This window comes from Corynebacterium sp. Z-1 (genome assembly GCF_031844665.1).
Classification (GTDB): domain Bacteria; phylum Actinomycetota; class Actinomycetes; order Mycobacteriales; family Mycobacteriaceae; genus Corynebacterium; species Corynebacterium sanguinis.
The window spans coordinates 850,880-905,860 of record NZ_CP134621.1; the positions used below are offsets into that span (position 1 = coordinate 850,880).

At 66.0% G+C, this 54,981-nt stretch carries 60 protein-coding genes (2 of these 60 only partly in view); 50 read left to right on the forward strand and 10 right to left on the reverse strand.

All coding sequences use genetic code 11. From position 1 onward, the window contains the following. Window positions 1–145, forward strand: partial view of a DUF2786 domain-containing protein gene (locus RIU96_RS04215; RefSeq protein WP_144739956.1) — the final stretch only. It extends 587 nt beyond the left edge of the window; 145 of the gene's 732 nt are visible here — the last part of the coding sequence; the start codon falls outside the window, past its left edge; it ends in the stop codon at window positions 143–145. A 78-nt stretch (window positions 146–223) separates the two neighbouring features. Further along, a complete protein-coding gene (locus RIU96_RS04220; protein WP_311205133.1) occupies window positions 224–1,729 on the forward strand; it encodes a lipase family protein in 1,506 nt (501 codons plus the stop codon). Here RIU96_RS04220 and RIU96_RS04225 read toward each other — a convergent pair. Next, window positions 1,715–2,521: a formate dehydrogenase accessory sulfurtransferase FdhD gene (locus RIU96_RS04225; protein WP_311205134.1), complete on the reverse strand. Its 807-nt coding sequence runs from the start codon at window positions 2,519–2,521 to the stop codon at window positions 1,715–1,717. The two genes, RIU96_RS04220 and RIU96_RS04225, sit on opposite strands and share 15 nt — an antisense overlap. A 518-nt stretch (window positions 2,522–3,039) precedes the next feature. Here RIU96_RS04225 and rpsH point away from each other — a divergent pair. Genes rpsH through rplO form a run of 6 tightly spaced genes read left to right on the forward strand, consistent with a single transcriptional unit; the run spans window position 3,040 to window position 5,748 of the window. After that, complete coding sequence (gene rpsH, locus RIU96_RS04230) at window positions 3,040–3,438, forward strand: 30S ribosomal protein S8 (RefSeq protein WP_144689013.1); 399 nt, start codon at window positions 3,040–3,042, stop codon at window positions 3,436–3,438. A gap of 17 nt (window positions 3,439–3,455) precedes the next feature. Continuing rightward, entirely contained in the window at window positions 3,456–3,992 is a 537-nt protein-coding gene (gene rplF / locus RIU96_RS04235; protein ID WP_136650796.1) for a 50S ribosomal protein L6, read from the forward strand. Window positions 3,993–3,994: 2 nt separating this feature from the next. After that, window positions 3,995–4,399 (forward strand): 50S ribosomal protein L18, encoded by a 405-nt coding sequence (gene rplR / locus RIU96_RS04240; protein WP_144772350.1) that lies wholly within the window; start codon window positions 3,995–3,997, stop codon window positions 4,397–4,399. A 40-nt stretch (window positions 4,400–4,439) separates the two neighbouring features. Continuing rightward, window positions 4,440–5,102, forward strand: a complete 663-nt coding sequence (gene rpsE / locus RIU96_RS04245) for a 30S ribosomal protein S5 (RefSeq protein ID WP_144772351.1) — start codon at window positions 4,440–4,442, stop codon at window positions 5,100–5,102. Window positions 5,103–5,108: 6 nt separating this feature from the next. Continuing rightward, window positions 5,109–5,294 (forward strand): 50S ribosomal protein L30, encoded by a 186-nt coding sequence (gene rpmD / locus RIU96_RS04250; RefSeq protein ID WP_144772352.1) that lies wholly within the window; start codon window positions 5,109–5,111, stop codon window positions 5,292–5,294. Window positions 5,295–5,301: 7 nt separating this feature from the next. Then, the gene (rplO, locus tag RIU96_RS04255; RefSeq protein WP_144772353.1) at window positions 5,302–5,748 is read left to right on the forward strand and encodes a 50S ribosomal protein L15; all 447 of its coding nucleotides are present in this window, start codon (window positions 5,302–5,304) and stop codon (window positions 5,746–5,748) included. Window positions 5,749–5,817: 69 nt separating this feature from the next. Here rplO and RIU96_RS04260 read toward each other — a convergent pair whose 3' ends face one another. Continuing rightward, complete coding sequence (locus tag RIU96_RS04260; protein WP_144772354.1) at window positions 5,818–6,339, reverse strand: DUF1707 SHOCT-like domain-containing protein; 522 nt, start codon at window positions 6,337–6,339, stop codon at window positions 5,818–5,820. Between the two features lie 252 nt (window positions 6,340–6,591). On the opposite strand from RIU96_RS04260, the gene secY reads away from it, so the two are divergent. The 13 genes from secY (at window position 6,592) to eccB (ending at window position 18,805) form a co-directional block, all read left to right on the forward strand. Further along, on the forward strand, window positions 6,592–7,920 hold the full coding sequence (gene secY / locus RIU96_RS04265) for a preprotein translocase subunit SecY (RefSeq protein ID WP_144772355.1): 1,329 nt from the start codon (window positions 6,592–6,594) through the stop codon (window positions 7,918–7,920). Continuing rightward, on the forward strand, window positions 7,920–8,474 hold the full coding sequence (locus RIU96_RS04270) for an adenylate kinase (RefSeq protein ID WP_144779146.1): 555 nt from the start codon (window positions 7,920–7,922) through the stop codon (window positions 8,472–8,474). The genes secY and RIU96_RS04270 overlap by 1 nt, the downstream gene beginning before the upstream one ends. Window positions 8,475–8,493: 19 nt before the next feature. Beyond that, window positions 8,494–9,297 (forward strand): type I methionyl aminopeptidase, encoded by an 804-nt coding sequence (gene map / locus RIU96_RS04275; protein WP_144779148.1) that lies wholly within the window; start codon window positions 8,494–8,496, stop codon window positions 9,295–9,297. 46 nt (window positions 9,298–9,343) lie between these two features. Next, window positions 9,344–10,096 (forward strand): L,D-transpeptidase, encoded by a 753-nt coding sequence (locus tag RIU96_RS04280; RefSeq protein WP_259790516.1) that lies wholly within the window; start codon window positions 9,344–9,346, stop codon window positions 10,094–10,096. Between the two features lie 188 nt (window positions 10,097–10,284). Next, window positions 10,285–10,503, forward strand: a complete 219-nt coding sequence (infA, locus tag RIU96_RS04285) for a translation initiation factor IF-1 (RefSeq protein WP_018017508.1) — start codon at window positions 10,285–10,287, stop codon at window positions 10,501–10,503. Window positions 10,504–10,686: 183 nt separating this feature from the next. After that, window positions 10,687–11,055, forward strand: coding sequence for a 30S ribosomal protein S13 (gene rpsM / locus RIU96_RS04290; RefSeq protein ID WP_006839471.1), 369 nt, complete (start codon window positions 10,687–10,689; stop codon window positions 11,053–11,055). A 3-nt stretch (window positions 11,056–11,058) separates the two neighbouring features. Beyond that, complete coding sequence (gene rpsK, locus RIU96_RS04295; RefSeq protein ID WP_136650803.1) at window positions 11,059–11,463, forward strand: 30S ribosomal protein S11; 405 nt, start codon at window positions 11,059–11,061, stop codon at window positions 11,461–11,463. A 27-nt stretch (window positions 11,464–11,490) separates the two neighbouring features. Further along, the gene (rpsD, locus tag RIU96_RS04300; RefSeq protein WP_136650804.1) at window positions 11,491–12,096 is read left to right on the forward strand and encodes a 30S ribosomal protein S4; all 606 of its coding nucleotides are present in this window, start codon (window positions 11,491–11,493) and stop codon (window positions 12,094–12,096) included. 78 nt (window positions 12,097–12,174) lie between these two features. Further along, window positions 12,175–13,188 carry a DNA-directed RNA polymerase subunit alpha gene (locus RIU96_RS04305; RefSeq protein WP_136650805.1) on the forward strand — a complete coding sequence of 338 codons (1,014 nt, stop codon included), beginning with the start codon at window positions 12,175–12,177 and terminating at the stop codon, window positions 13,186–13,188. A 46-nt stretch (window positions 13,189–13,234) separates the two neighbouring features. After that, window positions 13,235–13,741 carry a 50S ribosomal protein L17 gene (rplQ, locus tag RIU96_RS04310; protein ID WP_136650806.1) on the forward strand — a complete coding sequence of 169 codons (507 nt, stop codon included), beginning with the start codon at window positions 13,235–13,237 and terminating at the stop codon, window positions 13,739–13,741. A gap of 88 nt (window positions 13,742–13,829) precedes the next feature. Continuing rightward, entirely contained in the window at window positions 13,830–14,672 is an 843-nt protein-coding gene (gene truA, locus RIU96_RS04315; RefSeq protein ID WP_259812486.1) for a tRNA pseudouridine(38-40) synthase TruA, read from the forward strand. A gap of 79 nt (window positions 14,673–14,751) precedes the next feature. Next, window positions 14,752–16,893, forward strand: a complete 2,142-nt coding sequence (locus RIU96_RS04320; RefSeq protein ID WP_311205135.1) for a DUF6541 family protein — start codon at window positions 14,752–14,754, stop codon at window positions 16,891–16,893. Between the two features lie 661 nt (window positions 16,894–17,554). Continuing rightward, window positions 17,555–18,805: a type VII secretion protein EccB gene (gene eccB / locus RIU96_RS04325; protein WP_144689008.1), complete on the forward strand. Its 1,251-nt coding sequence runs from the start codon at window positions 17,555–17,557 to the stop codon at window positions 18,803–18,805. On the opposite strand, the gene RIU96_RS04330 is transcribed toward eccB, so the two are convergent. Beyond that, the gene (locus RIU96_RS04330) at window positions 18,802–19,935 is read right to left on the reverse strand and encodes a S8 family serine peptidase (RefSeq protein WP_144689007.1); all 1,134 of its coding nucleotides are present in this window, start codon (window positions 19,933–19,935) and stop codon (window positions 18,802–18,804) included. The two genes, eccB and RIU96_RS04330, sit on opposite strands and share 4 nt — an antisense overlap. Then, complete coding sequence (gene eccD / locus RIU96_RS04335; protein WP_144317411.1) at window positions 19,935–21,206, reverse strand: type VII secretion integral membrane protein EccD; 1,272 nt, start codon at window positions 21,204–21,206, stop codon at window positions 19,935–19,937. Before eccD ends, RIU96_RS04330 begins: the two co-directional genes overlap by 1 nt. A 129-nt stretch (window positions 21,207–21,335) precedes the next feature. On the opposite strand from eccD, the gene eccCa reads away from it, so the two are divergent. From eccCa to RIU96_RS04355, 4 genes are all read left to right on the forward strand, one after another. Continuing rightward, the gene (eccCa, locus tag RIU96_RS04340) at window positions 21,336–24,962 is read left to right on the forward strand and encodes a type VII secretion protein EccCa (protein ID WP_181729414.1); all 3,627 of its coding nucleotides are present in this window, start codon (window positions 21,336–21,338) and stop codon (window positions 24,960–24,962) included. Further along, on the forward strand, window positions 24,959–25,900 hold the full coding sequence (locus RIU96_RS04345; protein ID WP_144689004.1) for a type VII secretion-associated protein: 942 nt from the start codon (window positions 24,959–24,961) through the stop codon (window positions 25,898–25,900). Before eccCa ends, RIU96_RS04345 begins: the two co-directional genes overlap by 4 nt. Window positions 25,901–26,005: 105 nt before the next feature. Beyond that, complete coding sequence (locus tag RIU96_RS04350) at window positions 26,006–26,323, forward strand: WXG100 family type VII secretion target (RefSeq protein WP_136650814.1); 318 nt, start codon at window positions 26,006–26,008, stop codon at window positions 26,321–26,323. A 21-nt stretch (window positions 26,324–26,344) separates the two neighbouring features. Next, complete coding sequence (locus tag RIU96_RS04355; protein ID WP_136650815.1) at window positions 26,345–26,629, forward strand: WXG100 family type VII secretion target; 285 nt, start codon at window positions 26,345–26,347, stop codon at window positions 26,627–26,629. A gap of 86 nt (window positions 26,630–26,715) precedes the next feature. Here the strand turns inward: RIU96_RS04355 and RIU96_RS04360 are convergent, their stop codons facing one another. Next, the gene (locus tag RIU96_RS04360) at window positions 26,716–28,176 is read right to left on the reverse strand and encodes an HNH endonuclease signature motif containing protein (RefSeq protein ID WP_144689003.1); all 1,461 of its coding nucleotides are present in this window, start codon (window positions 28,174–28,176) and stop codon (window positions 26,716–26,718) included. Between the two features lie 297 nt (window positions 28,177–28,473). On the opposite strand from RIU96_RS04360, the gene rplM reads away from it, so the two are divergent. The 6 genes from rplM (at window position 28,474) to RIU96_RS04390 (ending at window position 32,890) form a co-directional block, all read left to right on the forward strand. After that, complete coding sequence (gene rplM / locus RIU96_RS04365) at window positions 28,474–28,917, forward strand: 50S ribosomal protein L13 (protein ID WP_136650817.1); 444 nt, start codon at window positions 28,474–28,476, stop codon at window positions 28,915–28,917. Continuing rightward, window positions 28,917–29,465 carry a 30S ribosomal protein S9 gene (gene rpsI / locus RIU96_RS04370; protein ID WP_144772363.1) on the forward strand — a complete coding sequence of 183 codons (549 nt, stop codon included), beginning with the start codon at window positions 28,917–28,919 and terminating at the stop codon, window positions 29,463–29,465. The genes rplM and rpsI overlap by 1 nt, the downstream gene beginning before the upstream one ends. 117 nt (window positions 29,466–29,582) lie before the next feature. Further along, entirely contained in the window at window positions 29,583–30,926 is a 1,344-nt protein-coding gene (gene glmM / locus RIU96_RS04375; protein ID WP_144317405.1) for a phosphoglucosamine mutase, read from the forward strand. Between the two features lie 145 nt (window positions 30,927–31,071). Beyond that, entirely contained in the window at window positions 31,072–31,371 is a 300-nt protein-coding gene (locus tag RIU96_RS04380) for a hypothetical protein (RefSeq protein WP_136650820.1), read from the forward strand. Beyond that, window positions 31,368–32,651, forward strand: a complete 1,284-nt coding sequence (locus RIU96_RS04385; RefSeq protein WP_144739919.1) for a hypothetical protein — start codon at window positions 31,368–31,370, stop codon at window positions 32,649–32,651. Before RIU96_RS04380 ends, RIU96_RS04385 begins: the two co-directional genes overlap by 4 nt. After that, on the forward strand, window positions 32,651–32,890 hold the full coding sequence (locus RIU96_RS04390) for a hypothetical protein (RefSeq protein WP_040422383.1): 240 nt from the start codon (window positions 32,651–32,653) through the stop codon (window positions 32,888–32,890). The genes RIU96_RS04385 and RIU96_RS04390 overlap by 1 nt, the downstream gene beginning before the upstream one ends. 27 nt (window positions 32,891–32,917) lie before the next feature. Here RIU96_RS04390 and RIU96_RS04395 read toward each other — a convergent pair whose 3' ends face one another. Then, the gene (locus RIU96_RS04395; protein WP_136650822.1) at window positions 32,918–33,772 is read right to left on the reverse strand and encodes a poly(ethylene terephthalate) hydrolase family protein; all 855 of its coding nucleotides are present in this window, start codon (window positions 33,770–33,772) and stop codon (window positions 32,918–32,920) included. Between the two features lie 129 nt (window positions 33,773–33,901). On the opposite strand from RIU96_RS04395, the gene glmS reads away from it, so the two are divergent. From glmS to groL, 10 genes are all read left to right on the forward strand, one after another. After that, window positions 33,902–35,764 carry a glutamine--fructose-6-phosphate transaminase (isomerizing) gene (gene glmS, locus RIU96_RS04400; protein ID WP_136650823.1) on the forward strand — a complete coding sequence of 621 codons (1,863 nt, stop codon included), beginning with the start codon at window positions 33,902–33,904 and terminating at the stop codon, window positions 35,762–35,764. An 18-nt stretch (window positions 35,765–35,782) separates the two neighbouring features. Then, a complete protein-coding gene (locus tag RIU96_RS04405) occupies window positions 35,783–36,433 on the forward strand; it encodes a sulfite exporter TauE/SafE family protein (RefSeq protein WP_144689000.1) in 651 nt (216 codons plus the stop codon). A gap of 19 nt (window positions 36,434–36,452) precedes the next feature. Beyond that, window positions 36,453–37,532: an alanine racemase gene (gene alr / locus RIU96_RS04410; protein WP_311205136.1), complete on the forward strand. Its 1,080-nt coding sequence runs from the start codon at window positions 36,453–36,455 to the stop codon at window positions 37,530–37,532. Continuing rightward, window positions 37,529–38,026, forward strand: coding sequence for a tRNA (adenosine(37)-N6)-threonylcarbamoyltransferase complex ATPase subunit type 1 TsaE (gene tsaE, locus RIU96_RS04415; RefSeq protein WP_311205137.1), 498 nt, complete (start codon window positions 37,529–37,531; stop codon window positions 38,024–38,026). The genes alr and tsaE overlap by 4 nt, the downstream gene beginning before the upstream one ends. Window positions 38,027–38,044: 18 nt before the next feature. Continuing rightward, on the forward strand, window positions 38,045–38,542 hold the full coding sequence (locus RIU96_RS04420) for a hypothetical protein (RefSeq protein WP_136650827.1): 498 nt from the start codon (window positions 38,045–38,047) through the stop codon (window positions 38,540–38,542). 12 nt (window positions 38,543–38,554) lie between these two features. Continuing rightward, complete coding sequence (gene tsaB / locus RIU96_RS04425; RefSeq protein WP_311205138.1) at window positions 38,555–39,232, forward strand: tRNA (adenosine(37)-N6)-threonylcarbamoyltransferase complex dimerization subunit type 1 TsaB; 678 nt, start codon at window positions 38,555–38,557, stop codon at window positions 39,230–39,232. Next, complete coding sequence (rimI, locus tag RIU96_RS04430; RefSeq protein ID WP_311205139.1) at window positions 39,229–39,714, forward strand: ribosomal protein S18-alanine N-acetyltransferase; 486 nt, start codon at window positions 39,229–39,231, stop codon at window positions 39,712–39,714. Before tsaB ends, rimI begins: the two co-directional genes overlap by 4 nt. Further along, window positions 39,711–40,766, forward strand: a complete 1,056-nt coding sequence (gene tsaD, locus RIU96_RS04435) for a tRNA (adenosine(37)-N6)-threonylcarbamoyltransferase complex transferase subunit TsaD (protein ID WP_311205140.1) — start codon at window positions 39,711–39,713, stop codon at window positions 40,764–40,766. The genes rimI and tsaD overlap by 4 nt, the downstream gene beginning before the upstream one ends. A 134-nt stretch (window positions 40,767–40,900) precedes the next feature. Further along, window positions 40,901–41,200: a co-chaperone GroES gene (gene groES, locus RIU96_RS04440; RefSeq protein ID WP_006839505.1), complete on the forward strand. Its 300-nt coding sequence runs from the start codon at window positions 40,901–40,903 to the stop codon at window positions 41,198–41,200. 21 nt (window positions 41,201–41,221) lie between these two features. Continuing rightward, window positions 41,222–42,838: a chaperonin GroEL gene (gene groL / locus RIU96_RS04445; RefSeq protein WP_301717222.1), complete on the forward strand. Its 1,617-nt coding sequence runs from the start codon at window positions 41,222–41,224 to the stop codon at window positions 42,836–42,838. 51 nt (window positions 42,839–42,889) lie between these two features. Here groL and RIU96_RS04450 read toward each other — a convergent pair whose 3' ends face one another. Beyond that, window positions 42,890–43,207 carry a WhiB family transcriptional regulator gene (locus tag RIU96_RS04450; RefSeq protein ID WP_136650832.1) on the reverse strand — a complete coding sequence of 106 codons (318 nt, stop codon included), beginning with the start codon at window positions 43,205–43,207 and terminating at the stop codon, window positions 42,890–42,892. Window positions 43,208–43,531: 324 nt separating this feature from the next. Between RIU96_RS04450 and RIU96_RS04455 the strand changes: the two genes are divergently transcribed. Both RIU96_RS04455 and RIU96_RS04460 read left to right on the forward strand, forming a co-directional pair. Further along, entirely contained in the window at window positions 43,532–44,116 is a 585-nt protein-coding gene (locus RIU96_RS04455) for a sigma-70 family RNA polymerase sigma factor (protein ID WP_375542975.1), read from the forward strand. Beyond that, window positions 44,100–44,861 (forward strand): hypothetical protein, encoded by a 762-nt coding sequence (locus tag RIU96_RS04460; RefSeq protein WP_311205141.1) that lies wholly within the window; start codon window positions 44,100–44,102, stop codon window positions 44,859–44,861. The genes RIU96_RS04455 and RIU96_RS04460 overlap by 17 nt, the downstream gene beginning before the upstream one ends. Here the strand turns inward: RIU96_RS04460 and RIU96_RS04465 are convergent, their stop codons facing one another. Beyond that, window positions 44,862–45,233: a DUF5319 domain-containing protein gene (locus RIU96_RS04465; RefSeq protein WP_170228610.1), complete on the reverse strand. Its 372-nt coding sequence runs from the start codon at window positions 45,231–45,233 to the stop codon at window positions 44,862–44,864. A gap of 115 nt (window positions 45,234–45,348) precedes the next feature. Here RIU96_RS04465 and guaB point away from each other — a divergent pair, with 115 nt between their 5' ends. Genes guaB through guaA form a run of 3 tightly spaced genes read left to right on the forward strand, consistent with a single transcriptional unit; the run spans window position 45,349 to window position 49,696 of the window. Then, window positions 45,349–46,872 carry an IMP dehydrogenase gene (guaB, locus tag RIU96_RS04470; RefSeq protein WP_136650834.1) on the forward strand — a complete coding sequence of 508 codons (1,524 nt, stop codon included), beginning with the start codon at window positions 45,349–45,351 and terminating at the stop codon, window positions 46,870–46,872. A gap of 51 nt (window positions 46,873–46,923) precedes the next feature. Continuing rightward, window positions 46,924–48,090: a GuaB3 family IMP dehydrogenase-related protein gene (locus RIU96_RS04475; protein ID WP_136650835.1), complete on the forward strand. Its 1,167-nt coding sequence runs from the start codon at window positions 46,924–46,926 to the stop codon at window positions 48,088–48,090. A gap of 49 nt (window positions 48,091–48,139) precedes the next feature. Beyond that, the gene (guaA, locus tag RIU96_RS04480) at window positions 48,140–49,696 is read left to right on the forward strand and encodes a glutamine-hydrolyzing GMP synthase (protein ID WP_136650836.1); all 1,557 of its coding nucleotides are present in this window, start codon (window positions 48,140–48,142) and stop codon (window positions 49,694–49,696) included. Window positions 49,697–49,698: 2 nt separating this feature from the next. Here the strand turns inward: guaA and RIU96_RS04485 are convergent, their stop codons facing one another. Continuing rightward, a complete protein-coding gene (locus tag RIU96_RS04485) occupies window positions 49,699–50,763 on the reverse strand; it encodes a PspC domain-containing protein (RefSeq protein ID WP_144739913.1) in 1,065 nt (354 codons plus the stop codon). A 112-nt stretch (window positions 50,764–50,875) separates the two neighbouring features. Between RIU96_RS04485 and RIU96_RS04490 the strand changes: the two genes are divergently transcribed. Next, window positions 50,876–52,063, forward strand: coding sequence for an ATP-binding protein (locus RIU96_RS04490; protein WP_144317399.1), 1,188 nt, complete (start codon window positions 50,876–50,878; stop codon window positions 52,061–52,063). A 3-nt stretch (window positions 52,064–52,066) separates the two neighbouring features. Here the strand turns inward: RIU96_RS04490 and RIU96_RS04495 are convergent, their stop codons facing one another. Then, entirely contained in the window at window positions 52,067–53,152 is a 1,086-nt protein-coding gene (locus RIU96_RS04495; protein ID WP_144739910.1) for an oxidoreductase, read from the reverse strand. Window positions 53,153–53,228: 76 nt separating this feature from the next. On the opposite strand from RIU96_RS04495, the gene RIU96_RS04500 reads away from it, so the two are divergent. From RIU96_RS04500 to RIU96_RS04510, 3 genes are all read left to right on the forward strand, one after another. Next, window positions 53,229–53,876 carry a LuxR C-terminal-related transcriptional regulator gene (locus RIU96_RS04500; protein ID WP_144317397.1) on the forward strand — a complete coding sequence of 216 codons (648 nt, stop codon included), beginning with the start codon at window positions 53,229–53,231 and terminating at the stop codon, window positions 53,874–53,876. Between the two features lie 74 nt (window positions 53,877–53,950). Beyond that, a complete protein-coding gene (locus tag RIU96_RS04505) occupies window positions 53,951–54,640 on the forward strand; it encodes a DnaE2-dependent mutagenesis accessory factor ImuA' (protein WP_311205142.1) in 690 nt (229 codons plus the stop codon). Between the two features lies 1 nt (window position 54,641). After that, window positions 54,642–54,981: the 5' end (the start) of a Y-family DNA polymerase gene (locus RIU96_RS04510; RefSeq protein WP_144822722.1), read on the forward strand. Its footprint extends 1,205 nt past the window's final position; only the first 340 of its 1,545 coding nucleotides appear in the window; its start codon is at window positions 54,642–54,644; the stop codon falls past the right edge of the window.

Genomic DNA, 54,981 nt, shown 5'->3' on the forward strand with positions numbered 1-54,981 from the left:
CGGTCTGTTCTTCGAGAACTTTCGCTCGCAGCGAACCTTCGACGGCGAGTCTTACGGGCAGGGAGTGGAAGCGGGGGAGAGGTCGGATTTGGGGCAAGCCCGCGTTGGATCCCGACCTGCGCTTACGTTCCGAAAAATTGTTTAGCAAAACAATAATATCTGCGCATGCGGACCACTAATATGACCTAAAATACATGAGGATTTCAAACGTGAGGGAGGTCACATGGGTTCGGTGGTTACGGCGAGGGTGAGGCGGTCTGCGGCCGCAGTAGTCACGGCGAGCGCGGTAGCGGTGTCGGCGGTTCTCGCTGGCGGGGGCCACGCAGCGGCCGCAGAAGGATCATTGGAAGGCTCCACGGTCGGCTCGTCGATTGTGACGCAGGGCCCCGTCCAGCCCGGTGCAGTGGACCCCTTCTATGACACTTCCGGCGTCGCCCCGAGTCGAGTCGGCGAGATCTTGCGCACGCAACCGGCGCCTTATTCCGGAATCCTCGGAAACGGTTCGCCGGGTCTTCCCACCAGTGTGGACAAGATTATGTACACCACCGAAGACGCCGACGGGAAACTGACGCCCGTGACCGGGTACGTGCTCGAACCAACGGTGCCGTGGCGCGGCGAAGGACCGCGACCCACCCTGGTGATCGTGCGCGGGACGGTCGGGCAGGGCGACCATTGCGCGCCCTCGCGCAACTGGCCGCTTGACGGGCAGCCAGATCCGGTCTACACGGGCAGGACGGTCAACCTTGAGGGCAACTACGACATGATGTTTGCTAGCCAGGGTGTGCGCGTCGTCGTTACGGACCTGATCGGGATGGGCACCCCGGGCTTGCACACCTACATGAACCGAAAGGACCAGGCGCATGCGATGCTCGACGCCGCGCGCGCCGCGCGTGAGCTCGTTGAAAGCCGCGGCGGGCAGTTCGGCAAAGTAGCCGTCTACGGGCACTCCCAGGGCGGCGGTGCATCGGCGGCCGCCGCAGAGTCGCAGCCCGATTACGCACCCGATGTCAACCTGGTGGCCAGCTACGCCTCGGCACCGCCGGCGGACCTAATTAAAGTCCAGGAAAACATCGATGGCTCCGACCTTTCGGGCGTGATCGGTTTCGCCATCAACGGGCTGAAAGTCCGTTACCGGGAGCTCGGCGAAATCATCGAGGCGAACGTTTCTCCAGCGGGGCGCGATGCGCTGGAAAAGGTAACCAACATGTGCACCAATGACATCATGAGGGAGTATGACGGCGTCTACACCCGCGCGTGGATCAACGGAGACCGCACGCTCGGCGAGCTGGCCAATGAGTACCCCGCCGCGCGAAACGCAATCGACGAGCAGTTCATTGGCAATGGTACGCCGCAAGTTCCGGTGATGATCGTCTCCGGCCGCTACGACCAGAATGTCGCATACGACCAAGCCAAGGTCCTTGCCCGCGCCTGGTGCGCGAAGGGGGTGCCCGTGGTCTACCGCGATGACATCCTCCCGCCGCTGTCCACCTACAACCACGTGGCCCAGGCGGTTTCAGGTGGCGCGTTCGGTATCCCGTTCGTCATCGACGCCTTCCATGGCCGCATGCCGGCGCAGCCGACGGTGTGCACGAACTTCGACGGCAACCTCGGTTCCTCCGCCGCCGATCTCAGCTCTGCGGTGAGCTCGCTGCCGCTATCGAGCGGGTTCGTCCCGGGAGGGGTTGAGACGGGCTTGAGTTCGGGAACTCAGGGCTCAGGGCGTTTGTAGGCCCGCGTAGACGCTGACGCGGTTCGCGCTCGCGCGGGCTACCAGCGTCATGCCTGCGTGTCGGGCTAGCTCCACTGCCAGCGACGTCGCGTCTGCAGGAGTCACGATGGCGGCAATCCCCGCCATCAACGCTTTGCGCGCGATCTGAAGCGTCACATGCGAGTCGAGCACCAGAACTCGCCCGGCCGCGGGAACCGCGGAGTCGAGAACCAGGGCGCCAACGAGCTTATCGACGGCGTGGGCAACGTTTAAGTCCTCTCGCCGCAGCACACTGTCAGCCTCTGCGGTAGCGAGAACAGCGACGCGAGTCGGCGCCTTGGCGTTGCGTTCGACGACAAGATCGGCGAAGCGAAACCACGTCTCAGCCGCGACATCGACCGGGGTGACCGGGCCGGGGGCGCTGTGCACGATCTCGGAGATGGTCTGCTCCCGCGACACGCCACAGGAATCCGCTAGCGGAGAGACAGGGGTAAGCGGGGCAGCGATGTCGATGTCCATCAGGTTGTAGGTGTTGCGCCCGCCGGTATCCACGGCGCCCGCGCAGTACCGCGCCGTTGCAACATCGGAGGCGTCGCGGATCAGCCCCTCGGTAAACAACCACCCGTGGACAAGCTCGACGTCGTTTCCCGGGGTGCGGGTCGTGGTTAACAGCGTGACGCCGCGAGAGCGCAGTTGCAGCGGCTCCTCCGCGGCCGCGGTTCCGGCACGCGTGTCGGAGAAGACCTGTGCCGCCGCGGAGGCGTCGTCAAGCGACAGCGTCGTCACGGCAAAGCTGCGGTTGATCCGTCCCACTTGCCACCTTCCTTGCGTCGACTTTGGGCTGTGAGAGTTACGAGCCTACCCGTGCCGCGGCACCCTCCAACACGCGCTCCGTGCCAGAAACCCCCGGCGAACTCGTCTGCAGCCGCAGCGCGAAGGTGGAAGGGAGCACAACTGGGTCGACACCGCGCCGTGTTCCGTATCCACGCGCGCTGCCGCGCACTGGGAGGCGAACGCCCCTGGTAGCAATTTGCTTCTTAGCTGCTGCGGCCGGTAGGGTTCTCGTTTGGACTTCTGGGCCCGACACATGGCGTCCACGGAGATTCAACAAGTTCATTTAACTGCACATCCAACTTTGTTGCAGGCCCCCCGCCGACATGCGGACCGGGTGTAAGGGAGGCGGCGAGCGCCCCGCGTTACTGAGCGCGGGGAGCGTTGAGTAGCCCCCAACAGACCACACGGATAACGCGACCATTCCACGAAGCAGTTTGTGGGGGTCAGGTGGGTTTTTAAAGGGAACCGCAACGAGAAAGGTAAAACGGTCACTTCACATGACGATGACTGATCCAATCGCAGACATGCTGTCTCGCGTGCGCAACGCAAACAATGCGCAGCACGAGACCGTGTCTATGCCCTCCTCCAAGTTGAAGGTCAACATTGCGGAGATCCTCAAGCAGGAGGGCTACATCGCTGACTACAAGGTTGAGGACGTCAAGGTTGGCAAGACGCTGACCCTGGACCTCAAGTACGGCCCCACCCGCGAGTCCTCCATTGCAGGGCTGCGCCGCGTGTCCAAGCCGGGTCTGCGTGTGTACGCAAAGTCGAACGACCTGCCGCAGGTTCTTGGCGGCCTTGGCGTGGCAATCATTTCCACGTCGCAGGGCCTCCTGACCGATCGTCAGGCCCAGGAGAAAGGCGTAGGCGGAGAAGTTCTCGCCTACGTCTGGTAAGGGAGGTTGGAAAGACTATGTCACGCGTAGGTAAAGCACCCATCGCAATCCCCAACGGCGTCGAGACCACTATTGACGGCCGTAACGTTCAGGTCAAGGGCCCGAAGGGCACCCTGTCGCTCGAACTCCCGGAGCCGATCACCGCTTCCGTTGCTGAAAACGAAATCGTGGTGTCCCGCCCGGACGACAACCGCACCAGCCGCGCCCTGCACGGCCTGTCCCGCTCCCTGGTGAACAACCTGGTCGTGGGCGTGACCGAGGGCTACAAGGTCAACATGGAGATCTTCGGCGTCGGTTACCGCGTGCAGGCCAAGGGCAAGGACCTCGAGTTCTCCCTGGGCTACTCGCACCCGATCCTGATCCAGGCACCCGAGGGCATCACCTTCGCCGTCGACGGAAACACCAAGTTCTCCATCGAGGGCATCGACAAGCAGCAGGTAGGCCAGATCGCTGCGAACATCCGCCGACTGCGCAAGGACGACCCCTACAAGGGTAAGGGCATCCGCTACGCAGGCGAGCAGGTTCGCCGCAAGGTCGGAAAGACGGGTAAGTAATCATGAGCAATACTGCAGAGAACACCAAGCGCACCCCGGTGGGCAAGGACATTTCTTCCCGCCGCCGCGAGGCCCGCGCACGTCGCCACTTCCGTATCCGCAAGACGCTGCGTGGCACCCCGGAGACCCCGCGTCTCGTCGTGCACCGCTCTTCTCGTCACATGCACGTGCAGGTCATCGACGACCTCGCCGGCCACACGCTCGTGTCCGCCTCCACGATGGAAGCCGACATCCGCGGTGCCGAGGGCGATAAGAAGGACAAGGCAGCAAAGGTTGGCACCCTGATCGCTCAGCGCGCGAAGGAAGCCGGCATCGACGCGGTTGTCTTCGACCGCGCTGGCTACAAGTACCACGGCCGAGTGGCAGCCCTTGCTGACGCAGCTCGCGAAGGTGGTCTGAAGTTCTAATGACTACCGCAATCATCACCATCAACGGAAGGAACGCGTAATGGCCGAACGTGAACGGCGTGACGGCGGACGCTCCGCCGACAACCAGAACAACAACGACCGCAACCAGCGCAACAACGACCGTGGCGAGCGCGGTGGCCGCGGAGGCCGCCGCGACCGCGACGACCGCCGCAACCAGAACGACGATCGCGACAAGTACATCGAGCGCGTTGTCACCATCAACCGTGTTGCCAAGACCGTCAAGGGCGGCCGCAACATGTCCTTCACCGCCCTCGTCGTCGTTGGTGACGGCCAGGGCATGGTCGGCGTTGGCTACGGCAAGGCAAAGGAAGTTCCCGCTGCCATCCAAAAGGGTGCTGAAGAGGCTCGCAAAAACTTCTTCCGCGTCCCGATGATCGGCGGCACCATCCCGCACCCGGTCCAGGGTGAGGCAGCAGCTGGCATCGTGATGCTGCGCCCGGCCGCACCGGGTACCGGTGTCATCGCCGGCGGCGCTGTGCGCCCCGTGCTCGAGTGTGCTGGCATCCAGGACATCCTGTCGAAGTCCCTCGGCTCCGACAACGCCCTGAACGTGGTCCACGCGACCGTTGCCGGCCTCAAGGAGCTCGTGCGTCCCGAGGAGATTGCTGCCAAGCGCGGCAAGTCCGTCGAGGACATCGCACCGGCCCGCATGCTGCGCGCACGCGCGGGACAGGAGGCTTAGGAAACAATGGCTCTGAAGATTACGTTGAACCACGGCAAGGTCGGCGAGAAGCCGACGACCCGCGCAAACCTGGACGCACTGGGCTTGCGCAAGATTGGCCAGTCGGTGATCAAGAAGGACAACGCCGCAACCCGCGGCCAGATCCTGAAGGTGCGCCACCTGGTCACCGTCGAAGAAGTTGCAGGGGAGTAGATAACACATGGCTGACATCATCAAGCTCCATGATCTGCGCCCGGCACAGGGCGCGAAGAAGTCCAAGACCCGCGTCGGCCGCGGTGAGGCATCCAAGGGCAAGACCGCAGGTCGCGGTACCAAGGGCACCGGCGCTCGTAAGCAGGTTTCGGCCGCTTTCGAGGGTGGCCAGATGCCGCTGCACATGCGTCTGCCGAAGCTCAAGGGCTTCAAGAACCCGAACAAGGTCATTTTCCAGGTCGTCAACGTTGCCGACCTCGAGAAGGCGTTCCCGAACGGTGGCGCTGTGGCCATCGCCGACATCGTTGCAGCGGGCCTCGCTCGCAAGAACGAGCCGGTGAAGGTTCTGGGTAACGGTGACTTGGGCGTCAAGCTCGACGTCACCGCCACGAAGTTCTCCAAGTCCGCTGTCGAAAAGATCGAGGCAGCCGGAGGCACCGTCACCGAGGCTTAAAAAGCTTCAAGCGTGACGACGGGCCGTTTCCCTTACGGGAGGCGGCCCGTTTCGCTGTCTACATAACGCTTACTGCCCGAGCTCTTTACGACGTTCCATGGCCACGCGCAGCCTTTCGGCGCGCTTATCGCTTTCCGCCTTGTTGAGTTCCTCGAAGATCTTTTCCTCCTCGTCGCCCAGGCCGTAGAATTCGCGGGCGCCCCACGACGCGAGCCCGGCGATCGGGAACACCACCCAGAAGTAAGTCCAGTGGAAGACGAAGAGGCCGAGGAAGAAAAGGACCATGGTCACGGACCAGATGATCGTGTCGGCGGCCTGAACCTTCTTGCCCCGGGTGAGCACCCGGTCAAGCTCGGCATCGGGGTCCAGCTCGCGCGGCTGGGTTTCGGTGGGGGAGTACTGCTCGATCGACTCCGGCATGTCCGTAAACAGCTTGTCCAGGTCGCTCCTGTGGCTGGCCCGCGTCAGCTCGGCGGTGCGCGCATCGAACTCGGTGACGTCGAGGTAGCCGTTGGTAAACAGCTGGGTCAGCCTGTCGAAGGCGGCGGAGCGCTCTGGGTCTCCGATGCGCACATCCCGAGATTCGTCCACTGAGGCCTCCCTTCCGCCAGCTTGTTGACGCCGTCGCGGGGTGGGTGCGTGGTGTGGGCGTCGATAAGCAGCCGATTGTATATCAAGTATCGTGCGCGACTACCCGCACCGCAACTTCGACGATTGTCTGGCGGCTGGTAGGCTGTTGGGGTCAAACGTGCCTGGGGCGGGAAGCGACGAGCTTTCCTGGCCTCGGCTCTACCTGTCCGCTATCTTCCGAGGTCTCACCCACCGCGGAAGCCAGGAGGCTTTGTGTCCGCTATTGTTCAAGCGTTTAGGGACGCTGATCTGCGCAAAAAGATCCTTATCACCCTCGCGTTGTTGGTTCTCTACCGCGTCGGCGCGCAGATTCCGACACCGGGAGTCGACTACGCGCTGATCAGCGCGCGCCTCGACGAGGTTTCGCAGGGCGATCAGGCCACGATGTTCTCAATCATCGGCCTGTTCTCGGGTGGTGCTCTCCTGCAGCTGTCTATCTTCGCGATCGGCATCATGCCGTACATCACGGCGTCGATCATTGTGCAGCTACTCACCGTCGTCATCCCTCGCTTCGAGGAGCTCAAGAAAGAGGGCCAGGCTGGCCAGACGAAGATGACGCAGTACACGCGCTACCTCACCGTCGGCCTTGCGCTGTTGCAGTCCGCGGGCATCGTGGCGCTGGCGGATCGCGAACAGTTGCTGGGGCAAGGCATGCCCATTCTGGTGGAAGACCGCAACATCTGGACGCTGATCATGATGATTATCGTCATGACCTCCGGCGCGGTGCTGATCATGTGGCTCGGTGAGATCATCACGGAAAAGGGCGTAGGCAACGGCATGTCGCTTCTGATCTTCGCCGGTATCGCCACCCAGATCCCTTCACAAGGTGCGCTTATCCTCGAACAGTCCGGCGGTGTCACATTCGGCTTGGTTGTAGCGGCGCTGATCGTTCTGGTTATCGGCATCATCTTCATGGAGCAGGGGCAGCGCCGCATTCCGGTGCAGTACGCCAAGCGCATGGTGGGCCGCCGCCAGTACGGCGGGTCATCAACCTACCTGCCGCTGAAGGTCAACCAGGCGGGCGTTATCCCCGTCATCTTCGCCTCCTCGCTGATGTACGTTCCGATCCTGATTACGCAGATCGTGACCATGAACAATCCGACTCCGCCCGACAACTGGTGGACGAACAACGTCATGGCCTGGCTGCAGAACCCCGGTTCGTGGCAGTACATTGTGCTGTACCTCGGCCTGATCGTCTTCTTCTCCTACTTCTACGTTTCCATCCAGTACGACCCCGTGGAGCAAGCAGACAACATGAAGAGGTACGGCGGGTTCATCCCGGGCATCCGCCCAGGTCGCCCCACCGCGCAGTACCTCGCGTATGTGATGAACCGCCTGCTGTTCGTCGGCGCGTTCTACCTTGGCCTGATCGCGATTCTGCCGAACCTCGCACTGGACGCCGGGGTGGGCGGCACCGGCAGCATGGGGATGACCGCTTTCGGCGGCACCGCTATCCTGATTATGGTGTCTGTGGCACTGACCACGGTGAAGCAAATCGAATCCCAACTTCTCCAATCCAACTATGAAGGACTCCTCCGCTAATGCGTCTCGTTCTCCTCGGCCCTCCCGGCGCCGGCAAAGGTACCCAAGCTGCCATCCTCTCCGACAAGCTCGGCGTGCCCCACATCTCCACTGGTGACCTGTTCCGCGCCAACATCGGCGAGGGCACCCCGCTTGGCGTCGAAGCCAAGGAATACATCGACGCTGGCCGCCTCGTGCCCACCGACGTGACCGCGCGCATGGTCGAGGCCCGCCTCGAGGAGGCGGACGCCGTCAACGGCTTTCTTCTTGACGGCTTCCCGCGCACCGTGGAGCAAGCAGAGATCCTCGAGCAGCTGCTGAGCAAGAAGGGCGTCGCCCTCGACGGCGTGCTCAACTTCCAGGTCGACGAGGACGTCGTCGTCGAGCGCATGCTCGCCCGCGGCCGCGAGGACGACAACGAGGAAACGATCCGCACCCGCCTCGGCGTCTACCGCGACGAGACCGCCCCGCTGATCGACCACTACGGCGACGAGATCATCAACATCGACGCCGTCGGTGAGGTCGACGAGGTCAACGGCCGCGCGATGAGCGAGCTGGAAAATCTGGGAAAGTAGGCCCGGCGCACCACCCGCGATGATTTTCAACCCACGCCGACGACGCATCCCCGGCAAGTCGCCCTCGGACCTCGAGGCGATGGAAGCCGCGGGCCGCGTCGTCGGCGTTGCTCTGCAGGAAGTACGCAAGGCCGCGGCGCCGGGGCGCACCACCGCCGACCTCGACCGGGTTGCCGACGAGGTCATCCGCTCCTTCGGCGCGGTGCCGACATTCCTTGGCTACCAGGGGTTCCCAGCGTCGATCTGCGCCTCGGTCAACGACGTCGTGGTTCACGGCATCCCGAGCGACACGGTCATCCTGAAAGAGGGGGACCTGGTCTCGGTGGACTGCGGCGCGACGCTCGCGGGCTGGGTGGGGGACTCCGCGTGGTCCTTTGGTGTCGGCGAGCTTGCCGAGGACGTCGACAAGCTCAATCGCGCCACCGAATGGGTCCTTAACGAGGGCATTAAGGCAATGATCCCCGGCAACCGGCTGACGGATGTTTCCCACGCGCTCGAGGTGGCCACCCGCGCCGCTGAGCAGCGCTTCGGCGTCGCGCTCGGCATCCTCGACGGGTACGGCGGGCACGGCATTGGCCGCTCTATGCACGAAGAACCCTTCCTTGCCAACGAGGGTAAACCCGGCCGCGGCCCCGAGATCCAGGAGGGCTCGGTGCTCGCGATCGAGCCAATGCTGATTCTCGGGGGAGAGGTGGACAGCGAAGTGCTTGACGACGCCTGGACGGTGGTCACCCTCGATGGCTCGCCAGCGGCACACTGGGAACACACCGTCGCCGCTACTGCAAAAGGCCCGCGGATTCTCACGCCACGAACCCAGGCGTAGGCGAGCGAGGGAGCCGAAAGGCTTAAGTGGGGGTTATACTTCCATCATGTCGAATTCCCAACGCCGTGCCAGCCGACTAACAGCGGTCATCGCTGCCGTCGGCGCCTGCGTCGCCTTCATCATCTCGCCTGCCGCAGCTCACTCCCAGCAGCAGCCGATCACGGCGCAGCTCAGCGCCAACCCCGCCGTCGCTCTGGATGCCTTTGCGCAGCAGTCGTCGAGCACGCTGGCGTCGTCAAGCCGCGATGCCGCATGGAACGTGCGCGAGTCGCTGATTGCCCAGGCTGGCTCGCTGGCGGCGATCAACCCTGCGCTGCCGGAGCAGGCGCGCGCTCAGATTGACCAGACCTTCGAGGCGCTCTTCCCTGGGCTGCTCGCCGAGCACACGCCGCCGGCCCCCGCTCCGGCTCCGGCTTCGGCTCCTGCGCCCCAGTCCGCGGGCTTCGATTACGGCGCGTGCCCCAAGGACGCCAAGGTGTGCGTCGACATCGCCGGACAGCGTTCCTGGCTGCAGTCGGGCGGGCAGCAGTACTACGTTGCCGAGCACGTCGCCACGGGCAAGCCGGGCTACGAAACCCCGCGCGGCACGTTCTACGTAAACCGCAAGGTCAAGGACGAAATCTCCTACGAGTTCGGCAACGCGCCGATGCCGTTTGCAACGTACTTCACCTACAACGGAATCGCCTTCCACGAGGGAGATCCCGCGTACCTGTCCCACGGGTGCGTGCGTATGCACCGCGCAGACGCCGAGCGCTACTTCAACGATCTGAGGGTCGGCGACAAGGTCGTCGTTTACTAGCCAATTACTAGCCGGCGCATCTCCCCGCATCCCCAACGGATGCGGGGTTTGTCTTTGTGCAGGTGGGGCGATATAGTTACAGCTTGGTGTGAACTGCCCCCACATTGTGCGGGGCGGGCGCGCCAGTAAGCGAACCAATGATACGTCTAGCACCTGCTCAAAATACGGTGCTGTAGGAAGTGGAGTGTATGGCAAAAGAAGGCGCAATTGAGGTTGAGGGCCGCATCGTCGAGCCCTTGAAGAACGCGATGTTCCGTGTCGAACTCGACAACGGCCACGAGGTTCTCGCCCACATCAGTGGCAAGATGCGCCAACACTACATCCGCATCCTCCCGGAGGACCGGGTGATTGTAGAGCTGTCGCCCTACGACCTCGACCGTGGACGTATCACGTACCGCTACAAGTAAAACTTTTCCGCCTTCTCACCCAAACTCACCGCCGCACTCGGCGGTGAGCGATCTACCTTCGGCCGCGGTGGCCGAAGCCGCGCGTAATCACGGCCCACCATCCGGTTAGGACCGGGTAAAGCGTCGCGTGGCGTGGACGGGTGGGGAGAAAACCACCGTACCAACCTGAAAGGCACGTCCCACATGGCACGTCTCGCTGGTGTCGATCTGCCGCGCAACAAGCGCATGGAGATCGCACTCACCTACATTTACGGAATCGGGGCAACCCGATCCAAGGAACTGCTCGAGAAGACGGGCATTTCTCCTGACCTGCGCACCGACAACTTGACCGACGATCAGCTCGCCGCGCTTCGCGACGCCATCGAGTCCTCCTACACCGTCGAGGGCGACCTGCGCCGTGAGGTTCAGGCTGACATTCGCCGCAAAATCGAGATCGGTTCCTACCAGGGTCTGCGCCACCGCCGCGGGCTGCCCGTTCGCGGCCAGCGCACGAAGACCAACGCGCGTACTCGCAAGGGACCGAAGAAGACCATCGCAGGAAAGAAGAAGTAACACATGCCACCGAAGACTCGTTCCGGCGCGCGCCGTACCGGCCGTCGCGTCGTCAAGAAGAACGTGGCCGCTGGCCACGCGTACATCAAGTCCACCTTCAACAACACCATCGTGTCCATCACGGACCCGAACGGTGCTGTGATCTCCTGGGCGTCCTCCGGCCACGTCGGCTTCAAGGGCTCGCGTAAGTCCACCCCGTTCGCCGCGCAGATGGCCGCTGAAAGCGCAGCCCGCAAGGCAATGGAGCACGGCATGAAGAAGGTTGACGTCTTTGTCAAGGGTCCCGGCTCCGGCCGCGAGACCGCTATCCGTTCTCTCCAGGCCGCCGGCCTGGAGGTGTCCTCGATCTCCGACGTGACGCCCCAGCCGTTCAACGGCTGCCGTCCGCCGAAGCGCCGTCGCGTTTAAGGCAGAAAGGAAAAGAGGTAAGAAAACATGGCTCGTTACACTGGCCCTGCTACCCGTAAGTCCCGTCGCCTCCGCGTCGACCTCGTCGGCGGTGACATGTCGTTCGAGCGCCGCCCCTACCCTCCGGGGCAGGCTGGCCGCGCCCGCATCAAGGAATCTGAGTACCTGCTCCAGCTGCAGGAGAAGCAGAAGGCTCGCTTCACCTACGGCGTGATGGAGAAGCAGTTCCGCCGCTACTACGAGGAGGCCAACCGTCTCCCCGGCAAGACCGGTGACAACCTGCTCGTCCTGCTCGAGTCCCGCCTAGACAACGTCGTCTACCGCGCTGGTCTGGCACGCACCCGACGCCAGGCACGCCAGCTTGTCTCCCACGGCCACTTCACGGTCAACGGCAAGCGCACGAACGTCCCGTCCTACCGCGTCTCGCAGTACGACATCATTGATGTCCGCGAGAAGTCCCGCGCCATGATCTGGTTCGAGGAGGCCCAGGACAACCTGGTCGACTCCGTCGTTCCGGCCTGGCTGCAGGTCGTTCCGGAGACCCTGCGCATTCTCGTGCACCAGCTGCCCGAGCGCGCTCAGATCGACGTGCCGCTGCAGGAGCAGCTCATCGTCGAGCTCTACTCGAAGTAATCTCTTACTTCGTAAAAACCTTCCGCACCATCCGTTCCTACCGGCATCAAATAGTGGTTGCCGACAAAGGAGAAGTCCATGCTTATCTCTCAGCGCCCTCAACTGACTGAGGAGTACATCGACACCAACCGCTCGAAGTTCGTCATCGAGCCGCTCGAGCCTGGTTTCGGTTACACCCTCGGAAACTCCCTGCGCCGCACGCTGCTGTCGTCCATCCCGGGCGCGGCCGTGACCTCGATCAAGATCGACGGTGTGCTCCACGAGTTCACCACGATCAACGGGATCAAGGAGAACGTTTCCGAGATCATCCTCAACGTCAAGAACATCGTGCTGTCTTCCGACTCCGACGAGCCGGTTGTCATGTACCTGTCCAAGGAGGGCCCGGGCAACGTCACCGCTGGCGATATTGAGCTGCCTGCCGATATTGCGATCCACAACCCGGATCTGCACATCGCATCGCTCAACGACAGCGCGCGCCTCGAGATGGAGCTCGTCGTCGAGCGCGGCCGCGGCTACGTCCCGGCCATGCCGTACGCAGGTGGAGAGGTCGGCCGCATCCCGGTCGACCAGATCTACTCCCCGGTCACCCGCGTTGCCTACAAGGTTGAGGCAACTCGTGTTGAGCAGCGCACCGACTTTGACAAGCTCATCATCGACGTGGAGACCAAGAACTCCATGACGGCCCGTGACGCCCTGGCGTCTGCAGGTTCGACCCTGGTGGAGCTGTTCGGCCTCGCCCGCGAGCTGAACACGGCTGCCGAGGGCCTGGAGATTGGCCCGTCCCCGCAGGAGACGGAGTACATCGCTGCGTACAACCTGCCGATTGAGGACCTGAACTTCTCCGTCCGCTCCTACAACTGCCTGAAGCGCCAGGAGATCCACTCCGTCGGTGAGCTCGCCGAGTGCACCGAAAGTGACCTGCTGGACATCCGTAACTTCGGGCAGAAGTCCATCAACGAGGTCAAGATCAAGCTTGCCTCGTTGGGGCTGACCCTGAAGGACGCGCCGGAAGACTTCGACCCGACCCAGATCGAGGGTTACGACGCCGAGACTGGCGACTACGTCGACGTCACCGCGGAAGACACCGAGTAACAACACAGAGCACGCGCTCAACTAACCGCACACGAGGAGTACGAAAATGCCGACCCCTAAGAAGGGCGCCCGTCTCGGAGGTTCCGCCAGCCACCAGAAACACATCGTTTCCAACCTGGCTATGTCCCTCTTCGAGCACGGGGCAATTAAGACCACCGAGGCCAAGGCCAAGGTTCTGCGCCCCTACGCAGAGAAGCTGATCACCAAGGCGAAGAAGGGCACGCTGGCTGACCGCCGCGCCGTGGCCGCCGAGCTGCCGAACAAGGACATCGTTGCGTACCTGTTCAACGAGCTCGCGCCGAAGTTCGCGAACCGCGATGGCGGCTACACCCGCTCCATCAAGCTCGAGAACCGCGCTGGTGACAACGCGCCGATGACCCACATCTCCCTCGTTCTCGAGGAGACCGTGTCGTCCGAGGCGTCCCGCGCCGCCCGCGCCGCTGCCTCCAAGCAGGCTGAGGCTGAGGTCGTCGCCACCGAGACCGTCGAGGCCGAGCCGGCAACCGAGGTTGTCGAGGTCGTCGAGACTGAAACCACCGAGGACGAGAAGTAAGAGCACTTTTCGCCTCCAGCTTCACGCACGCCCCGCGCTGATTTCCGGTAACGGAAAAGCGCGGGGCTTTTGCTACCCTCGAAACACCATGACCGACGAAACGCTGCGCCTGCGCCTGGACATCGCCTACGACGGCACGGATTTCCACGGCTGGGCACGCCAGGGCACGTCCACGCGCACGGTTCAACACACCATTGAGTCGGCGCTGTCGATGGTGCTGCGCACCCCGGTTGAACTGACGGTAGCGGGGCGTACCGACGCCGGGGTGCACGCCTCCGGCCAGGTCGCGCACGCGGACATCCCCCGGGCCGCGCTCGACCAGCGCTCCATCGACGGCGACCCGGCCCGCCTCGTTCGGCGGTGCGCGAAGCTCCTGCCCGCCGACGTGCGGATCTTCGACATCTCCGAGGTGAGCCCGCTTTTCGACGCCCGCTTCTCCGCCCTGACCCGCAGCTACGTGTACCGGGTGACCACGCACCCCGCCGGCGCATTGCCGACCCGTGCGCGCGATACCGCCGTGTGGCGCCGCCCGGTTGACATCGGCGCCATGCAGGCGGCGGCTGACGTGTTCGTGGGGCTCCACGACTTCGCCGCGTTCTGTAAGGCGAAGCCGCACGCCACGACGGTGCGCGAGGTGTTGAGGATGCGCTGGGTGGAGGCGTCGACAAGCAAAGAGCCCAACCTGTACGAAGCGCACGTCACTGCCGACGCCTTCTGCTGGAACATGGTCCGTTCGCTCGTTGCGTCGTGCCTGCAGGTCGGGGAGGGGTCGAAGGACCCCGGCTGGGTTGAGCCGCTGCTCGGCGAAACGTCGCGCAGCCCGCAGGTGCTGCTCGCCCCCGCCAAGGGGCTGACGCTTGTCGACGTCTCCTACCCCGCGCCCGAGCACTACGCCGAGCGTGCCCGCCTGACCAGGGCAAAACGGGATTGAGCGCGCTGATCAAAGCAGTGTCCGATGCAGGCAATACAATAGCCAGGCAGTCGAACAAATCGGTGAGGACGGTACTGCTATGTCGCTAACGGGCGCCTTTGTGGTCGCCGTCATGCTGTTCACGCTGCCAGGATTCATCATCTCCTGGGTCGCGGGGGCGAAGGCGCCAGCGGCGGCCGCGAGCGCGCTGCCGGTGACCTTCGGCGTCATGGGCATGAGCGCGTGGATGTGGGGCGAGACGACTGCGCCCTTCAACACGCTCACCTTCACCATCAGTTTGATGTTCACACTCGGCTGCGCGGTGCTGTGGCGCTGGGCGATGGACCGACGGTTGCGCACGGCGTCGACGTGGCGGGAGCGGTTCTTGCCCGAGGGGTGGCGGGCCGGCAGCGTGGCGGACCCAGCGTGGGTGGTCCCCGCGATAGGCGTTATCGGTGGCGCGTGGATGATCGTCGGCGATCGCTTGAACTGGTTGGCGCGCGTGCCGCACGGCACGGACAACATCGTGCAGGGCTGGGACGTGCAGTGGCACGCCAACGTGGTGCGGTTCATCCGGGAGGAAGGCATCGCCTCGCCAACGCGGATGGGTGAGTTGCAAAACATTGAAACGCAGGCGCAGCTTCTGTACCCCACCGGCTACCACTCGGGCATCGCACTGTTTGCGCAGGTTGCCGGGCTTGAGCCGATCCCAGCGCTCAACATTGCCGCTGCCATTCTCCCCGGCCTGACGCTGCCGCTGACGATGGCGTGTCTCGCGCTGGCGGTGACGCAGTCGCGCGGGCTGACCGCGCAGATCGCTGCCGCGCTGGCGGCGCTGGCGTGCTACGTGGCACCGACGCTGATGTGGATTCCCGACTACGTCGGAATGTGGCCGTACTTGTTTGCGGTCACGCTCACCGGCATCGTGATCTGGCAGTTCTGCTCCACCCCGGCCCGGCCCGCGATGGCGCTGCCCGCAATGCTCGGTTTCGTCGGTGTTTTGGTTGTCCACCCGTCGGCGGTCACCATCGTCGCCGTTGCAGTCGCCCTGTTTTGGCTCACCCGGCTGCTGTTCGTCCCGGTTACAACCCGGCTCAAGGACTTCCTCTGGATCGCGGGGCCGGCTGTCGTCGGCGCACTGCTTTACCTGCCACAAATGCTGCAGGGCTCTGGCCAAGCCGAAGAGGTCGCGGCATGGGGGATTGCCGAAGGCGACATCACGCCGACACCGTGGAAGACCATCTTGATGATGCAGACTCGCCACTCGGTGCAGTTCTTCCATGACTTCGACGCCACCGTGTTGCTGTGGCTGGCCGTTTTCGGTGCGATCGTTGTTGTCGTGTGGCGCCGCCAGGTGTGGCCAGTGCTCTTCTTCGGGATCAGCGCCATGGCGGCCGTCCACTCGCTCGAGCCGTTCGACGGTGTGGTGGGCACCGTGTTGTCAGCCATCGCCAACTTGCACTACAACACCGCGCACCGCTTGGTCATGCCGGTGAGCATGCTCACCATCGTCGGCGCCGCGATCGGTGTGGCGGCTGCGATCCGCCTGCTGACCCTGGCGCCGTTGGCGGCGCGGAAGGGGACTTCGCGTTGGCGGTGGGCGTCGATAAGCGCCTCGCTCGTTGTCGCTCTCATCGCGGGCGCGGGGACCGTGGCGTGGGCGCGCGACACGTCCGAGCTCGGTGCGCAAGGCGCATACACCGGGGCCAGGATGGACATGAGGATGGTCTCGGACAACGACCGCATCGCCTTCGACTGGCTGGCCACCCAGCCCGCCGCATGGGAAGGGCTGACCTACGGTGAACCCGACGACGGGCACTCCTGGATCTACGCCTACAACGGTGTGCCCACGCTGTCGCGGCACTACCTGTGGCCCACCTCGGGGCGCGGCTCCATGATGGACCGGATCCACTATCACACCGACGCGCTCGGCGAGGGGCTGCGTGGCGACCCGGGATCGGAAAACCCCGTCGACGAAGCGGCCATCGAACTCGGTGTGAAATTCATTATTTCCAGCCCCGACAACTTCTGGTGGCACGTCGTTCCGCGCTACGAGCAGCTCAAGGGCCTGTGGGTGGCCGAGGGGGCGACACCCGTGTACGCGCGGGGCAATACCGTGATCTTCGCGGTCAACGATGCGTTCACCCCCGCCGAGCTGCGGGCTATGAAGCGTGACGCGCGGGAGCACGGTTCCGAGGAGATCCCGCAGCTTGAACCCATCGGGGCGGCTGGGGCCGGGTAGGCGTTGGGGCTGTTGCGATGTCACGGTCAACGTGCTGCGTCGGGTAAAATCCCAGGTCACCGATGCCGGGTGCACCTTGATCGTGACATTCCACCCGGTCAGATGTCACGGTCAACGTGCTGCGTCGGGTAAAACCCCAGGTCGCCGATGCCGGGTGCGCCTTGATCGTGACATTCCACCCGGTCAGATGTCACGGTCAACGTGCTGCGTCGGGTAAAATCCCAGGTCACCGATGCCGGGTGCACCTTAACCGTGACATTCCACCCGGTCAGATGTCACGGTCAACGTGCAACGCCCCATAAAACCCCAGGTCGCCGATGCCGGGTGCACCTTGACTGTGACATTGCACTCGGTCAGATGTCACGGTCAACGTGCAACGCCCCATAAAACCCCAGGTCGCCGATGCCGGGTGCACCTTGACTGTGACATTGCACTCGGTCAGATGTCACGGTCAACGCACAACGCCCCACAAAACCCCAGGTCGCCGATGCCGGGTTCACCGTGACCGTGACATTGCGCCCGGGCAGATGTCACAGTCAACAAACATCTCCCGGCAAAACCCCCGCCCAGCGCGCGCATCCCCACCACTTGCGGTACCGTCGGTGCCAACTCGGCTGGTGTGGGGTGCGCTGGCCGTATTACTACGACGTTCGGGGGAAACATGTCGTCTCATTCGCCGCGGCGATTGCTGCCCACCACGCGCGCCCAGGTGTCGGGGCACCGCTTCATGCGTCGCAGGGTTGAGCACGGGCTGATCTTCGGGGATATCCGGATGATCCACGACCCGTTGGCGTCGCGGCAGCGCGCCACGATATTCAGCGTTGTTGCGGTGCTGCTCATCGCCGCGATCACAGCGCTGTTTGCGTGGCTGCGGCCCAACGCCGATCCGGGCGATGCACCCATCCTGCGCTCCTCCAGCGGCGAGCTGTATGTCCGCATCAACGACATCGTTCACCCAGTCACGAACCTGACCTCGGCGCGGCTGATCGTCGGTGCGCCCGAGCAGCCGCAGCGCATTGGCGACAACAACCTGCTCGCGCAGCCGCGCGGGGTGCCGGTGGGCCTCGCGGTGGCGCCGTCGTTGTTCGCCCCGCGCGATAGCGCGGACCTGTCGTGGTCGGCGTGCACGTCAGGCGGCGAGGTCGGCGTCATAGCCGGGCCGGCTGCGAGTCCGCTCGCCGGGGCGTCGGCCGTGCTCGCCGAGGTGGGCGGGCAGCAGTGGCTGGTCACGGGCGAAGGCCGCCGCGAGTTGCCGCCCGCCGACACCCCCACAGGTCGCGTCATCCGCCGCGCGCTCGGCGTCGATGCCAGCACCCCGCGCTGGTCGCCGCCGTCGCAGCTTCTCGACGCCATCAAGGAAGACGCCCCGCTAGACCTGCCTGATCCGCTGCCCGAGGTCGCTGTCAATGACGCCGACGCGTGGGCAATCGCAGCCGATGGCGGTGTCCAGCCGCTGAGCCGGCTGCAGAGCGAGATCCTCACTCAAGCCGGCGCGTCGCAGCGCTCGGTGGACAGCGCCGAACTCGCGCAGCTTCCCGACGCCGACCCGCCAAGCGACATCCGCCTGCCCGCCGAGGTGCCGGCCTGGGTCGACCCGGCCACGGAAACGGTGTGCGCCACCGAAGCGCAGGTCGGCGCGACGTACACCGCGCCCGTGCCCTCCTCGATCGCGCTGTCCGGCGACGCGGTCGCGGTCGCTTTCTCGGGGCTTGACGACGGCTCCGTTGCCGTCGATTCAGGCCACGGCTACCACGTCGTCTCTATCATCGGCATGCGTCACGACGTCCCGAACCGCAACGTGCTCGACATGATCGGCGCCGAGCACGTCGAGCAGGTGCCGTGGGAGATCATCGCGCTGCTGCCGCAGGGAGACACGCTGACCCAGGATGGGGCGCTGGTGACGGCGTATTAGTAGGGGCGTCGAATAGCAGCGCCGACGACGGCGATGACCAGCACTGCCGCGAGGCCGATGACGACGCTGCGCCAGCGCTCGGCCGCCGCGGACGTCGACTGCTGCGCGGCGGAGACCAGCACGGTGTGATCCTGCGTCGGGGACTCTGGCCGCAGCTGGGTCACCACTGATAGCGGGTCGATGGCGCCGCCGTGCGGCTGCGCCGAGGCGGCAACCAGGGTGCGGACCTCGGCGGGCGTGAGCTCTGGGTGCCTCTGGCGCAGCAACGCCACTGAGCCCGTCACGACGGGTGCGGCGAAGCTTGTGCCCTCAAACGCAATCACGTTGCCCTGCGCGTCGAGCGTGCCTGCGGCCCAGCCGCGCCCATCGGGCGACAGCGCAACCGCCACATCGCCCGGCGCCGACAGCTGCGTCGACGACTCCGGCACCTCAACGGAATAGTCGGCGAGTTGGTGCGCGTCCGAGCGCGCACCAACCGCCAGCACGGTCGGGGAGTGCGATGGGATCACGCTCGAACCCTGCGGGCACTGCGAGGTGACGTTGCCTGCCGCGGCCACCACCACGGCCCCTTCGGCCTCCGCCCGCGCGAGGGCGGCATCGAGGCCGGTGGTGTCGACCCGCGGGGCAACGCGCGGGTCGAGGCACGAGACGACGGAAATGTTGATTACGTCGGCTTGGAGGTCGAGGGCGTTGTTAAGGGCGTCGACAAGCGTTCGCACGCTGCCCGCGCCGGGGCTCGATTCCTGCTCGCGGTAGTGGGCGGAGGTTTGGCGGATGGAAATCACCTCCGCGTCCGGGGCAATGCCGGCGGTCGTGCCCGCGATGATTCCGGCTACGACGGTGCCGTGGGCGTCGCAGTCAAACAGCGCGTCGGGTGCGTCCGGGGTGACGAAGTCCCCGCCCGCGACGAGCTGGTCCAGCTCGGGCGAGGCGGCCACCCCGGTGTCAATCACCGCCACACGCACTCCCGCGCCGGTGGCGAACCGGCGCAGTTGCGGGGCCCACTCGGGCGTGGCGGGTGCGTCCGCGTGGGCGGGCGGGGCGCACACTACGTCCTGGGCGGCGGCACCCGGCGCGACCAGGGCGGGCGCGAGGAATGTGGCAGCGACGATGGCAGCGCGCCCGCGCATCACGCGCCCCGAATCAGGTCGAAGGCGCCCATTAGTAACAGCCCGAGCGGGAACACCGCGATAATCGCGAGTGCCTCCGCGCGCTCGAACCACACCAGCGACGTCGGCTCCAAATCGGGCACCCGGGCCGACCACAGCGGCGCGGTCAGCGTTAGCGCCGCGAGGAAGTAAGAAAACCCCAGCCACACCGGGTGCGCGTTGTCGGTTACGGCGAGGCAGGCGCATGCGACCGCGGCGTACGCCGTAACAGCGAGCGCGATGCGCGACGCGGTGTCGTGGTGGCGAAACGAGTGCAGCACGAGCGCACCGCCTGTGCAGAGGCTAAACGCGCTCACCCAGCCCCCGCCGAGCCATCCCAGCCACGTGAGCGCGGGCACGCAGCACAAACACACCCCGGCGGACACGCCGGCGGTGACGCGGCGCGCCACCCGCCCGCGCACGTCGACGTCGTGCTGGTGGGTGTCCGCGATGGAGAAGTTCTCTCCCGCGGTGGGCACCCGCGGGATGGCGATGCCCGAGGCACGCGTTGCCACGGCGGGCGTGAACATCACCGCGCCGAGCCCGGCGAGCACTACCGCGGCGGCCGGCGCGGTGGGAGGTGACAACCACGCCGCCGCGCATGCACCGGCGCCGAGCAGGGCGGCGGTGGTGGCCAGGGTGGCGGTGATTGGGGTGTCGGAAAGCTTGAGCACCACGCCGAGCCCGGCGCCGGCGATGAGCGTCGCGGCGGCGGCAGCGACACCGAGGGCCACGTCGAGCTCGCCGACCCACAGCCCGGTGCTCACCGCGGCAACCACAGCGAAACCGGCGAACAGCGCGCGGGAGCGCGCCAGAATGCTCACCGCGAACAGTGCTGCCGCCGCCGCCGCCGGCAGCCCCGTGAGCAGGCCGATCACCGCAGCACCTACGGCCGCGGCCACGATGTCCAGGCCTTGCGGCGCGCGGTCGTCGGCGGATGCGGCCGCGAGGGACTCCGCGGCGTCGCGCACAACGGGCGGGGGCACGGGTTCGCGAGGGCGCAGCACGATGATGTGGCCGTCGCTAAGCCGCTGCTGATACAGCGGGCGATGCTGATCGAGCAGGGCTCCGGCGACGGTGGTGACCTCCCACGGGCGCGACAACGGGGGCAGATCGACCAAGCGCGCCAACTCAGGCAGGATCTCGGCGAACGTGGACGACGTCGGCAGCGTCAGGTCGATGTCGCGGTGAAACGATGCGACGTCAATGCGGACGGTGACGCGAACGATGTGGTGCGCAGACGTGGCAACCATAGATACCCCCGAAAACTTCCCGCGCGAACCCCCGCTGCCGCGCGTCTGCGCCAATTATTGCTTAAGATGTCCACCACGTCCACAGCTACGGGGAGCTCGGGACTATTTCTACGGGGGGGTAAATCTGCTGTGCTCGGTCTAGACCACACTGCGGTTTTGGTGCCGCAACACGCTCACGCGGCGGAACCGGCGCCGCCGCTGCCGCAGGGCAGGCTCATCGCCGAGCCCGTGCCGGAGGCGCGACGCGACGCGCCACAGCCGATCATGAAAATCCTGATGCCGGTGGTGATGGTCGTTGCGATTGGCGCGATGGTCGCCACGCTCGCGTTGTCGGGCCGCGACGTCAGCCCGATGATGATGATTTTCCCGCTGATGATGGTGCTGAGCACGCTCATGATGGTTAACCCGCCCGATCAGCAGGGCGATATCGACGAAACTCGGCGGGTGTACCTGCGCCACCTCGACGCGTTGGCGGCGCAGGCGCGTCGTAACGCGAGGCTGCAGCGCGCCCACGTCACGCACTTCCACCCCGAGCCGGCCGAGCTGATCCACGCCACGCCGACGTCGCGGGTCTGGGAGCGGGCCTTTGACTCGCCGCGCGCCTGGGAGGTGCGCTTCGGCGAGGGCGCGACCTCGCTGTGCACCCCGATTGAGGTGGGCGACCCGGGCTCGCCGGAGGACTTGGACCCCGTGTGCGCGGTGAGTCTGCGTCGCACGGTGGCGGCGGTGAGCACGGTGCCGGCCATGCCGATCGTCGTGCAGCTTAGCGCGTTTCCGGCGATCACTCTGGCTGGCCCGCGCGCCGCGGAGGTGGCGCGCGCGGTGATCAGCCAGCTCTGCTTCTTCCACGGCCCGGAGATGGTGGGGGTGGTCAACTTGCACGGGGATCCGGACTTCGGGTGGGTCAAGTGGCTGCCGCACACGCGCGACCCAGACCACGCGGCATTGTGCGTCGCCGTCGCCGACAGCGCGCAGGCCAGCGCCGCTCTTCTGACACCCGGGATCGACTGCGTCATCGTGGTCGACGCGGATCCCGACTACATCGGCGATGAGGACTCCCTGCACCTGTCCTGCGCCGAGGAAATCGTCGCGCACACACTCGAGGGGGCCGAGACGCTGGGCCGGCCCGACGTGTTTAGCGTCGCCCAGGCGCAGTTGCTTGCCCGCCACCTGGCCTTTTACCGCCGGCCGGAGGACACCGGTGCCAGCGGGGCCGCCTCGGATCTGCTGTCGATGCTGGGCATTGCCGATATCGACGACCTCAACCCGCACTCGATGTGGCGCGGCAGGGAGGGCACCCGGCAGAACCTGGTCGTGCCGTTCGGCGCGACGCCCGACGGGGTGCCCGTGCACCTGGATCTTAAAGAGTCCGCCCACGGCGGCATGGGCCCGCACGGGTTGTGCATTGGTGCGACCGGTGCTGGAAAGTCCGAGTTCTTAAAATGCCTGGTCACGGCCCTTGTTGCCACGCACTCGCCGGAGGAGCTCAACTTGGTGCTGGTCGATTTCAAGGGAGGCGCCACCTTCCTCGGGTGCGAGGCGCTGCCGCATACGGCGGCCGTGATCACCAACCTCGATAACGAGGCGGTGCTCGTCGAGCGCATGTACGACGCCATCTCCGGCGAGCTGAACCGGCGCCAGGAGTTGCTGCGCAGCGCGGGCAACTTCGCAAACATCACGGACTACTCCGCGGCGCGGCGCGGCGGGCGCGCGGACCTTGCCGCGCTACCGGCGCTGCTCATCATCGTCGATGAGTTCTCCGAGCTGCTAGTTCAGCACCCGCACTTTGTGGACCTGTTTGTCGCAGTCGGCAGGCTGGGCCGCTCGCTGGGTGTTCACCTCCTGCTGGCTTCGCAGCGCTTGGAGGAGGGCAAGTTGCGCGGGCTGGATTCCCACCTGTCGTACCGCATTGGTCTGCGCACGTTCTCCGCGGGCGAGTCGCGCCAGGTGCTCGGCGTGCCCGACGCCTACGAGCTGCCGAACGAGCCCGGCAACGGTTACCTCAAGGCGGGTGCGCCGGAGCTGACCCGCTTCCGCGCCGCGTACGTGTCCGGGCCGCTGACCCGCCGTGTGGAGCTCGGGGAGGTCCAGGCGCGCCCGAGCGTGGGGCTGTTTCGCGGCTGGGAGTCGCCGGAGCTCGCCGCGTCCGAGGGGTCGACGGTGGTGAGCGTGGATGAGTCGACGACGCTTCTCGACGCTGTCGTCGCCAAGGCGCGCCAGACCGCTGAGCTGCGTGGGTTGCGCGCCCACCAGGTGTGGCTGCCGCCGCTGCCCGAGTCGGTGGAGCTGTCGGCGGTGTGCGAGTCGTCGCAGCCGCTGAGCGTCTCCATCGGGCTTATCGACGACCCCTACCACCAGCGCCAAGAGCACGCGAGCGTAGATTTCTCCGCGGCTGGGGGACACGTCGCTGTGGCGGGCGGGCCCCAGTCGGGCAAGTCCATGGCGCTGCGCACGATCGTCGCGGCGCTCGCTGTGACGCATTCCACCGCCGAGCTGTGCTTCTACGCGATCGACGCTGGCGCCGGGCGTATGGAGGATCTCGAGGTGCTGCCGCACGTTGCGGGTACCGCGACGCGCGCGCAAGGGGAGCGGGCCCGCCGCATTGTCGACGAGGTGTGCGCCATCATCGACAACCCTGCCCGCGCGGGCGGACGCCAGGTGTTCTTAGTGGTTGACGGTTGGCACGCGATCGTCGCCGCCGACTCGCCGCTGGAGGATCTGCGTGACCCGCTCGCCCGCATCGCCTCGGAAGGCCCCGCGGCCGGCGTCCACCTGATCGTGTCCACGCAACGGTGGAACGCGATCCGCGCAGCCGTGCGCGACCTAATCGGGACGCGCTTCGAGCTGCACCTTGCCGAGGCGGCGGATTCACTGATCAGCAGGAAAGAGCAGCTCAGGGTGCCTGCCGCGCCGGGCCGCGGTCTCGCGCCAGACGGCAGGCACATGCTCGTTGCCGCCACGCACCCTCAAGACCTCGCGCACATTGCCGCCCAGGCCGCCGCGCAGCCGCGGGTGCCGCGGCTCAAGGTCCTGCCCGCGGTGGTGGATGCACGCTCGCTTCTCGACGCCCCCACCGGCCAGCGCCTCCCCTTCGGCATCGGGGGCAGCCAGCTTGACACGCTCTTCCTCGATGCCGCGCACCTTTTGGCGATCGGCTCGCGGGGAAGCGGCAAGTCGACGCTGATTGCCACGCTTTTGGCGGGGATCTGCTCGCTGCCGAGGCAGCGCGCCCGGATCGTGCTCGTGGATCCGCGGCGCACGCACCTGCACCTCAGCGGCTCGGACATGGTTGCTGCGTACGCCGTGGCGTCGTCGGTAAGCGAGACGGTCAACGCGGCGGTGGAAACCTTGCGCTCTAGGCTGCCGGGCCCGGAGGTCACCGCCGAGCAGCTCGCGGAGCGGTCGTGGTGGGAGGGCCCGGATATCTACCTAATTATCGATGACCTCGACATTGTCGGCGACGAGCCGTTTCGGCCCCTGCTGTCGCTGCTGCCCCACGCGCACGATGTCGGGTTGCACGTCATCGTCGCGCGCAAGTTCGGCGGCAGCGCCAGGGCGCTCTACAGCGGTCTGCTCGCCGCGCTGAAAGACCTCACCCCCGACGTCCTCATCTTCGACGGCAACAAAGACGAAGGTGCCCTGTTCGGGGTCAAACCCGCGTCGAAGCCGCCCGGGAGGGCGACGTTGATGCGCGCCGGGCACAACGCTGGCGACGTTCAGATTGCCACTCTCGAACCGGAAGGCGAGGGGCAATGACGACCACCGCTGCCGACATCACCGTCACCGTCAACTCTGATACGACGACTTTCGCCGGGCTGGCCAACGTGCGCCGCGACGATCACCCGACACCCGCGGAGATCGCAGGTTACATCCGAAGCGTGCTCGGGCCCGCGCCGGGCAACGCGCACGTCCGCGTCGTGGCGGAGGCCGAGGACTTTGCCCTGATTGCCCGGGCGCTTGGCGGCTACGACGTGGAGCTCTCCCACGAACCGACTTCCGGGAGGTCAGGGGGCAAACACGCGATACGGGATGCGGAGCCCGCGGATTTCTTCGACGATGGGCCGATCGACATAGCGCGCCCCGAGGCGGAAGCGCCCGGGATCTTCCCCCTCGACGGGTGGCAGATCGTCGTGATCGGCATTGCCGTGGTGCTGTGTTTCGGCGCGATCTTGTCGACGGTGCTGGCTGCTGGTTCCGGTGACGGCGACGTTGTGGCGGAGTCTGAGATCGAGCCGGCGCCGGAGATTGAGACGACGTCGGAGAGTGAGCCGTCGACAAGCGAGCAAGCGCCGCCTCCGCCGACGGTGATTTCGCGGCAAGGCCTGACCGTGGAGGTGCCCGCGGGGTTTAGCGTCGAGGTCGATGGCGACATGTGGCGCGCGACGGGCAGCGACCCCGATTTTCGGCTGCAGCTGGCCGTCGACCCGCTCTACCAACTGCCGCCCGAGCAGCTGTTTACGCAGATCAAGGCGGAAATCGACGCGGACCCCACGGTCGAGCTGCTCAGCGACGACGGCACCGCGCTAACCTACCGCGAGGACAGCGCCGACGGGTCGCACGCGCTGTGGAAAACCTGGGCCGAGGCGGACCACCAGCTTTCGGTGGGGTGCCACACCCGCGCCGAACCGACGACGGTGCACAGCGCGACGTGCCGGATGGCCATGGAGTCGGCGACGTTTAGTGCGGCCGAGTAGAAAAACTTTCGGGTCGGATGGAACCGGAGGCGCCTCGGGGCAGTCAAATAGGGGTGAGGCCACATCCGGGCCCACACACGGACGCACATACAAGGGGGAGACACTATGGCTCAGCTCCAAACTGAAGCCGACGTCATGCGCTCGGCCGCAAACAACGTGGACGACACAAACAACGCAGTCAACCGAGAGATCGAACGCATCCAGGGCGTCGTCGAAGGCACCCGCTCGTACTGGCAGGGCGAGGCCCAGACCAGCTTCGACGGGGTCATGCTGCGGTACGACGATGCGCAGCGCCGCCTCGGCCAGGCGCTCGCCGCGATCGCCGAGAACCTGCGCGACAACGCGAAGAACTACGAAAACATCGAAGCCTCCAACACCGACGACCTGCGCTCCATCAGCACCAGCGCGGGCCTTGCGCTCTAGAGACAAAGGGGTAGAACGACTATGACAATCAAGTACGAATTCGGCCAGCTCGCCGGGGCGGCCGAGGACCTGCGTGGTTCGGTCGCGCAGATCAACCGGATGCTCGACGAGCTCAAGAGCGGCCTGCAACCGATGGTCTCCACTTGGACGGGTGACGCGGCCGAGGCTTACAAGGTCCACCAAAGCGAGTGGGATTCGGCGGCGAGCGACCTCAACGCCATCCTGAACAGCGTCGCCGAGGCTGTTGACGGGGGCAACAGCCGCATGCAGCAGGTCAACAACGCCGCCGCGCAAAGCTGGGGCTAGAACACCGCACATACATCGGGGCTTTTTCATCGGGGGATACGCAGCGCGTTCCCGCAGCATCGCTTGGTGCTGTGGGGGCGCGCTGTTTAGTAGATCGCATCTCCGTACCGCAGGTACGGATCACTGGCGATCAGCGCCGCAACGTCGGCATCGAGATCATCGCCATCGTCCAGTGGCGGTTCGAACGGGAAGGTCATGCCGAACTCACGTTCAAGATCCACCAGCGCCTCCATGCAATCATGGACGTTCTGCGTGAGGTCGAAGTCGTCGAGGATCTTGTGCCCGCGGGCGAAGAACGTCCTCACCCGGTCGCGCTCGCGCAGCCTCGAATCCAGGTCGATATTCCACCTCGGGTTGTGCGGGCTGATGTGCTCACCAATAAACCCTTCGGGTTGCGACAGCTGGTAGGTCCCGTCCGGGAACAGCCACACGATGTCACCGGTGGCGGGATCCGGGACGTAGTACGCCCGGCGGTCCGTCTTCACGTTGTGGTGCCGCTGACAGAGCGAGTACAAATTCGACGGGGTCGTCGCGCCATTTTCCTGGAACGGAACCCGGTGGTCCAGCTGGCATTCCGTGGCATCGCGGTCGCAGCCAGGCCAGATGCACACCCCGTCGCGGGCAATTGCGTAGGCGCGCATGCTAGACGACGGCACGTAGCCGGCAATCTCGTGCTCCGCTACCTCATCGAGGTTGATGATGCGCGGCGGGGTGGCCTCGGTGAGGTCGTCGAACTCGGCCGTTCCCGCGGCGTCCGTCCACCCGCTTCCGGGGAAGAACACCGACGCCCCGGGCACGACGGTGCCCTCCGGGGTCAGCGGCGCGTACCCGAAGATGGTGACGTTGGGCTGCGTGGTGTGGCGGCCGGTGAGGATCAGTTTCGCGGCTTCACTCTCGGAGACCTTGTGCTCCCGGGCAACCTGGCGGCGAAACTCCTTCATCACCGCGTGCGTCGTGTTGTCGCACTCAACCGTCAGGCCGGAGCGCTTGCCGGCGGAAAACTCGTAGAGGGTGAAGTTCTCAGCCGCCTTCGCCCGGTCCTTGCGCTTCTTCGGGTCGTAATCAACCCGCTCGTCGAACTTGGCGATGAACCGCTTCAGCCGGTGCGTGATCGCCTTCGGCGACAGCAGCGGCTGGTTTGCCTTGCGTGGGGTGAAAGTGTCGGTGAGGTAGGCGTCGATAAGCTGCAGAACCTCGTGCGAGACATCGGGGCCGAGTTCGGCGATGGCGTTGTCGATGGCGACGAGCCTTTTGATGTCCAGCACGCGCGTGGTGCTTTGCGTGGATCGGAGCTGGGGCAGGTCGGAGAGGCGTCGATAAGCAAAAATGGCTTTTTCGATCGCTGACCTGCTCTCACCCACGGCCTCCTGGAGGGCTGCGACCTCCAGCTCGAAATCGTCGACGCAGTGCGCGGGATCTGCCCACGCCTTGAACAGCTCGAAGTCGGCATCGCGCTTGCGCTGCGCGAGCGCGGCGACGGCATCCCCCGGGCGCTGCGTCCTAAAGAAGTACTCGGTCGGGTCTAAGTGCTGAGTAGTGTTTCCCATGTCCCCCTCCTTGTTGCTCTCTATTGTAATCGAATGTAAAAGCGAGTGCAATACTTACAAGCAGATTTATTAATAAAAAATACGACAACATGTTCTATGGGAAATTAAGATAAGTCGATCCGCGTTTTTTGGCGATCGAAACCCCGTGCCGTAGTCTTATACCCCTGTGTGTTCTCGCGCCCCGCAGTGGGAGTGACATCGTCCGTCGGGTCTCCACCGGCCGCCGTCAGGACGATGCTGGGCGCACGGCAAGGTTTCTGGCCGGCAGCCATCTAGGCAGACTTTAAGGAGTCATACATGTCTACTTACCACCCGAAGAGCGGTGACATTACCCGTCAGTGGTACGTCATCGACGCAACCGACGTGGTACTGGGCAAGCTCGCTTCCACCGCAGCGGACATCCTGCGCGGCAAGCACAAGCCCCAGTTCACGCCCAACGTTGACACCGGCGACCACGTCATCGTGATCAACGCCGACAAGGTCCACATCTCCTCCAACAAGCGCGAACGCGAGATGCGCTACCGCCACTCCGGTTACCCGGGCGGTTTGAAGTCCATGACCCTGGGTCGTGCTCTGGATGAGCGCCCGGATCGCGTCGTCGAGGAGGCAGTGCGCGGCATGATGCCGCACAACCGCCTTTCTCGCCAGTCCATCAAGAAGCTTCACGTCTTCGTCGGCTCCGAGCACCCCTACCAGGCTCAGAAGCCGGAAACCTTCGAGTTTAAGCAGGTGGCCCAGTAATGACCGAGCCGAACAACTACACCGAAGAGAACTTCGACGCAGAGGTCGACGTCAACCTGGCGACCGCCGCGACCGAGGAATTCAACTACACCATCGGCGACGCCGTCGCTCCCGTGGTGGAGGAGGGGTCCGAGGAGACCGTCGAGCCGGTGTCCCTGCACGAGGGTCCGATCCAGACCGTTGGCCGCCGTAAGCGCGCCATCGCCCGCGTCACCGTGACGGAGGGCGACGGCACCATCACCGTCAACGGCCGTGAGTTCGAGAACTACTTCCCGAACAAGCTGCACCAGCAGGACATCCTGCAGCCGCTGACGCTGCTCGATCGCGAGAGCCAGTTCAACATCAAGGCCAACATCTCCGGTGGCGGCCCCACCGGCCAGGCCGGTGCACTGCGCCTCGCTATCGCCCGCGCACTCAACGTTTACAACCCGGCTGAGCGCCCGACCCTGAAGAAGGCCGGCCTGCTCACCCGTGATGCACGTGCCGTGGAGCGCAAGAAGGCAGGTCTGCACAAGGCCCGCCGCGCACCGCAGTACTCGAAGCGTTAATCGCTTGTGCGCCTCGCCGCCCCCACGTTCGCCACTGCGAGCGCGGGGGCGGTTTTTGTATTCGCCACGGTGGGGTCCTGTCTGGGTGTGCGTGGTTGCTCGGGCATAATGACACGAATGACTCGCTTGTTTGGAACGGACGGCGTCCGTGGATTGGCCAATGAAGTTCTGACCGCTCCCTTGGCGCTGAAGCTGGGCGCAGCCGCCGCGATGGTGCTGACGGAGAACCGTGGTAGCGGCAAGCGCCGCCCGACCGCCATCATTGGGCGCGACCCGCGCGTCTCCGGCGAAATGCTGGCGGCCGCGATGGCAGCAGGCATGGCGTCGAAAGGTGTCAACGTGCTGCGCGTCGGCGTGATCCCAACCCCCGGCCTGGCCTTTCTTACCGACGACTACGGGGCCGACATCGGGGTAATGATTTCCGCCTCCCACAACCCCATGCCGGACAATGGCATCAAGTTCTTCTCCGCCGGTGGGCGCAAGCTTCCCGACGAGGTCGAGGACAAGATCGAAGCAGCGATGGAGCATCTGGACGACAACGGCCCGACCGGAACCGGCGTCGGGCGCGTCATCGAGGAAGCCCCCGATGCCCGCGAGCGCTACCTCGCTCACCTCAAGCGCGCGGTCACGACGGACCTGACCGGCATCAAGGTCGTGGTCGACTGCGCCAACGGCGCCGCCTACGAGATCGCGCCGAAGGCGTACGAGGCCGCGGGCGCCGAGGTGATTCCGATCTTCAACACCCCGGACGCGTTCAATATCAACGACGGTTCAGGCTCGACGCACATGGAGCAGGTGCAGCAGGCCGTCGTGCGCCACGGTGCCGACATCGGCTTGGCGCACGACGGCGATGCGGACCGCTGCCTTGCCGTCGACGCCAAGGGCAACATCGTCGACGGCGATCAGATCATGGCGATCCTCGCGACCGCGATGCGCGACAAGAACATCCTGCAGGAAAACACGCTGGTGGCGACGGTGATGAGCAACCTCGGCCTCAAGCTCGCGATGCAGCGCGAGGGAATCACCATGAAGCAGACCAAGGTGGGGGACCGTTACGTACTCGAGGAGCTCGGGCGCGGCGGCTACTCGCTCGGCGGCGAGCAGTCCGGCCACATCGTCGTGCCCGCCTTTGCGACGACCGGCGACGGCACCCTGTCCGGCCTGCTGCTGATGGCGCGCATGGCGGAAACCGGCAAGAGCCTTGAGGAACTTGCGGGCGTGATGAAGGTCCTGCCACAGGTGCTCATCAACGTCCCGGTGTCCGACAAGTCCTGCATCATCGACGCCGAAGACGTCAAGGCCGCGGTTGCGGAAGTCGAGGCTGAACTCGGTGACAACGGCCGCGTGTTGCTGCGGCCCTCGGGCACCGAGGAGGTATTCCGCGTCATGGTGGAGGCCTCTGAGCAGGAGCAAGCGCGCAAGATCGCGGGCCGCCTCGCGGCGGTCGTATCTTCGGTGTAGCTTTCACCCTGTAACCGGAACAACTTCTCACAGTGCCGAAAGTTTTTCCGGGATGCAGGGAACCGCATCGGGCTCGGGGGAGTCTAATCAGGGTGCAACTGTTGCGGTTGTGGGCCGGTAACGGCCGACATTGAAGGGGGATGTCATGGAGCAGGCTTTGAACGTGGATCCGGAAGCCGTTCGCCAACGGCTCGATTCCGCGATTGCCCAGTACGAGGAACTCGCGGCGCAGCTGCGCGACAACGCGCCTACCTTTCCGGCGCATGCCGTCGGGGCGGGTTTTGAAGCCCACGGGCGCGCGTTGGCGGAAGCCATGTCGCGGATGCAGGAGCGTAACGTCGAGTTCCTCGCCAACCGGGTTGAGGGATGGCGCCAGCTGCGTAGCCTGATGGATTCCGTGGAACAAACCGATGCCGCCAACGCGTCGGAGGTGGGGCTGCGATGACAACGACGGTGACGCAGAACCTCTCATCGTTAGCGGCGGAGGCGGCGACGATCCCAGGGTCGGACCCCGCGGTGGTGGCCAGGATCGACTCTGTTGCCAAAGCGATCGCCCGCGAATACCTCAAGACCGAGGGTATGAACCTCGATGTTGTAGCGGCGAGCGCGAACAAGCTGGGCACATCAGCCACTGCGCCCAGGCGCGGCCGCGGCATAGGCGGTTTCGCGGCCAATTTCATCAAAGACGTGCTCAGCAAGATCGGCGCCGAGCACACCTCCAACTGGTTCGACTCGATCGGTGTGTCCACCGATGAGAAGGGGCGCGAAGACGCCGAGGGGATCCAGGGGGATAACGCCGAGCAGCTGTGCCACGACGTGACCCACTGCTGCGACGCCATCCGCGAGATCGACACCACCGCCGACGAAGCCATTGGGGGAGTGGCCGACGTCATCTCCGCCCTGCTCAGCATCGCCAGGATCCACCCGATCGGCCGGAAGGCTGGGCTTATCCTGCCACTCGTCCTCAATGGCTTCGAGCAAATTAAAGGAATCGTAGACGACCGAAACGGCCAGGTTGAAACCTGCCTCGGAGCCGTCACGCAGGCGTGCAACGACATGCTCGAGCACCAGCCCCAACCTCACAAGCAGTGGGATTGCCCGCCGGTGAGCACCGCCCCGTCACCCACTGCACCCGCCGTGCCCGCCGCGCCCACCGCACCCGCCTCGCTTGACGACGGCTGCGAGCCCCAGGCACAACCCCAAGCCTCAACCCAAGCCTCAACCCAAGCCCCGACCTCGATTTCTTTTAACTTCGATCTCGGTGCGTCATCTGAGCTGCAGACTCACTCCGTTGCATTGCAACCGCCCACCTGCGACGTCGCGGCGCAGTTCTCTTCGCCGCAACCTGACGCGTCACCGTTGACCGGGATTCTCGCGCAGATTGGGATCAGCATCACCCTGGAGTGCCTCAACCACCTGGCGGAAAGTATTGAGGCAGCCGCCGAGTGCCCGGGGGAGACCTGCTGCACCCACGGCGAGACGGAGGAAGTCGCCGAAGTTGCTCCCGCGGAACCCGTTGCCGCAGCGCCGCCGGAACTGGCGGAGGTCGAAGAGCCACCGGCGCCGGCTGCAAAGCTTCAGGCGGCAGGTCTCCAGACGCCCCCGCCTGCTCCACCGCCCGTGCAGGCTGAAACGCAGCCCGTGCAGGCTGAAACGCAGCCCGCGGAGGTTGAAACACCGCCCGCGGACCCTACACCCAAGATGAGGAAGTCAGGTGAATGGTGATGGATTTCGTCGAATTCGTGGAGCAGTACAAACTCCGAACCGCGAAACGGATGGTTGATTTCGAGGCGGCGATCGCCGAGGCTCACCGCCAAATGGAGCAAGCTGGGCGACAGCAGGCCATAGCGCGGGAAATGAAGCTGCGCCCGGCACCGGTCACCCCGCGGGGCGTTTACCGACCTGTGCGCCGAAACGGCCGCGTGCAGGGAGTGCTGCGCCGCGACGACAAGGACGAGACGTAGAGTCGCCCGCCCTCACGGCTCGGAAACTTAGAAGAAGGAGAAGCTGGAGTCGTCGCGAGTCAGGCCGGCGCGCTCCGCGAGATCGTCCCCGTGCAGCGAGGTGACCTTCGCGCCGGTGGCGTCGGCCTCGCTGAAGTCGGAGTACTTGCTCTGGCCGTCGAGCTGGTGAAGGAAGTAACCCACGAGCAGCCCGCGCACCGTTGCCTGCACCTTCCCGTTGGGGCGAGCCAGCCCCAGGATGCGCTTGACTATGCCGTCTTCGCTAAAGCTTGCCTGGCTCCCCTTGGCCGGGATTCGGTAAACCACATCTCCAGCCCAGTTGTACGCCAGTTTCGCGGGGTTGCCCGGGTCGAACAGGGAGTCGGAGTCATCGTCGGCCCCGATGACCATGCCCGGCAGGAAGATGTTCCGCGCCGCCTGGATCGACGAGGGCGCGGTGTTGGCCGGGTAAATCGCGGCGACGGCTTTGACCTTGTCGTTGTCCACCGCGGACAGCACTGCGGCGCCGCCGCCCATGCCGTGTCCCGCAACGCCAATCTTGCCCGGGGCCACGGTGATGTTTCCGTTGCCGAGGCGCACGCCCGCAAGGATCTGCATCGCACTGTCCAAGTCTGCGGAGAATCCGGCATGGTCAGGTTTGAAGCCCGACTCGGTGGCGGGGGCCGCGACGACAATTCCCCAGCTGGCCAGGTGGCGCAGGGTGGCATGGTAATCGTCGATGCTCTTCATCCAGTCGTGGCCGAAAGCAATCGCGGGAAGGCCCTCGCCTTCCGCCGGGGCGTACACCTTCCCAGGCAGGCCGGTGTAGCCAAGGTCGCCCTCGAGGACCCGGTGCGGGCCACGCTTTGTCAGATCAGACAGCTTCTTCAATTTCGCAGACACAACAGCAAGAATACGTCATGTTGTCAGTGGCAGGGGCGGTTGATGCGTAATTGGTTGGCGGTGCGGTCAGGTTGGGCGTCGAGAAGTAAGATGCGGGTGGGGGTAAGAGGTTGTATTAGGGTGGGGCGCATGTGTGGAATTGTTGGATATGTCGGCACGAAAGAATCGCTGCCCATCGCCGTTGAGGCCCTGCGCCGCATGGAATACCGCGGATACGATTCCGCGGGCGTTGCCGTTGTCGGCGAGAACGGCATTGCCAGCGCAAAGCGTGCCGGCAAGCTCGCCAACTTAGAGGACAAAATCTCTGAGATCGGCGAAGACACCCTCACCGGAACCACAGTTATCGGCCACACGCGCTGGGCCACCCACGGCCGACCGACGGACGAGAACGCGCACCCGCACATCTCCTTCGACGGCAAGGTCGCGATCGTGCACAACGGGATCATCGAGAACTTCGCCGCGCTGCGCGCGGAGCTCGAGCGCGACGGCGTCGAGCTGACTTCCGACACAGACTCTGAAACCGCCGCGCACCTGCTGGCCAAGGCGTACAACGAGGGTGAGACCGCGGGCGACTTCCGCGCCTCCGCGCTGCACGTTCTCAGCCGCCTGGAGGGCGCGTTCACGCTTTTGTTCGTGCACGCCGACCACCCCGACCAGATCATCGCCGCGCGTCGCTCTACGCCGCTGATGGTCGGCGTCGGCGAGGGCGAGATGTTCCTCGGCTCCGATGTCGCCGCCTTCATCGAGCACACGAAGCAGGCCGTCGAGCTGGGCCACGACTCCGTGGTGATCATCACCAAGGACGACTACGAGATCCTCAACTTCGACGGCACGCCCGCCGAGGGCAAACCATTTACCATCGACTGGGACCTCGAGGCCGCGGAGAAGGGCGGCTACGACTCCTTCATGATGAAGGAGATCTTCGAGCAGCCCGCCGCAGTGCGCGACACCCTGGCCGGCCACTGGGCCAACGGCCGTGTCACGCTGGATGAAAACAACCTCACCCCCACGGAGCTGAAGTCCTTCAACCAGGTGTTCGTTGTGGCCTGTGGATCCGCCTACCACTCCGGCCTGGCGGCCAAGTACGCCATCGAGCACTGGGTGCGCATCCCGGTCCAGATTGAGGTGGCCAGCGAGTTCCGCTACCGCGACCCGGTGCTCGACGAGCGCACGCTGGTGCTCGCGATCTCGCAGTCCGGCGAGACCGCCGACACGCTAGAGGCCGTGCGCCACGCGAAGACGCAGGGCGCGAAGGTGCTCGCGGTCTGCAACACCAACGGCTCGCAGATCCCGCGCGAGTCCGACGCTGTGCTCTACACCCACGCCGGCCCGGAGATCGGCGTGGCGTCGACCAAGGCGTTCCTCGCGCAGGTCGCGGCAAACTACATCGTCGGCCTCGCCCTGGCGCAAGCGAAGGGGACGAAATACCCGGACGAGATCACCGAGATCTGGAAGGAACTCGAGGCCATCCCGGACAAGATCGCCACCGCACTGACCGTGCGCGACGAGGTCAAGCGGATCTCTGAGACCCTGGGTGCTGTAAAAACCATGCTCTTCCTCGGCCGCGGCGTCGGCTTCCCGATCGCCCTGGAGGGCGCGCTCAAGCTCAAGGAGCTCGCCTACATCCACGCCGAGGGCTTCCCGGCGGGCGAGCTCAAGCACGGTCCGATCGCGCTGATTGAAGACGACCTGCCGGTCGTGGTCATCGTGCCCAGCCCGCGCGGCGTGAGCCAGCTGCACTCGAAGATCGTCTCCAATATCCAGGAGATCCGCGCGCGCGGGGCGAAGACGATCGTGATCGCGGAGGAGGGCGACACCGCCGTCGAGCCGTACGCCAACTGGCTGCTGCGCATCCCGCAGACGCCGACGATCATGCAGCCCCTGCTCGCCACCGTGCCGCTGCAGTTCCTTGCGGCGGACATCGCGCGCGAAAACGGCAACGAAGACATCGACAAGCCGCGCAACCTGGCCAAGTCGGTCACGGTCGAGTAGGCGCGAGAACCTTTCAGCATGCTCGGAGCCCTCTCCCTTGCTTTCGTCGACTCGATCAACCTGCTGCTGATCGGGGTGATCGTCGCGGTGGGGATCGTCGTCAAGCACGCGTACGCGAAAATCACTTCGCTGCTGATCATCGGCGACTGGCTGGGTGTGGCCAGCCTCGCGCTAGTCATGCTCGTTATTTTCGACGGCCTCGGACCCGTGGTAAAGAGCTTCGTTGAGGGCCCCGTCTTCGGCGTCGTGCTCATCGCGACGGGCGTGGTCACAGGCCTTTTGGCCCTGCGCGGCGGGGATCACTCCGCGGTGGTGGAAAAGGTCATGGTGCCGCTGCGCACGCCTGGGCCGAAAACCGTGGCCACGGGGTTTGTCCTGGGGTTGATTCAGTCGGCGACGTCCGTGCCGTTCTACGGCGGGCTGGCGCTGCTGTCGACCGCCGGCATTGAGCCCGCGGTGCGCTATCTCTCGCTCGTGCTGTACGCCACGGTGGCGCTGAGCCTGCCCACGGCCTGCGCGCTCGTGGTTGCGTGGGTGCGCCGGAGCCCGGACAGCGCCGCCGGCCGCGGTTTCGCCTGGGCTCGGGCCAACCCGCGCCCGGTCACGCTCACGGCGACGTGGGCAGTGTCCGTGCTACTGGTGATCCTCGGTGGACTCCACCTCGTCTAGATCCGGCACAATAGTGGCCATGGATCTGCTCACCGCACGCATTGACTTGGACGCGATCGCGCACAACACGCGCCTGTTGTCCCAGCTCGCGGGCAGCGCGCGCCTGATGTGCGTGGTCAAGGCCGACGCCTACAACCACGGTGTCGCCCGGGTCGTGCCGGTGATGGACGCCGCGGGCGCCGACGCCTTCGGCACCGCCACGCTCGCCGAGGCTGCCGAGGTACGCGAGCTGACCGCCAAGCCCGTGGTGTCGTGGCTGTGGGTGCCGGGCCAGGACATCCCCGCCGGCATCGAGCTCGGCGTGCCCACCCTGGAGCATCTTCGCTGGCTTATCGACACCCACATCGGCGCCCCCCTGCACATCAAAGTGGACACCGGCATGCACCGCTCGGGGCTCATCGAGGCGCACTGGGACGAGGCGTTCTCCCTCGCGGCGCGCGCCGGGCTCAACGTGCGCGGGCTAATGAGCCACCTCGCCGTGGCCGACGAGCCGGCGCACCCGTACAACGACGTCCAAGCCCGGGCGTTTCGCCGCGCGATCGAGCGCGCCCGCGCGCACGGCCTCGACGTGCAGTGTAACCACCTCGCCAACACGCCGTCGCTGCTCAGCCGCCCGGATCTTGTTTTCGACCAGGTCCGCGCCGGGCTGGGCCTCTACGGGCTCGAACCGATCGCGGGGACCGAGCACGGCCTGCGCCCGGCGATGACGTGGGTGGCGCGGATCCTTGCGGTCAAGCCGCTGGCGGCGGGCGAGGCGCTGAGCTACGGGCTGACCTGGAGCGCGCCTGAGGACGGGTTCATCGCGGTCGTTCCGGCGGGTTACGCCGACGGCGTGGGGCGCTCCTGGCAGGGCAACCTGGATGTGGCCATCGGCGCCAGGCGCTACCCGCAGGTGGGGCGCGTGTGCATGGACCAGTTCCTGATCTGGCTCGGCGGCAACCCGGAGGGTGTGGCGGGGGGCGACGAGGCGATCATCTTCGGCGCCGGCGGGATGAGCGCGACCGAGCTCGCCGAGCGCGTCGGCACCATCAACTACGAGATCGTGTGCTCCCCGAAGGGGCGCACGGTGCGCAGCTTTCACGGAGGTAGGCAGGCATGAGGGGCGATTTCCCGGAGAACGGCTCGCGGCGCTGTGACACCGCGGCCGAGACTAAGCAGCTCGGCCACGAGCTGGGCGCAGCCCTCGAGGCGGGCGACGTGGTCATCCTCGACGGCCCGCTCGGGGCGGGCAAGACGACGTTCACGCAAGGCATCGCGGACGGCATGGGGGTTTCAGGTCGGGTGACCAGCCCGACGTTCGTCATTGCCCGCGAGCACAGGTCGCGGGACGGCGGGCCGTCGCTCGTGCACGTCGACGCCTACCGGCTCATCGGTGAGGGCTCGTCCGGCGACCCGCTCGGCGAGCTCGATGCGCTGGACTTGGAGACGGACCTTGACACGGCAGTTGTTGTCGCGGAATGGGGCGGGGGATTGGTCGAGCAGATCGCCTCGGCCTACCTCAAGGTCACGATTGACCGCGAGACGCTCGTCGCCCAGGATCCGGACTCCGAGGGCAGGCTGATCTTTTGGGAAGTAAGAGTCCCAGAGCAGTAGCGATGTAGGATCTAGTCCATGCTGAAGCTGAACAACGCCAATCGCCGCTGGATCGGGCTCGCCCTCGCCTTGTGGGTAATCGTCCTCATCGCCATCATTTTCATCCCCATGACGAGGGGAGGGGCGCAGGTGAGCCACACCAACTCGCTCGCCCAGAGCCTGCAGGCTACCGAGGCCGCCAACGGCGACTCGGTCGTGGCGGAGCTGGTTAACCCCGCGCTGGTGTACGACGATTCCTTCGCCGGCTACACCACGATGTGCCCGACGGATCCGGCTGAGCTGACCCTGGCGAAGCTGCAGGCGTTCGACCTAGATGCCGCCGAGGTCGACCTGAGCGGCAAGTACGGCTACATGGTGCTGCTGCCCGCGGAGCGCGGCGGCGATGTCACCCTGGACAAGATCAACCTGGACACCGTGAACATCTGCACCGTCGCGCAGTCCGAGTCCTTCCCGCTGAACACCCCGATCCCGTTCTACGTCAACGAGGGCACGTGGACGATGGGCATTAACTCCTAAGGGAGCTCGCTTGTGATCGTTCTGGCACTGGACACCGCGACGAGCGACCTCGTGGTCGGCCTCGTCGACGCGTCGGATGAGCCCCGGACGATCGCGGAATCGGTGACACAGACGCGGGCCCACAACGAGCGGCTCGTGCCCGAGGTAACCCGGCTTTTGGACCAGGCAGGGCTCGGTTTCGGCGACCTCACGGCGATCGTCGTCGGCTGCGGCCCCGGCCCCTTCACCGGGCTGCGCGTCGGCATGGCCACGGCGGGAGCCTTCGGTCAAGCGCTGGGGATCCCCGTCCATGGCGTGGTTACCCACGACGCCGTCGCCTCGCTTATCGACGCCCCCACCGAGCGCCCCGTTGTCGTGGCCACTGACGCGCGGCGCAAGGAAATCTATTGGGCGAAGTTCGTCGGCGGCGCGCGCGTCGCGGGGCCGAGCGTTACGGCTCCGGGGGACGTCGATACGCGCGGAGCGGCCGTGATTAGCGTCCCGGAGCACCTGAGCCCGCAGCTTGAGGTAGGCGAGGCGACCGTGACCTACGTAGCGCCGAGCCCGGTCGGGCTCGCGCGCGTTGCGGACCTCGACGCCGAGCCCGCGCCGCTGGTCCCGCTCTACCTCAGGCGGCCGGACGCGGTCCCGCCGAAACCCGCCGCCCGCTCGGCCGCGATTCCGGAGATCGACCTCGGGGAGCTTGCGTGAGGCTGCGGGAGTTAACCATCTCGGACGCGACCCGGGTCACGGAGATTGAGCAGGCGTTGTTCAAGGGGGACAACCCGTGGTCGCGCGACGTGTTTGTGGCGCAATTCGCCCAGCCGTACACGTTCTACGTCGGCGCCTTCGTTGATGAAGACGGTGCCGAGACTCTTGTCGGGTACGCGGGCCTGGCCATGCTCGGCCCGCGCGACGACCCAGAGTTCGAGGTCCACACCATCGCGGTGGACGGCGCCTACCAGGGCCGCGGCATCGGGCGGGTGCTCATGGACCAGCTCGTGCACACCGCCGACCTGATGGGCGGGCCAATGTTTTTAGAGGTGCGCACGGACAACACCCCGGCGATCGCGCTGTATGAGAGCTACGGTTTTTCGGTGTTGGCGACGCGCAAGGCGTACTACCAGCCGTCGGGCGCAGACGCGTTTTCCATGATGAGGCACCCGCGCGGCGAGGAGGATCCAGGGACATGATCGTTTTAGGTATCGAGACCTCCTGCGACGAAACCGCGGTCGGGATCGTCGCGCTGGGCAACGACGGGTCGATGGAGATCCTCGCCGACCGGGTGGCGTCGTCCATGCACGAGCACGCCCGGTTCGGCGGCGTGGTGCCGGAGATCGCGTCGCGAGCCCACCTCGAGGCGCTGCCGCAGGTGATGGAGGCGGCGCTGAGCGATGCCGGCATCACGGCGCCCGACGCCGTGGCCGCCACGGTCGGCCCGGGCCTGGCCGGGGCGCTGCTGGTGGGGGCCTCGGCCGCGAAGGCCTATGCCGCGGCCTGGGGAGTTAATTTCTACGGCGTCAACCACCTCGGTGGCCACGTCGCGGTGGCCAACCTCGACGGCGCCGAGGACCTGCCGCACTCGGTGGCGCTGCTCGTCTCCGGCGGGCACACGCAGCTGCTGGAGGTCGAGGCCGTGGGCAAGCCGATGCGGGAGCTGGGCAGCACGCTTGACGACGCCGCCGGCGAGGCGTACGACAAGGTCGCACGCCTTCTGGGGCTGGGGTACCCGGGCGGGCCGGTCGTCGATAAGCTCGCGGCGAAAGGCACCGCCTCGATTCCTTTCCCGCGCGGGCTGAGCAAGGCCGAGGACCTGCGAGGCGAGCACCGCTACGACTTTTCCTTTTCGGGGCTGAAGACCTCCGTGGCGCGCTACGTGGAGGCCGCAGAGCGCGAGGGGCGCGTGATCTCGGTGGAGGATGTGTGCGCGTCGTTCCAGGAGGCGGTGTGCGACGTCTTGACTAAAAAAGCGCTGATGGCCTGCGAGGATACCGGCGCGCACGTGCTGCTTTTGGGCGGCGGAGTGGCGGCGAACCGGCGACTGCGCGAGCTCGCCGCACAGCGCTGCGAGGCCGCCGGCGTTGAGCTGCGCGTGCCGCGGCTGTCGCTGTGCACGGACAACGGCGTGATGATCGCGGCGCTGGCCGCGCAGCTGATCCACGAGGGCGGGACGGCCTCGAGTCTCGGGGTGGGCACGGACACCACTCTCGACGTCGCGGTGCCGCTCGTGCATGTTGTCAGTTAGCACTCTCGGGGGTAGAGTGCCAGTAGGTTGCATTGAGCACAGTTGTTCACCCGCGACGACGGCTGCAGCTGGATGAAAACCGACTGAAGTAATTCACTCACGCTCAAAACATCACGAAAGGTCATTGATCGATCATGGCAAACGTCAACATCAAGCCGCTCGAGGACAAGGTCCTGGTTCAGATCGCTGAGGCGGAGACCACCACCGCTTCCGGCCTGGTCATCCCCGATTCTGCCGCTGAGAAGCCGCAGGAAGCCGTCGTCATCGCTGTGGGCCCGGGCCGTCTCGACGACTCCGGCAACCGCGTACCCGTCGACGTCAAGGAGGGCGACACCGTCGTGTTCTCCAAGTACGGCGGCACCGAGCTGAAGTACAACGGCGAGGAGTACCTGCTGCTCTCCGCCCGCGACCTGCTCGCCGTTGTCGAGAAGTAGGAACGGGGTCTAGAGCCACCCATGGCAAAACTTATTGCATTTGATCAAGAGGCCCGTGAGGGCATCCAGCGCGGCGTGGACATTCTCGCCGACGCTGTGAAGGTCACCCTCGGCCCGCGCGGCCGCAACGTGGTCCTGTCCAAGGCCTTCGGCGGCCCGGCAGTGACCAACGACGGCGTGACCATCGCCCGCGAGATTGACCTCGAGGACCCGTTTGAAAACCTCGGCGCGCAGCTGGTCAAGTCCGTCGCCGTCAAGACCAACGACATCGCCGGCGACGGCACCACCACCGCGACCCTGCTCGCCCAGGCGCTCGTCGCCGAGGGCCTGCGCAACGTCGCCGCGGGCGCGAACCCCGTCGAGCTGAACAAGGGCATCAAGGCCGCCGCCGAGAAGGCCGTCGAGGAGCTCAAGGCCCGCGCCACCGCAGTCTCCGCCTCGGCGGAGATCGCCAACGTGGCCACCGTGTCCTCGCGCGACTCGGAGGTCGGTGAGATGGTCGCCGGCGCGATGGACAAGGTGGGCAAGGACGGCGTTGTCACCGTCGAGGAGTCCCAGACCATGGACTCCTACGTTGACCTGACCGAGGGCATCTCCTTTGACAAGGGATTTCTCTCGCCGTACTTCATGACCGACCCCGACGCCGGCCAGGCAGTGCTTGACGACGCCCGCGTGCTGCTGGTGCGCGGCAAGATCTCCTCGCTGCCCGACTTCCTGCCGCTGCTGGAGCAGATCGCCGCGGAATCCGTGTCGCTGCTCATCATCGCCGAGGACGTCGAGGGCGAGCCGCTCCAGACGCTGGTGGTCAACACCATCCGCAAGTCGCTGAAGGTCGTTGCCGTAAAGTCCCCGTACTTCGGCGAGCGCCGCGCGGCGTTCATGGACGACCTCGCGGTGGTCACCGACGCCACCGTGATCGACCCGGAGGTCGGCGTTAACCTCAAGGACGCCACCCTGGACCTGCTCGGTTCCGCCCGCCGCGTCACGGTGACCAAGGATGACACCATCATCGTCGACGGCGCCGGCTCCGCCGAGGCCGTCGAGGAGCGTCGCGCGAAGATCCGCCGCGACATCGAGGCCACGGACTCGACCTGGGACAAGGAAAAGATGGAGGAGCGCCTGGCCAAGCTGTCCGGCGGTGTCGCCGTCATCCGCGTCGGTGCTGCCACCGAGACCGAGGTCAACGAGCGCAAGTTGCGCGTCGAGGACGCGATCAACGCGGCCCGCGCAGCCGTGCAGGAGGGTATCATCGCCGGCGGCGGCTCCGCCCTCGTGCAGATCTCCCGCGAGCTCGAGGCGTATGCCGACAACTTCGAGGGTGAGCAGCGCACCGGCGTGCTCGCGGTGTCGCGCGCGCTGACCAAGCCTGCCTACTGGATCGCGGAGAACGCGGGCCTTGATGGCGCCGTTGTGGTGTCCAAGGTCGCGGAGCGCTCCAACGGCGAAGGCTTCAACGCCGCCACGCTCGAGTACGGCAACCTCATCGAGGAGGGCATCATCGACCCGGTGAAGGTGACCCACTCCGCAGTGGTCAACGCCGCGTCCGTGGCGCGGATGATCCTGACCACCGAGGCGTCCGTGGTGACCAAGCCGGCTGAGTCCGGCGACGACCACGGTCATCACCACCACCACCACTAGTTAGAGCGCACGTAAAAAGGGCCCCTTGCGAGGGGCCCTTTTTTAAGGTGTCTACTTCGCGGAGACCGCGGCGACCTTCATCCCGCCGCGCGAGGAGCCGGCGCGCAGGATGGCCTGGCGCTCGGACTCGCTCATGCCGCCCCAGATGCCGTAGGGCTCGGCTACCTGCAGCGCGTGGTCGCGGCACTGCGACAGCACCGGGCAGTTGTAGCAGATGGCCTTGGCGCGGTTTTCACGCTGGGTGCGGGCGCGTCCTCGCTCGCCGTCCGGATGGTAGAACACCTCTGATGCTTCGCCGCGGCAGGCGCCGTGGAGCTGCCAATCCCAAAAATCTGCGTTCGGTCCGGGAAGCTGCTGAGGCTGAGACATGAAAGTTGAGACTCCTTTATCCGCGGCGCCGTGAGAACGAGGATTCACACAGCGTTTTCCTTTGTATAGCTGCGGTGTGTGCACCAAGGAGGAAGTTAAGTCTGCCATGGTTAACGTAGAGTTTCGCGAGGGTTACGCTGAGCTTGAAAGCCTGAAAGGCCCGCGAAAATAATGGCAGTAAGCTGGGAGTTTGATGAAGGTTAAAGCTCGGTGAATTCTTGACGATAGCCCCCAATAAGACCATTTACCCACCTCAGTTAGCCCGTTTAAGGTACGGCAACGTAGGATGTGCGCCAACTGTGAATGGGTGCGGAAGGGAGTGCAGTGGCTGCGTCGGAAGTAGACAGCCAGCTCGCGGATTTAGTTCCGCTGGCTGCAGCGGGTGACCGCCGCGCCCTGCAGGACGTGGTGCGGCTCATACACCCGCTCGTGCTGCGCTACGCCCGCGCTCGGCTTGGCGGGGGACGCATGCCCACACCCGAAGACGTTGCGCAGGAAATCTGCCTCGCGGTGGCGACCTCGATTGAGAAGTACGTTGATCGCGGCAAGCCGTTCATGGCGTTCGTTTACGGCATCGCGTTCAACAAGGTTGCCGACGCGCACCGAAGCCTGGCGCGTGACAAGCTCTCCCCGACGGAGCAGGTTCCAGACGAGGAACTTTCCGGCGAGACACCGGAGGAGTTCATACTGGTCAGCGATGGTAGTAACAGAGTTCGTGAACTTCTCGATTTACTGAGTGATAAGGCTAGAGACATCATCATCCTGCGCGTGTTTGTCGGACTCTCCGCTGAGGAAACAGCGGAGGCCGTCGGCGGCACCGCAGGCGCTGTACGAGTGGCGCAGCACCGCGCCCTAGCCACCCTGAGAAAAGCTATCCAAGAAGGTGGGAGCTATGAGTCGTCACTATAACGGCAACGACAGCACGCCAGAGCTGCAGTCGCTTGTCGACGACGACGCGTTCCTCACCGCACTCTCCCGCGGCGAGGATCCGTCCGGCGGCAGCGATCCGCTCGCCGCGATGCTCCTTGAGCTGCGTGACGACGTCCACCAAGAGATGCCCCCGGCCCCCGTCGTGAAGACCCCTGCTCGCCACAAGCGCCCCCACCCGCTGCTCGCGGGCCTGGTCGGCGCTGCCGCGGCGACCGTCATCGTGGCTGGATCCGGCACCGCACTGTACAACGCCACGCCCGGTTCCCCGCTGTGGGGTGCATCGACCGCCGTGTTCGGCGAGCGCACCTCCGTGGTCGAGCTTGCCAGCACGCTCGAAGAGCTCGAGGTCGCCAGCGCGAAGGGCGATGTCGAGGGCGCGCGCAACCTGCTGAATCAGGCACGCGCGCTTGTCAACGCCATTGGTGCGCGCGAAAACGCCCCAGCAGCTCCGGAGAACCCGGAGAACCCGGAGAATAACGTCACCGTCACGGTGACGGAGACCCTGCAGCCGCAGGCCCCGGCTCCGGTTGCGGCCGAGCCCTCCGATAACCCGCAGCCTGCCTCCGAACCGGCCGCGACGGTCACGCAGACCGTGACGGTGACGCAGACCGTCACCGAGCCCGCGCCGACCAGCGCCGCCCCGGTTACGGCGACGACGCCAACGGGCGAGCCGACACCGCCGCCCGCCTCGCCGTCAACGGCGAACGAGGCGGCCTTGCGTTAGCTAGCGCGCGTCGAGCCCGTCGAGGTAGCCCAGGGCGTAATCCCACGGCACGTACGCCTCGACGTTGGGCTGGGCGCTTGGTTCGTGGACCGGGGGCAGCTCACCGTTGAGCGTGGCGAGCATGTTCTGCTCCATAATTTCCCAGTCATAGTAGTGCATCTCTTCGCAATCCTCGCACAGGAAGTAGATGCCTAGGATGCCGCGCGGGCGCAGAACGTCCTTGAACTCGCGGACCTGGGCGAGGTCGCGGATGATGTGGACGCGCTCCTCGTCGGTGAGCGGTTCGACGACTTCGTCGTCCTCGATAAACGATGCCGGATCGTTCGGGTCATCCTTGAACGGGTCGAGGGGCATCATATCGTCATAGTTCACACTGCCTAACCCTAATTGCCCAGCCCGACATGGGGCAATTCCGGTGCCGCGATATATCATGACGTAAACGACCGGGATGAACATCGGCTTTTCTATTTAAGGGGAGATGCGGTTTATGGCGACCGAGCGAGTACTCACAGGCGGAGACGACCCAAACAAGGTGGCTCTGCGCGGCCTGACCTTCGATGACGTGTTGCTGCTTCCCGCCGAATCCCACATCGTCCCCTCCGAGGTATCGACGGCGACGCAGTTCACCCGCAACATCCGGCTTGGCATCCCGATCGCGTCTGCCGCGATGGATACCGTCACCGAGTCGCGTATGGCGATCGCTATGGCGCGTCAGGGCGGTATCGGCGTGTTGCACCGCAACTTAAGCGCCCGGGACCAAGCGGAGCACGTCGACATTGTGAAGCGCTCTGAGTCCGGAATGATTTCGGATCCCGTCACCGCCTCTCCCGAGATGACGCTGCACGACGTCGACGCGCTGTGCGCCCGGTTCCGCATCTCCGGCCTGCCTGTCGTCGATGACTCGGGCACCCTCGTCGGCATCATCACCAACCGCGACATGCGCTTCGAGGCGGATTTTGACCGCTCCGTGTCCGAGGTGATGACGGCAATGCCGCTCGTGGTGGCCCGCGACGGGGTGTCCAAGGAGGAAGCGCTGGCGCTGCTATCGGCCAACAAGGTGGAAAAGCTGCCGATCGTTAACGAGGCTGGGTCGCTGACCGGCCTGATCACCGTGAAGGACTTCGTCAAGTCCGAGCAGTACCCCAACGCGTCGAAGGACAGCCAGGGCCGGCTGCTGGTGGCCGCCGGGATCGGCACCGGCGAGGACTCCTACGACCGCGCCGGGCTCCTGGTCGAGGCCGGCGTCGATGCGCTGGTGGTCGATTCGGCGCACGCGCACAACAACCGCGTGCTCGAGATGGTCGCGCGGGTGAAGAAGGACTTCGGCGACCGGGTCGATGTTATCGGCGGCAACCTCGCCACCCGCAGCGCGGCCCAGGCCATGATCGATGCCGGTGCGGACGCCATCAAGGTTGGTATAGGCCCGGGTTCGATTTGCACCACGCGCGTCGTCGCTGGCGTGGGCGCGCCACAGATCACGGCGATCCTTGAGGCGTCGGTGCCGGCGCACAAGGCAGGGGTGCCGGTGATCGCCGACGGCGGCATGCAGCATTCCGGCGACGTCGCTAAGGCGCTGGCGGCGGGCGCATCCACGGTGATGCTGGGCTCGATGCTGGCGGGGACAAAGGAGGCCCCGGGCGACATCGTCGTCGTGGGCGGCAAGCAGTACAAGCGCTACCGCGGCATGGGCTCGATGGGCGCGATGCAGGGCCGTGGGTTGTCGGGGGAGAAGCGTTCGTTTTCCAAGGACCGCTACTTCCAGGCGGATGTCGCCAGCGAGGATAAGCTGGTGCCGGAGGGCATCGAGGGGCGCGTGCCGTACCGCGGTGAGCTCGACTCGATTACGCACCAGATTGTTGGCGGTTTGCGCGCGGCGATGGGCTACACCGGCTCGTCGTCGGTCGAAGAGCTGCAAACCAAGCAGTTTGTGCAGATCACCACCGCTGGCCTGCGCGAGTCCCACCCGCACGACATCACCCAGACCGTCGAGGCCCCCAACTACCGCGGCTAAGCATCCGTTTATCGACGCCCACCTGACCACTACCCAAGAAAGCGAACGTACATGCGCGATTACGTGGAGATCGGAATCGGGCGCGAGGCCCGCAAGGCATACCGGCTAGGCGATATCTCTCTGGTGCCCTCGCGTCGCACGAGGTCCTCCTCGGACGTGGACACGAGCTGGCACATCGACGCCTACACCTTCGACATGCCGCTGGTTGCGCACCCGACGGATGCGCTGGCGAGCCCCGAGTTCGTGATCGAGATGGGAAAGCGCGGCGGTCTGGGCGTGCTCAACGCCGAGGGGATCCTGGCGCGCCACGCCTCGTTCGAGGAGGCCGTATCCCGCGTTGTGGGGTCCGGTGTGAAAAGCGAAGTCGCTGATTCCGATTACTCGATTTCGGAGTTTCGCCGCGCAAGCCGTGACACCACGGCTGCCCTGCAAGAGCTGCACGCCGCGCCGCTCGACCACGACCTGCTTTCCGAGCGCATCGCCCAAGTCCGCGACGCCGGGGTGACCGTTGCCGTGCGCGTCTCCCCGCAGAACGCCCGCGAACTCGCGCCGGTTGTGATCAAGGCCGGGGCCGAGCTCCTGTTTATCCAGGGCACGGTCATCTCCGCGGAGTACGTCAAGCGGGGCGGGGAGCCGCTGGACCTGAAAGAGTTCATCGGCAGCCTCGAGGTGCCCGTGATCGCGGGCGCGGTGTACGACTACACCACCGCAACCCACCTGATGCGCGCCGGCGCGGCGGGCGTCATCGTCGGCTCCGGAGCGGTGTCGAGCTACCCCTCGGTCGGCGTGGGAGTGCCCATGGCCACCGCCATCGCCGACGTCGCTGCAGCGCGCCGCGAGTACCTCGACGAGACGGGCGGGCGCTACGTCCACGTGATTGCCGACGGGGAGATTCTCAGCAGCGGGGATGTCGCCGCGGCGATCGCCTGCGGCGCGGACGCCGTGATGCTTGGCCTGCCGCTTGCCCAGGCAGAGGAAGCGGGGGGTCAGGGCTACTACTGGGAATCGGCGGCCGCGCACCCGCGCTACCCGCGGGGTTCGGTAGAGCCCTACGATCTGTTCGGCAAGCGTATCCCCCTCGAGCGGGTGCTCCACGGCCCCGCTGCGGAACCCAACGGGACGACAAACGTGGTCGGAGGTTTGCGCCGCATCATGGCAAAGTGCGGTTACACGGACATCAAGTCGTTCCAGAAGGTTGGTCTGACGGTTCAGCGCTAGCGCTGCCGGAGTATTTTCGCCGGCGGCGCGTCGGCTAATATCTGCAGTTGTGACTACAGCCCAGCAGCGCCCCGTCCTTGTTGTCGATTTCGGAGCCCAGTACGCGCAGCTCATTGCTCGCCGCGTGCGCGAAGCCCGCGTGTACTCGGAAGTCGTTCCCTCCACGGTGACAGCCGCGGAGGTGCGGGAGAAAAACCCCGTGGCGCTCGTGCTTTCCGGCGGTCCCTCATCCGTCTACGAGGAGGGCGCGCCGCAGCTCGACCCCGAGATCTTTGAGCTGGGGTTGCCCATCTTCGGCATCTGCTATGGCTTCCAGGTGATGACCCAAGCGCTCGGCGGCAAGGTAGAGAAGACCGGCGCGCGCGAGTACGGGCGGACCACGATGCTGAGCACCGACGGGGTGCTCCACGGCGGTCTGCCGACCGAGCACCCCGTGTGGATGAGCCACGGTGATTCCGTTACCCAGGCCCCGGAGGGTTTCGTGGTGTCCGCGTCGACGCCGGGTGCTCCCGTGGCGGCTTTTGAGAACGTCGAGAAGCGGTTTGCGGGTGTTCAGTACCACCCGGAGGTCATGCACTCGCCGCACGGGCAGCAGGTGCTTACGCGCTTTTTAACCGACATTGCGGGCTTGGAGCAGTCGTGGACGGCGTCGAACATTGCCGAGCAGCTCATTGAGCAGGTGCGTGAGCAGATCGGTGAGGACGGGCACGCGATCTGCGGCCTGTCCGGCGGCGTAGACTCCGCCGTCGCTGCGGCACTCGTGCAGCGCGCCATCGGCGACCGTCTGACCTGCGTCTTCGTCGACCACGGCCTGCTGCGCCTGGGCGAGCGCGAACAGGTGGAGCAGGACTTCGTCGCCGCGACCGGCGCGAAGCTGGTCACCGTCGACGAGCGCGAGGCGTTCTTGGACAAGCTGGCGGGTGTGACCGAGCCGGAGGCGAAGCGCAAGGCCATTGGCGCGGAGTTCATCCGCTCCTTTGAGCGCGCCGTGAGCACCGTGCTGTCGGACCACACCGTGGATTTCCTGGTGCAGGGCACGCTGTACCCGGACGTTGTTGAATCCGGCGGGGGAACGGGCACCGCGAACATTAAGAGCCACCACAACGTGGGCGGGCTGCCTGACGACGTCGAGTTCAAGCTCGTTGAGCCGCTGCGGCTGCTGTTCAAGGACGAGGTGCGCGCCGTCGGACGCGAGCTGGGCCTGCCCGAGGTGATCGTCAACCGCCAGCCCTTCCCGGGCCCGGGCCTGGGCATCAGGATCATCGGCGAGGTCACCGAGCAGCGTCTGGAGACGCTGCGCCAGGCGGATGCGATCGCGCGCGAGGAGCTCACCCGCGCGGGCCTGGACAGCCAGATCTGGCAGTGCCCGGTGGTGCTGCTTGCCGACGTCCGCTCCGTCGGTGTCCAGGGCGACGGACGCACCTACGGCCACCCGATCGTTTTGCGCCCGGTCGCCTCGGAAGACGCGATGACGGCTGATTGGGTGCGCGTGCCGTATGAGGTGCTCGAGACCATCTCCACTCGCATTACCAACGAGGTCTCTGAGGTCAACCGCGTGGTTGTGGACATCACGTCGAAGCCGCCGGGGACCATCGAGTGGGAGTAGCCCTACGCCGCGCGAACCTCAATGTCACCGATACCAACGGTGACGTTGAGCTGCAGCACCCCGCCGTCGGCGTCCTCGTTGAGTGTGTCTGGGCAGTTGTGGGTTCCGATACCTTCCCCGCACGCGAACTCCACGCGGGTGTCCCGAGGAGGGATGATCGTGAGGGTGCCCACTCCGTGCTGGACGTCGACTTCGCGGTCGTCGTCAAGCGGCTTCAGGCCAGACAGGTCGAGCGTCGCATCGCCGATGCCCGAGCTGTAGGAGGACGCGAGGTCGTCGGTTGCGGTGATAGTGGTGTCCACCGGCACCTCGGGTTTGTAGATGATGTATGCGCCGGCTGCGCTGACCAGGACAATCGCCGTGAACAACGCGATGCCTAGGCCGACGAGCCACCCCACCCACCGGTTACGGTTGGGCGCTTGCGTGACGACGGGCTCCGTTGGCGGTTCCGGCAGGTGCCAGAGCTCGGGGGCAACGCCGAGGGGATCCCACTGCGGCGGGGTGGTGCGACCCACGGTGGGGTGCGGGTAGCCGGCGGGGGTTGTGAGGTGGGAGGTTTCAACCTGCGGCCCAGCGGTGGTGGCGCTGGTGGAGACGCTTAGCCCCGCCGGCGGTGCGGGATGCGCGCGGTGCAGCAGGTAAAACGCCCCGGTGGCGATAAAGAGGGTGATCACGGACGCGGTGGCGAGGCCGCCCGTGCCGATCGTGATGGAGGGCAGGAAGATGATCAGGCCGACAAGCAGTGCCCAGCCGGTGTCGCGGTCCTTCTTTTCCAGCGCGCTGAGCTGGACTTTAGGGGTGTTGATGGCGCGCCATGGCGAGGTGGTCATGCCGTAGCGGGGCATGTTCATCCACAGCAGGAGGTAGACGAAGATGCCGCCGCCGAAGGTCAGGGTCAGGCCGACGAAGGCGAGGCGGACGATGATGGGGTCGATTTGGTAGCGGGCTCCGATGCCCTCGCACACGCCGGCGACCAGGGCGTTGCCGCCCTGGCTTTTGGGAATGCGTACGGGGCGGGTGTACCACATGTCTTTGAGCGTTGTCTCGATGCTGGTGTTGGTGTCCATGACTTAAGGATCGCGCGTGAGGGCCTCGAAGCGCTATCGGGAAGCGCCCTGATTTCGCGGTTCAGGGTTATCCCTGATTTGCCTGAGAAGTTTAAGTGCAACAATCGGGGGCATGACTTCTACCACCGCGTATACCCCTGCCCCGGGGCGGCTGTACCCGCGTTTCGAGCGGCGCCGCTCCGGCCGCGTCGTTGCGGGAGCGGCGGCGGGGCTGGCCACGCACCTTGGGGTGCGGGTGCAGTGGGTGCGCATCGCGTTGGCCCTGTCGTGCTTCGCCAGCGGTTTGGGGCTGATCCTGTACGCGCTGCTGTGGGTGTTTACCCCGCTAGAAGCCACGAAGACACCCCCTGACGCCAATGCGACCGGCGATTGGCCGCGGGTGTCGTACGTGCTGATGGCGGCGGTCGGTTTGGCGGGGGCGGCCGTGTCGATCACGGTGGTCGGCGGCGCCGGTGGCGCGTTTTCCTTCATCCTGGGCGTCGTCGCCGTTGGTGCGGTGGTGGCGTGGCAGGCGTACGACCGGGGGATGTCGTCGGCAAGCAATGTCGTGGCGCTGGCGTTGGGCATCGTGCTGGTGATGGGCGGGGTGCTGGCGATCGCGCTGTCGGGCGAGGCCGCGGGCACGGCCAACATCGTGGTCGCGGTCGTGGCCAGCATGTTCGGCGTGCTGCTGCTCGTCGTCCCGCTCATCGTGCGCCTGGCGTCTTCACTTGTGGAGGAGCGCCAAGCCAAGGCCGTGGCGGACCAACGCGCGGAAATCGCCTCGCGCCTTCACGATTCGGTGTTGCAGACGCTGGCGCTGATTCAAAAGCGGGCCAGCGACCCCGAGGAGGTCGCCAGGCTCGCGCGCGGCCAGGAGCGCGAGCTGCGCACATGGCTTTTCGACGCTGAGGACACGCGCAGTAAGCACACGACCGCCACGGTGTTCGCCGCGCTGCACAAAGCGGCGGGGGAGGTCGAGGACCTCTACTCGGTGGTGATCCGCCCGGTCACCGTCGGCGAGGACGTGGCCTTTAGCGAGGCGACGGAACCGATCGTGCTCGCCGCGCGCGAGGCCATGGCCAACTCCGCCAAGCACGCTGGCGTGGACACGCTTGACGTGTACGTGGAAAACCTCGCCGGTGAGCTCAGCGTGTTCGTGCGCGATCGGGGCTCGGGCTTCGACGTCGACGCGGTGCCGGAGCACCGCCACGGGGTGCGCGACTCCATCGTGGGACGCATGGAGCGCGCCGGGGGACGCGCGGTGGTGCGGTCGTCGATAGGCGAGGGCACCGAGGTTGAGCTGAGCTTGAGCGTCTAGGCGCTACAGAGCGGGGTAGTCGTTGTAGCCGGTGTCCCCGCCGGTGTAGAACGTGGAAGCATCCGGGGTGTTCTCCGCGGCGCCGGTCTTCCAGCGCTCGATCAGGTCCGGGTTGGCCAGAAGCGGGCGCGCCACCGCGGGCCCGTCCGCCCAGCCGTTTTCCACCATCGCCACGGCCTCCTCGCGCGAGCTGGTGCGCTTTTCCAAGATGGTCGTGTTGGCGAAGATGGTGCCGGCAAAACGGTCGCGCACAAGCTGCGCGCACGGGCCGGCCAGGTCGGGCTGCTCAAGCGAGATGTAGGCGAGGCCGGTGTCGGACAGGGCGTCGACAAGCACGGCGTAGGTTGCCAGCGTGTGGTCCTGGTCGGACTCGTCGACGCCCTGGATGCTCACGCCCGGGCAGATGCGGATGCCGAGCCGGTCGGCGCCGATCTCCGCGGCGACGGCTTGGGCAACCGAGATGGGGTACGCGGCGCGCTTGGCGGGGGTGCCGCCGTATTCGTCGTCGCGGACGTTGGAGTTCTTGCCCAAGAAGGTGTGCAGGAAGTAGCCGTTCGCGGCGTGGAGCTCGACGCCGTCGAACCCGGCGTCCATCGCGCGGCGCGCCGCGGCGACGAACTCGCCCCGGGCGCGCTCGAGTTGCTCGATCGTGGCTTCCGCAGGCGTGGCGTAGGGCAGGTGGTTGCCCTCGGCGTCGCGGGTGTGGCCGTCGTGGGCGACGGCGCTGGGCGCCTCCACGGGTAGACCGGTGATCTCCGAGTGCGTGTTCCAGCCCGCGTGCATGAGCTGGACCACGATGGTTCCGCCGGCGTCGTGCACTGCGTCGGTGACCTTGCGCCAGGCGGGGATGTGCTTATCGTCGTAGATGCCGGGCTGGAGGAACTGGACGCGGCCCGCCTGCGAGGGCGAGGTGCCGTCGGTGACGAGCAGCCCGACGGAGGCGCGGTCGCGGAAGTAGCGCACCATGCGGGGCGTCGGCGTGCCGTCGGCGGCCGCGCGCAGCCTGCCCATCGGTGCTTGCATCACTCGGTTACGCAGCTTCAGGGCGCCGGCGGTGATTGGTTCCCAAAGGATATCGGTAGAGGTCATGGGCTCCTCTCGGTGAAATAGATACGGTGTTTTCGTGGGCGGGCCCCATGCTACGCCGCCCTGTAAGTTGGGGGCTATGAAAGTCTTCCTGGTTGATGATCACTCCGTTTTCCGCGCCGGCGTGCGCGCCGAGCTCGCCTCCAGGTTCGACATCGCCGGGGAGGCGGGCACGGTCACGGAGGCAACCCGCGGCATCAACGCCCAAGAGCCGGACGTCGTGCTTCTCGACGTCCACATGCCCGACGGCGGCGGCCTCGCGGTGATTCGGGGCGTGGCCGCGTCGACAAAGTTTTTGGCACTGTCGGTCTCGGACGCCGCCGAGGACGTCATCGCGCTGATCCGCGCCGGGGCCCGCGGGTACGTGACCAAAAACATCGCGGGCGACGAGCTTGCCGAGGCCATTGAGCGCGTCCACGGCGGGGATGCCTACTTCTCCCCGCGGCTGGCGGGGTTCGTGCTCGACGCGTTCGCCTCCGGCGGGGTGGTCGAAGACCCGGAGGGCGAGCCCGTCAAGGTTGAGGACCCGCTTGTCGACGCCCTCACCAGGCGCGAGCTGGAAGTTCTCCGCCTCCTCGCCCGCGGCTACACCTACAAGGAAATTGGCACGCAGCTGTTCATTTCGGTGAAAACGGTGGAGACGCACGCGTCGAATATCCTGCGCAAGACGCAAACGTCGAACCGGCACCAGTTGACGCGCTGGGCGGCGGACCGCGCGTTGGATTAGCGCCGTAAAATCATAGAAAGTACGTTCGACCTCGCCTGTTGCCGGTGTCGCGGCGCGGGTGCATACTTAGTGGCGTGAGTGGAACACCTATTCGACTATCCGCGGAGCCGCAGGCGCTCGAGCCCACCCGGGCCGAGCGCATCGCTGAGCTGCGTTCGCGCATGGCCGATATGGGGGCGCACGCGCCGCAGCGCGTCTTGCCGGACGCGGACGTGCTCGGAGTCGGTGACCAGTTCCACCGCGTTTTGCCTGATGGTGGGGTGCCGCGCCGGGCTGTGACCCACATCAGCGACACGCCCGCGCTGGTGGTGGAGATCATCGACTGCGTCACCGCCGAGGGAGGGTTCGCAGCCGTGGTGGGCTGGCCCGAGCTCTCCTACGCCGGTGTGGCCACCCTAGAACGGGTCATCGCGGTGCCCGAGCCGGGCATCGACCCGCTGGCCGTCGCCGGGGTGCTGGTCGAGGGCCTCGACCTAGTGGTGCTGCACACGCCCCAGCCCTTGAACCTGAGCCCGGTGCGCGCGAGGCCGCTGTTGGCGCGCGTGCGCAAGGGGAAAGCTGCGTTGCTCACGGTCAACGCCCGGGTCCCCTCGCCGGCGCTGAGCATCACCGGTACACTCGCCGGGTTCCACGGCATCGGCCGCGGCGCCGGGCGCATCGTGGGCATGGACATGCGCGTCGAAGCGGCCGGGCGCCGCACCGCCTCGACGGTGATCACCCTGGGCCAGGCCCCGCGGCCCGCGGGCGTGAGGGCGGTGAGGTGAGATGCGGGTGGCCGCGATCTGGTTTCCGGACTGGCCCGTGCAGGCTGCGCGCCTCGACGCCGACGATGCGCTGCCCGAGCCCGTCGCCGTGGTCGCGCAGCACCGCATCAAGGTGTGCTCGCGCCAGGCGCGCTCCCGCGGGCTGCGCCGGGGGATGCTGCTGCGCCACGCCCAGGCGCTGGTCCCGGAGCTCACGGTTGTCGAGGACAACCCAGATCGCGACGGGCGGATGTTCGCGGCCCTGGCCGCGGGTTTCGACGACGTCGCCTCCTCCGTCGAGGTTGTGCGCCCAGGGCTGGTCGTGGTGGATCTCGCCGCCGCCGCGAAGTTCCACGGCGGCG

Excerpts from the sequence above, each read along its gene's own strand:
- RIU96_RS04220 (WP_311205133.1), top strand. The coding sequence starts at position 224 with ATGGGTTCGGTGGTTACGGCGAGGGTGAGGCGGTCTGCGGCCGCAGTA.
- rpsH (WP_144689013.1), top strand. The coding sequence starts at position 3,040 with ATGACGATGACTGATCCAATCGCAGACATGCTGTCTCGCGTGCGCAAC.
- rplF (WP_136650796.1), top strand. The coding sequence starts at position 3,456 with ATGTCACGCGTAGGTAAAGCACCCATCGCAATCCCCAACGGCGTCGAG.
- rplR (WP_144772350.1), top strand. The coding sequence starts at position 3,995 with ATGAGCAATACTGCAGAGAACACCAAGCGCACCCCGGTGGGCAAGGAC.
- rpsE (WP_144772351.1), top strand. The coding sequence starts at position 4,440 with ATGGCCGAACGTGAACGGCGTGACGGCGGACGCTCCGCCGACAACCAG.
- rpmD (WP_144772352.1), top strand. The coding sequence starts at position 5,109 with ATGGCTCTGAAGATTACGTTGAACCACGGCAAGGTCGGCGAGAAGCCG.
- rplO (WP_144772353.1), top strand. The coding sequence starts at position 5,302 with ATGGCTGACATCATCAAGCTCCATGATCTGCGCCCGGCACAGGGCGCG.
- RIU96_RS04270 (WP_144779146.1), top strand. The coding sequence starts at position 7,920 with ATGCGTCTCGTTCTCCTCGGCCCTCCCGGCGCCGGCAAAGGTACCCAA.
- map (WP_144779148.1), top strand. The coding sequence starts at position 8,494 with ATGATTTTCAACCCACGCCGACGACGCATCCCCGGCAAGTCGCCCTCG.
- RIU96_RS04280 (WP_259790516.1), top strand. The coding sequence starts at position 9,344 with ATGTCGAATTCCCAACGCCGTGCCAGCCGACTAACAGCGGTCATCGCT.
- infA (WP_018017508.1), top strand. The coding sequence starts at position 10,285 with ATGGCAAAAGAAGGCGCAATTGAGGTTGAGGGCCGCATCGTCGAGCCC.
- rpsM (WP_006839471.1), top strand. The coding sequence starts at position 10,687 with ATGGCACGTCTCGCTGGTGTCGATCTGCCGCGCAACAAGCGCATGGAG.
- rpsK (WP_136650803.1), top strand. The coding sequence starts at position 11,059 with ATGCCACCGAAGACTCGTTCCGGCGCGCGCCGTACCGGCCGTCGCGTC.
- rpsD (WP_136650804.1), top strand. The coding sequence starts at position 11,491 with ATGGCTCGTTACACTGGCCCTGCTACCCGTAAGTCCCGTCGCCTCCGC.
- RIU96_RS04305 (WP_136650805.1), top strand. The coding sequence starts at position 12,175 with ATGCTTATCTCTCAGCGCCCTCAACTGACTGAGGAGTACATCGACACC.
- rplQ (WP_136650806.1), top strand. The coding sequence starts at position 13,235 with ATGCCGACCCCTAAGAAGGGCGCCCGTCTCGGAGGTTCCGCCAGCCAC.
- truA (WP_259812486.1), top strand. The coding sequence starts at position 13,830 with ATGACCGACGAAACGCTGCGCCTGCGCCTGGACATCGCCTACGACGGC.
- RIU96_RS04320 (WP_311205135.1), top strand. The coding sequence starts at position 14,752 with ATGTCGCTAACGGGCGCCTTTGTGGTCGCCGTCATGCTGTTCACGCTG.
- eccB (WP_144689008.1), top strand. The coding sequence starts at position 17,555 with ATGTCGTCTCATTCGCCGCGGCGATTGCTGCCCACCACGCGCGCCCAG.
- RIU96_RS04330 (WP_144689007.1), bottom strand. The coding sequence starts at position 19,935 with ATGCGCGGGCGCGCTGCCATCGTCGCTGCCACATTCCTCGCGCCCGCC.
- eccD (WP_144317411.1), bottom strand. The coding sequence starts at position 21,206 with ATGGTTGCCACGTCTGCGCACCACATCGTTCGCGTCACCGTCCGCATT.
- RIU96_RS04345 (WP_144689004.1), top strand. The coding sequence starts at position 24,959 with ATGACGACCACCGCTGCCGACATCACCGTCACCGTCAACTCTGATACG.
- RIU96_RS04350 (WP_136650814.1), top strand. The coding sequence starts at position 26,006 with ATGGCTCAGCTCCAAACTGAAGCCGACGTCATGCGCTCGGCCGCAAAC.
- RIU96_RS04355 (WP_136650815.1), top strand. The coding sequence starts at position 26,345 with ATGACAATCAAGTACGAATTCGGCCAGCTCGCCGGGGCGGCCGAGGAC.
- RIU96_RS04360 (WP_144689003.1), bottom strand. The coding sequence starts at position 28,176 with ATGGGAAACACTACTCAGCACTTAGACCCGACCGAGTACTTCTTTAGG.
- rplM (WP_136650817.1), top strand. The coding sequence starts at position 28,474 with ATGTCTACTTACCACCCGAAGAGCGGTGACATTACCCGTCAGTGGTAC.
- rpsI (WP_144772363.1), top strand. The coding sequence starts at position 28,917 with ATGACCGAGCCGAACAACTACACCGAAGAGAACTTCGACGCAGAGGTC.
- glmM (WP_144317405.1), top strand. The coding sequence starts at position 29,583 with ATGACTCGCTTGTTTGGAACGGACGGCGTCCGTGGATTGGCCAATGAA.
- RIU96_RS04380 (WP_136650820.1), top strand. The coding sequence starts at position 31,072 with ATGGAGCAGGCTTTGAACGTGGATCCGGAAGCCGTTCGCCAACGGCTC.
- RIU96_RS04385 (WP_144739919.1), top strand. The coding sequence starts at position 31,368 with ATGACAACGACGGTGACGCAGAACCTCTCATCGTTAGCGGCGGAGGCG.
- RIU96_RS04390 (WP_040422383.1), top strand. The coding sequence starts at position 32,651 with ATGGATTTCGTCGAATTCGTGGAGCAGTACAAACTCCGAACCGCGAAA.
- glmS (WP_136650823.1), top strand. The coding sequence starts at position 33,902 with ATGTGTGGAATTGTTGGATATGTCGGCACGAAAGAATCGCTGCCCATC.
- RIU96_RS04405 (WP_144689000.1), top strand. The coding sequence starts at position 35,783 with ATGCTCGGAGCCCTCTCCCTTGCTTTCGTCGACTCGATCAACCTGCTG.
- alr (WP_311205136.1), top strand. The coding sequence starts at position 36,453 with ATGGATCTGCTCACCGCACGCATTGACTTGGACGCGATCGCGCACAAC.
- tsaE (WP_311205137.1), top strand. The coding sequence starts at position 37,529 with ATGAGGGGCGATTTCCCGGAGAACGGCTCGCGGCGCTGTGACACCGCG.
- RIU96_RS04420 (WP_136650827.1), top strand. The coding sequence starts at position 38,045 with ATGCTGAAGCTGAACAACGCCAATCGCCGCTGGATCGGGCTCGCCCTC.
- tsaD (WP_311205140.1), top strand. The coding sequence starts at position 39,711 with ATGATCGTTTTAGGTATCGAGACCTCCTGCGACGAAACCGCGGTCGGG.
- groES (WP_006839505.1), top strand. The coding sequence starts at position 40,901 with ATGGCAAACGTCAACATCAAGCCGCTCGAGGACAAGGTCCTGGTTCAG.
- groL (WP_301717222.1), top strand. The coding sequence starts at position 41,222 with ATGGCAAAACTTATTGCATTTGATCAAGAGGCCCGTGAGGGCATCCAG.
- RIU96_RS04450 (WP_136650832.1), bottom strand. The coding sequence starts at position 43,207 with ATGTCTCAGCCTCAGCAGCTTCCCGGACCGAACGCAGATTTTTGGGAT.
- RIU96_RS04460 (WP_311205141.1), top strand. The coding sequence starts at position 44,100 with ATGAGTCGTCACTATAACGGCAACGACAGCACGCCAGAGCTGCAGTCG.
- guaB (WP_136650834.1), top strand. The coding sequence starts at position 45,349 with ATGGCGACCGAGCGAGTACTCACAGGCGGAGACGACCCAAACAAGGTG.
- RIU96_RS04475 (WP_136650835.1), top strand. The coding sequence starts at position 46,924 with ATGCGCGATTACGTGGAGATCGGAATCGGGCGCGAGGCCCGCAAGGCA.
- RIU96_RS04485 (WP_144739913.1), bottom strand. The coding sequence starts at position 50,763 with ATGGACACCAACACCAGCATCGAGACAACGCTCAAAGACATGTGGTAC.
- RIU96_RS04490 (WP_144317399.1), top strand. The coding sequence starts at position 50,876 with ATGACTTCTACCACCGCGTATACCCCTGCCCCGGGGCGGCTGTACCCG.
- RIU96_RS04495 (WP_144739910.1), bottom strand. The coding sequence starts at position 53,152 with ATGACCTCTACCGATATCCTTTGGGAACCAATCACCGCCGGCGCCCTG.
- RIU96_RS04500 (WP_144317397.1), top strand. The coding sequence starts at position 53,229 with ATGAAAGTCTTCCTGGTTGATGATCACTCCGTTTTCCGCGCCGGCGTG.